We start from the raw sequence: 57,671 nt of genomic DNA, 5'->3' as shown, positions 1-57,671 counted from the left end.
AACATCCAGGCGTTCTCCACGCCGTTCTCCCCACCTCGCTCGGACCTGGCCCCGAGCGTGCGACCTCGACGTTCGTTGAGGTCAAGCGGACGCCGGAGAGCCGCGGCGGGTGGTGGTCCGCCGGTCCGGCCCTCGATTATCCGCGGGAGCGCGCGACGATGCGCGGGTAGCGCAGGGTGTTCGCCACGGGCGAGCACGGCGGTCGTGTCCCCGACCCGCCCGCTGCTGGACGGACCCGGGAGCTACCGCGACGACCCGGTGACGATGGAGTCAGGACGTCTTCTTGGTACGCGTGGCACCCCCGCGCCCGCGCAGGGTCACCCCGGACTCGGAGAGCACCCGGTGCACGAAGCCGTAGGAACGGCCCGTGGACTCGGCGAGCGAGCGGATGCTCGCCCCCTTCTCGTACTTCTTCTTGAGGTCGGTCGCGAGCTTGTCCCGCTGGTCGCCCGTGATGCGGGCGCCCTTCTTCAGGTCGGCCATGGTTCATCCACCCCTCTCCCGGACGGTGCCCGGTCGACCCATGATGATCGCCGGAGGCGGTGTGCGCCACGGCACAATCCACATGATCGGTGAGCGGTTGGGCCGATCGGAGCGAGATCACCTCCGGGCGGACCAATCACCATCGTTCCAGCTCAGCAAGGCCGTTCGACGATCAACGAGATCGTCGGGGGTGGGTCAGGCGAGCTCGACGAGCTCCAGGTGCTCGGCGTTGAAGTGGTCCTCGGTGCCGTCGGGGAGCAGGATGACCCGCTCCGGTTCGAGGGCCTCGACGGCGCCCGGGTCGTGCGTCACGAGCACCACGGCGCCCTCGTAGTGGCGCAGCGCGTCGAGGACCTTCTCGCGCGAGGCGGGGTCGAGGTTGTTCGTCGGCTCGTCGAGGAGCAGCACGTTCGCGGCGCTGGACACGAGCCCTGCCAGGGCGAGGCGGGTGCGCTCGCCGCCCGAGAGGGTGCCCGCCGGTTGGTCGAGCTGCTCGCCGGTGAACTGGAAGGCGCCCAGCAGCGTGCGGAGCTGCTGCTCGGGGGTGTCCGGGGCGGCGGACCGGGCGTTCTGCCAGACCGTGCGGCCCATGTCCAGGGTGTCGTGCTCCTGGGCGAAGTAGCCGCGGCGCAGGCCGTGACCGGGGGTCACTCCCCCCGTGTCCGGGGTCTCGACGCCCGCCATGATCCGCAGCAGGGTGGTCTTGCCCGCGCCGTTGAGGCCGAGGATCACCACCCGGGAGCCGCGGTCGACGGCGAGGTCGACGCCGGTGAACACCTCGAGCGAGCCGTAGCTCTTCGACAGCCCGGCGGCCGTCAGCGGCGTGCGCCCGCAGGGCTGCGGCGTCGGGAAGCGGATCGCGGCGACCCGGTCGGACACCCGCTCCTCGTCGAGGTTCGCGAGCAGCGCGTCGGCGCGGCGCTGCATCTGCTTGGCGGCGACCGCCTTGGTGGCCTTCGCGCCCATCTTCGCCGCCTGCGCCGAGAGCGCGGAGGCCTTCTTCTCGGCGTTGGCACGCTCCCGCCGGCGCCGCGCCTCGTCGTCGGCTCGCGCCTGCAGGTAGTTCTTCCAGTTCATGTTGTAGACGTCGAGCTCACCGCGGGTGGCGTCGAGGAACCACACCTTGTTGACGACGTCCGCCAGGAGGTCGGTGTCGTGGCTGATCACCACGACCCCGCCGTCGTAGCCCTTGAGGAACGTCCGCAGCCACGAGATCGAGTCGGCGTCGAGGTGGTTGGTGGGCTCGTCGAGCAGCAGCGTGGTGCCGGCGTTGCCGCCGTCGCCGGACGCGGCGAACAGGATGCGGGCGAGCTCCACGCGGCGCCGCTGGCCGCCGGAGAGGGTCTCCAGCGGCTGGGCGAGCACCCGGTCGGGCAGGCCGAGGTTGGAGCAGATGCGCCCCGCCTCGCTCTCCGCGGCGTACCCGCCGAGGTCGGAGAACCGCTCCTCCAGCCGGCCGAAGCGGGCGATGGCCCTGTCCCGCTCGGCGTCGTCGGCCAGCTCGGCCATCGCCGTCTGGACCTTCTCCATGTCCCGGAGGATCTGGTCGAGCCCGCGGGCCGAGAGCACGCGGTCCCGGGCGAGGACCGACAGGTCGCCCTCACGCGGGTCCTGCGGCAGGTACCCGACGGGCCCGGTGGAGCGGACCGTGCCGCCGTAGGGCTCGGACTCCCCGGCGATCGCGCGCAGCGAGGTGGTCTTGCCGGCGCCGTTGCGGCCGACGAACGCGATGCGGTCCCCCGGCTGCACGCGCAGGGTCACCCCGGCGAGCAGGACGCGGGAGCCGGCGCGCAGCTCGAGGTCGGACGCAGTGATCACAGGGGTCCAGTGTAGGCGAGGCGTTGCGCTCGATCCCCCGGCCGGTGAGGATCCGGCGCTCCGAGTGACCACGGCGACAACGTCCGGGTCGTAGGGCTTCTTCACACGCGGCCCGGATAATGGCGGGTATGGGCCTGTTCAACTGGTTTCGCCGCTCGGGGTCGACCGGCCTCGGAGCCGACGGCCGACGCCAGGTCCTCGACCGCGAGGGTGGGCCCGCCGACCTCGATCACCTGCGCCGGTTCGCCGGGAGCCGCACCGGGGTCGAGTTCTTCGTCGAGCCGGAGACCACCGCGACGGACACCACCGTCGTCGCCGTCGCCCAGGACGGCGAGTGGACCCGTCGTCGGGTGGGCACGCCACGCGCCGCGGAGCGCCTCGCCCGTCGGTGCAAGGTCCCGGTCTACGACGTGCAGGTGACCGGTTACCCCCAGGCCATGCGGGACTGGAACGCGCGGGCGAAGGCCGATCGCGAAAGACTCGCGGCGTGGGAGAGGGAGATCGGCGACTGACCGCACGCGCGGCCGACGTCCTCGTCGCCGGCGGCGGTCCGGCGGGGTGGTCGGCCGCCCGGGCGTGCGCGCGGCGGGGGCTCGCCGTGACCCTCGTCGACCCGCATCCCGACCGGCGGTGGCGCCACACCTACGGCGCCTGGGCCGACGAGGTGCCGCTGACGGGCCCGGACGCGCTCCCGCGCGACGTGGTGGCCGCGTCCGGCCCGGGGTTCGCGATCGCCCGCCGTACGCACCCCCTCGCCGGGGACTACGCCGTCCTCGACACCGGCGCGCTGCAGGAGGCGCTGCACCACCCTGCGGTCACCGTGCACCGCGGCCGGGTCGTCGGACGGGCGGAGGGCACCGCGTTCCTCGACGGCGGCGAGCGGCTCGCCGCTCCCCTGGTCCTCGACGCCACCGGCGCGGCCCAGGTGCTCTCCCGTTCCCGACGGCAGGTCCCGCGCGCGGCCGAGCAGACGGCGGTCGGGGTGGTCGTCCCGTCGTCGGTCGCGGCCCGGGTGACGGGTGGCCGGCTCGTCTTCATGGACTGGCGCCCGCTGCACGGCCACCCCGGCTGGCCGACCTTCCTCTACGCCATCCCGCTCGGCGGCGACGACTGGTTGCTCGAGGAGACCTCCCTGGCCCGTCGTCCGGGGCTCCCGCTGGCCGAGCTCACCGAGCGTCTCCGGCGCCGACTGGTCGCGTGCGGCCTCGAGGAGGGCGACATCCCGCTCGACGACCGGACGCGCGTCGAGCACGTGCGCTTCGCGGTCGACACCCCGAGCCACCGCCCGCCCGCCGGCGTCGTCCCCCTCGGGGCGGCGGCGTCGCTGGTCCACCCCGCGACCGGCTACTCCCTGACGCGATCGTTGGTCATCGCCACTCGACTGGCCGATGCACTGGCCACTCGACCCGACCATGCAGCCCGGCTCGACGCGGCCGGTCGAGCGGTCCGCTCGACGGCCGGCCGGGTCGTGCACGCGATGCGGCGGCGCGGCCTCGACGTCCTGCTGCGGATGCCGCCGTGCGAGGTCCCGGAGTTCTTCGAGCGGTTCTTCAGCCTCCCGGCGGCGGCCCAGCGCGGTTACCTCGGCGCGCACGACGACGTCGCGAACTCGATGGGGGCCATGCTCGCGGTCTTCCGGCACCTCTCGCCGCGCCTGCGCGGCCACCTGATCGCCGGATCACTTCTGGGTGCCGGTCGCGATCATTCGGGTGAGGACGGGTACTAGGACGTCCGAACGGAGTACCGCGTTACCATCCGCGGCTCCTGCTCGTTCCGTGGACGGGCGGGATGAGACCGCCAGAAAACGGAGCAGACCACCATGGGCGCCTACCAGCTCGTCGCCGTCGGCACGGACGGATCCGACTCCTCCTTCCGCGCGGTCGACCGCGCGGCCACCGTCGCCGCCGACAGCGGGGCCACCCTGCTGATCATCAGCGCGTACCACCCGGCGAAGAACACGGGGGCGGCCGAGCAGGCGCTGGGCGACGACGCCGCCTACCACGTCGTGGGCTCGACGCCCGCCGAGGAGGCGCTGCGCACCGCGAAGGAGCGCGCGTCGGCCAAGGGCGTCGGCGAGGTCGAGACAGTGGCCAAGGAGGGCGACCCGATCGAGGTGGTCACCTCCGTCGTCACCGACAAGAAGGCCGACCTGCTCGTCATCGGCAACCGCGGACTCAACAGCTTCTCCGGCCGACTGCTCGGCTCGGTGCCGCAGGGCATCTCCCGCAAGGCCCCCACCGACGTGCTCATCGTCCACACGACGTGAGCGACCCCTCCTGGGGGGAGGCGCGGCGGGAGGTCGAGGACTTCCTCATCGGCGGCGACCGCACGCTGCGGCGCGCGGACGTCGCCGAGCGCGCCGGGGTGCCGCTCGAGCAGACCGGTCGCCTGTGGAGCGCGCTGGGCTTCCCCCGCGTGCCCGACGACGTCGAGGCGTTCACCGACTCGGACCTCGACGCGCTCTCCTACGTCGAGGACCTGCTGGCCCAGGACGCGTTCGACGAGGCCGAGGCCCTGGCGATCGCCCGCACGCTCGGCCAGAGCATGGCCCGCCTCGCGGAGTGGCAGGCCAACCTGCTGCGTCGGGTGATCGCCGAGCGGGGCTCGGGCGACGACCCCGAGGCGGTCGTCGACTCGGTGCGTTCGCTGGTCCCGCTGATCGAGAAGCTGCAGGCTTACACCTGGCGTCGGCACCTGCTCGTGACGGCGGGCCGCATGATGTCCTCGCTCGCCTCGGAGGACGGTGAGGACGACGGGCGACGCGCCACCGCCGCGGTCGGGTTCGCCGACATCGTCGGGTTCACCTCGCTCTCGCGCCAGGTCGACACCGACGAGCTGCGCTCGCTGCTGGAACGGTTCGAGGGCGTCTCCAACGACGTCGTCTCCCGGTTCGGCGGCCGGATCGTGAAGACCCTCGGCGACGAGGTGCTCTTCGTGGCGGGCGACGTCTCCGCCGCCTGCGACATCGCGTTCGCACTGCACGACGAGGTCCCCGACCCCGACGAGCGCCTCGCACTGCGGATTGGGCTCGCCTACGGCGACGTGCTGCCGCGCTACGGCGACGTCTACGGCCCGACCGTGAACATCGCCAGCCGCCTCACCTCACACGCCCGCCCGGGCACGACCCTGCTCGACGACGAGATGACCGACGCCGTCCGTGCGGCCGACCTCGACGTCGAGCTCCGCTCCGTGCCGCCCCTGCACGTGCGGGGCTACAAGCACCTCAAGCCGCACGTGGTGCGCCGGTCGTCCTGAGCCCTGCCCCGGTGGCAGGAAAGCGTCGTTGCGGGCATCCAGTGGCAGGGACGCCGCATCGTGGGCGCCCCGCCCGCCGGCACTGACCGAGAGAGTGACGTCAGGCAGATTCCGGGCCGGCCGAATCTGCCTGGCGTCATCCTCGCCACGAGTGAGGGGCCGCTGTGAACGACCCCGAGCACGCGATAGGCCCCGCCGCAGCTGCGAGCCGTTCAGTGGTCACGAAGACGTAGCGGATCTGCGCGCGAGGCGCAGGGATCAGCTACTTCCTGAGGAGCCTGGTCGATGGTGCCTCGAGAACCACGACCGAGATCTGCCGGAGAAGGCGGCAGCTCTACGGTCGGCTCGTGCCCGGACAGGTGACGACCGACATGCCTACCTGGGAGGGCTTCCTCCGTCCCGTTCTCAGTGTCCTGGCGGACGGGGCACCGCGGTCGGCGCGAGACGTCGCCGACACCGCAGCCGACATCCTCGAGCTCACGCCGGAGCAACGCCTCGAAACCATCAACTCCGGAATGGAGCGCTATCGGGACCGCTCGAGCTGGGCGATGTCAGCGTTGGCCCGAGCCGGAGCAGTAGCGCGTCCCAAGCGAGGCACCTACATCATTGCCGAGCAGGGTCAGAGCCTGCTCGCCGCGAGCCCGTCCGGCTTGACCGAGAGCCGTCTCCTTTTGATCCCCGCGTATCGCGACTACGTCCCGTCGAAGAAGCAAACGACGACGGCCACGATCAGTGATGACTTCACTACTGATCCTGGTGCGCTGAGTCCACACGAGCAGATCTCAGCGGGGGTCAACCAGATCCATCAGGATGTCGCTCTCGAACTCATCCGCCGGCTGCGGGACATGAAACCCGTCGACTTCGAGCAGATCGTGCTGAAGCTGCTCGTTGCCATGAATTACGGCGGATCGGCGGGAGAACGAGCCCGCCACATCGGGGGAAGCGCCGACGGCGGGGTCGACGGCGTGATCGACCAGGACCCGCTCGGCCTCGGAAGAATCTACGTGCAGGCGAAGCGGTACGCGGCGGACAACGTCGTCGGACGGCCAGCGATCCAGGGCTTCGTGGGGGCACTGCACGGACAACAGGCCAACCAGGGCGTCTTCATCACGACAAGCAGCTTCAGCAAGGAAGCGGGAGAGTACGCCCGACAGGTCAACGCGGCCGTCGTGCTGATCGACGGCAAGCGTTTGACCGACCTCATGATCCAGTACCGGGTCGGTGTCCAGATCGAGCAGATTTACACCGTTGTCAAGGTCGACGAGGACTACTTCGAGTCGTGAGCACTAATCCGTGCTCCCGCACGGATTAGTGCTCACCAGGCGAAGCCACCTACACCGTGAAGCCGAGCGCGCGCAGCTGCTCGCGGCCGTCGTCGGTGATCTTGTCCGGGCCCCACGGCGGCATCCAGACCCAATTGATGCGCACGTCGTCGACGAGCCCGCCGCCCGGGCCCTTCGTCAGGGCGGCACGGGACTGGTCCTCGATGACGTCGGTCAGCGGGCAGGCCGCGGACGTCAGAGTCAGGTCGAGCGTGGCGACGGTGCCGGCGTCCTCGTGGTGGACGTCGATGCCGTAGAGCAGGCCGAGGTCGACCACGTTGATGCCGAGCTCGGGGTCGACGACGTCGCGCATGGCCTCCTCGAGGTCGTCGATCGACGGGGTGTCGGCCTTCGGGGCCGGCGCGTCCGGCATCCCCTCGGCGCCGCGCGGCGTCTCGGTCTCGGTCATCGCTGTCCCTCCAGCTCGGGGGCGTTCTCGTCAGCCTGGGCCACCGCGTCCTTGAACGCCATCCACCCCAGCAGCGCGCACTTGACGCGCGCCGGGTAGGCGGCGACACCCGCGAACGCGACGGCGTCGTCCAGCACGTCCTCGTCGGGCTCGACCTTGCCACGGCCCTGCACCATCTCCTGGTAGGCCGACAGCACCTCGAACGCCTCGCCGACCGTGTGCCCGACGACGAGGTCGTAGGCCACCGACGTGGCCGCCTGGCTGATGGAACAGCCGAGCGCGTCGTAGGACAGGTCGACCACCTTGGCGTCCGCGCCCGACCCCTCCAGGTGCACCCGCACGGTGACCTCGTCCCCGCAGGTGGGGTTCACGTGATGGACCTCGGCCTCGTAGGGCTCGCGCAGGCCCTTGCCGTGCGGGTTCTTGTAGTGGTCCAGGATGATCTCCTGGTACATCGTCTCGAGCTTCACGCCGGTGACCTCCTCCTAGAGGGAAACGCCGCCGTGGGCGAAAAAGTCCTGGGCCCGACGGACGCCGTCGAGCAGCGCCTGCACCTCGTCGAGGGTGTTGTAGACGTAGAAGCTCGCGCGGATCGAGCTCTGCACACCGAACGCCCGGTGCAGCGGCCACGCGCAGTGGTGGCCGACGCGGACGGCGATGCCGGAGTCGTCGAGCACCTGTGACGCGTCGTGCGGGTGCACGCCGTCGATCTCGAACGACACCGCTCCCCCACGCGACTCGGTGGTGCGCGGGCCGATGATCGTCACGCCGTCGATGGCCGCCAGGCCCTCGAGCGCCGCGGCCGTCAGCGTGTTCTCGTGGGCGTGGACGTTCTCCATGCCCAGGGCGTTCAGGTAGTCCACGGCCGCGCCGAGCCCGACGGCCTGCGAGGTCATCGGCACGCCGGCCTCGAACCGGGCCGGCGGGGCGGCGTAGGTCGAGCCCTCCATGCGGACCAGCTCGATCATCGATCCGCCCGTGAGGAACGGCGGGAGCGCCTCGAGCAGCTCGCGCCGCCCGTAGAGCACACCGATCCCCGAGGGTCCGAGCATCTTGTGCCCGGAGAACGCGGCGAAGTCGACCCCCAGCGCGTGGACGTCGATCGGGGCGTGCGGCACCGACTGGCAGGCGTCCAGGACGGTGTACGCCCCGACCGCCTTCGCCATCGCCACGATCTGCTCCACCGGGGTCACCGTGCCGAGCACGTTCGACTGGTGGGTGAACGCCACGATCTTGGTCCGCTCGGTGATCACCGACGGGTCGAGGTCGAGCCGCCCGTCGGAGGTCACACCGAACCAGCGCAGGGTCGCCCCGGTACGGCGGCAGAACTCCTGCCACGGCACGAGGTTGGCGTGGTGCTCCATCTCGGTGACGACCACCTCGTCACCGGGACCCACGCGGAACCGCGCCGCCTTCGGGTCGTCGCTCGTCAGCGCGTTCGACATCCCGTAGGCCACGAGGTTGAGCGCCTCGGTCGCGTTCTTGGTGAACACGATCTCGCCGTAGTCCGCCCCGATGAACCCCGCGATGCGCTCGCGGGCGGACTCGTAGGCGTCGGTGGCCTCCTCGGAGAGCGCGTGCGCACCGCGGTGGACCGCGGCGTTCGAGGTCTCCAGGAAGTGGCGCTCGGCGTCGAGGACCTGGCGCGGGCGCTGCGAGGTGGCGCCCGAGTCCAGGTAGATCAGCGGCTTCCCGTCCCGGACGGTGCGGCTCAGGATGGGGAAGTCCGCGCGGATCTTCTCGACATCCAGGGTCGCACCCGTCGTGGTGGGGACGGATGCGAGGGAGGTCATGCCGGCTGCTCCTCCTTGGCGCTGGTGAAGCGCTCGTAGCCGTTCGCCTCGAGCTCGTCGGCGAGCTCGGGCCCGCCGGACTCGGCGACGCGGCCGTTCACGAACACGTGCACGCGGTCGGGCGAGATGTAGCGCAGGATGCGGGTGTAGTGCGTGATAAGCAGGACGCCCACGTCGGACTGCGCCTTGTAGTCGTTCACGCCCTTCGACACGATGCGCAGCGCGTCGACGTCGAGGCCGGAGTCGGTCTCGTCGAGCACCGCGAACTTCGGCTTGAGCAGCGAGAGCTGCAGCACCTCGTGGCGCTTCTTCTCGCCACCGGAGAAGCCCTCGTTGACGCTGCGCTCGGCGAACGTCGGGTCGATCTCGAGGTCGGTCATCGCCGACTTCACTTCCTTGACCCAGTGGCGCACCTTCGGCGCCTCGCCGCGGACGGCGGTGGCGGCGGAGCGCAGGAAGTTCGACATCGAGACGCCGGGCACCTCGACGGGGTACTGCATGGCGAGGAACAGGCCGGCGCGGGCCCGCTCGTCGACGGCCATCTCGAGGACGTTCTCGCCGTCGAGCAGGACCTCGCCCTGCGTCACGGTGTACTTCGGGTGACCCGCGATGGAGTACGCGAGCGTCGACTTCCCGGAGCCGTTCGGACCCATGATCGCGTGGGTCTCGTTCGAGCTCACCGTCAGGTCGACACCGCGGAGGATCTCCTTGGGGCCGGACTCGGTCTCGACCTCGACGTGCAGGTCGCGGATCTCGAGGGTGGACATCAATCCTCTTTCGGAACGCGGGTGGTGGTGGTCAGGCGCCGACGACCTCGAGCTCGGCCTCGATGGCCGCCTCGAGCCGGTCGCGGAGCGCGGGCACGCGGATCTTGTGGATGACCTCGCCGAAGAACCCGCGCACGACGAGGCGCCGCGCCTGCTCCTCGGGGATCCCGCGCGCCATCAGGTAGAACAGCTGCTCGTCGTCGAAGCGGCCGGTCGCGCTCGCGTGGCCGGCGCTGACGATCTCGCCCGTCTCGATCTCGAGGTTGGGCACCGAATCGGCGCGGGCGTTGTCGGTGAGCAGGAGGTTGCGGTTGAGCTCGAAGGTCTCGGTCGCCTCGGCCTCCTTGCGGATCAGCACGTCGCCGATCCAGACCGTGTGCGCGGCCGTGTCGCCGTCGGCCCCCTGCAGCGCGCCCTTGTACATCACGTTCGAGCGGCAGCTCGGCACGGAGTGGTCGACGAGCAGCCGGTGCTCGAGGTGCTGGCCGCCGTCGGCGAAGTACAGCCCGTCGAGCTGGACGTCGCCGCCCGTCGCCCGGTAGTTGACCACCGGGGAGAGCCGGACGAGGTCGCCGCCCAGGGTCACCGAGGTGTACCGGATCGTCGCGTCGCGCCCGACCGAGAGGTGCTGGGCGCCGACGAACACGGCGTCGTCCGCCCAGTCGTGCACCTCGACGATCTCGAGCTTCGCGCCGTCGGCGACGACGAGCTCGGTGTTCGCCGCGACGGTGCCGGAGCCGCGGTGGTCGACCACGACGACGGCCTCGGCGTGCCGCTCGAGGCGGATCTGCAGGTGTGCGAAGGCGGTCTTCCCGACGCCGGGTCCCTCGACCTGGACGGTCAGCGGCTCGTCGTCGGAGCGGGCCTGGGCGACGGTGACCACCGTCGCCGTCGTGAAGGAGGACCAGGCCTGGGCCGCGACGCGGTCGGCGGGCACGCCACCGTCGCCGAGGCGGGCGTCGCCGCGCTCGGCGTGCTCGACGCGGACGCCACCGAGGTCGTCGGAGGCCGAGTCACCGAAGCCGGAGCGCACGGTGAACTCGACCTCGCCGTCGGCGGTCGCCGAGCCGTCGTGCAGGCCGTGCAGACGCCGCAGCGGCGTGAAGCGCCACTGCTCCTCGCGCCCCCGCGGGACCTCGAAGGCCTCGACGTCGTAGGAGGTGAAACGTTCCTCCCACGGCGCGAGCGCCGGCGACCCGGGCCGCGACGCCGGGGGCGACGCGGCCGCGATGCCGGGGTCGTACTCCTCGGCCGAGTCGGCGGGGGCGCTGATGACGCCCCCGCCGACCTGCGCCGCGGGCTCGTTCTGGGGCGGGGTCACTAGCCCACCGCTCCTTCCATCTGCAGCTCGATCAGGCGGTTGAGCTCGAGCGCGTACTCCATGGGGAGCTCGCGCGCGATGGGCTCGACGAACCCGCGCACGATCATCGCCATGGCCTCGTCCTCGGTGAGGCCGCGGGACATCAGGTAGAAGAGCTGGTCCTCGCTGACCTTCGAGACGGTCGCCTCGTGGCCCATGGTCACGTCGTCCTCGCGGACGTCGACGTAGGGATAGGTGTCCGAGCGGCTGATCGTGTCGACCAGCAACGCGTCGCACTTCACCGTCGACCGCGAGTGGTGCGCCCCCTTGTTCACCCGCACCAGGCCGCGGTACGAGGTGCGGCCACCGCCCCGGGCCACCGACTTCGAGATGATCGTCGACGACGTGTGCGGCGCGAGGTGCACCATCTTGGCGCCGGCGTCCTGGTGCTGGCCCTCGCCGGAGAAGGCGACCGAGAGCACCTCGCCCTTGGCGTGCGGGCCCATCAGCCAGACGGCCGGGTACTTCATCGTCACCTTGGAGCCGATGTTGCCGTCGACCCACTCCATCGTCGCGCCCTCTTCGGCCTTGGCGCGCTTGGTGACGAGGTTGTAGACGTTGTTCGACCAGTTCTGGATGGTCGTGTAGCGGCAGCGGCCGCCCTTCTTCACGACGATCTCGACGACCGCGGAGTGCAGCGAGTCGGACGAGTAGATCGGCGCCGTGCAGCCCTCGACGTAGTGGACGTAGGCGTCCTCGTCGACGATGATCAGCGTCCGCTCGAACTGGCCCATGTTCTCGGTGTTGATCCGGAAGTAGGCCTGCAGCGGGATGTCGACGTGGACACCCTTCGGCACGTAGATGAACGAGCCGCCGGACCAGACCGCCGAGTTCAGCGCGGAGAACTTGTTGTCGCCGGCCGGGATGACCGACCCGAAGTACTCCTCGAACAGCTCCGGGTGCTCGCGCAGCCCGGTGTCGGTGTCCATGAAGATGACACCCTGCTGCTCCAGGTCCTCGCGGATCTGGTGGTAGACGACCTCGGACTCGTACTGCGCCGCGACACCGGACACCAGGCGGGCCTTCTCGGCCTCGGGGATGCCCAGCTTGTCGTAGGTGTTCTTGATGTCGGCGGGCAGGTCGTCCCAGGTGGCCGCCTGCTTCTCCGTGGAACGCACGAAGTACTTGATGTTGTCGAAGTGGATGCCCGACAGGTCGGAGCCCCAGTTCGGCATCGGCTTCTTGTCGAACATGCCCAGCGCCTTGAGGCGGAGCTGCAGCATCCAGTCCGGCTCGTTCTTCTTGCCCGAGATGTCGCGGACGACGGCCTCGCTCAGACCGCGCTGGGCGCTCGCCCCGGCGCTGTCGCTGTCGTGCCAGCCGAACTGGTAGCTGCCCAGGGAGGCAATGGTCTCCTCCTGGGTCAGCGTCTCCTTCTCCGGAGCGGTGGTCATACGACCTGCCTTCCCTGGTCCTCGGGTGCTCCGCCGGTGGTGACGGCGGAGGATCGTGCGGTGGTGTCGGCCCGCTGGGCCGGCACGTGGGTGGTGCACGCGGCGTCGCCCCGGGCGATGGTGGCGAGCCGTTGTACGTGGGTCCCCAGCACCTCGGCGAAGACCTCGGCCTCCGCCTCGCAGAGCTGGGGGAACTCGGCCGCGACGTCCGCGACCGGGCAGTGGTGCTGGCACAGCTGCTCGCCCGCGCCGCGCGTGGTGGCGCTGCGGCTGGAGGCCGCGTAGCCCTCGGCGGTGAGCGCCCCGGCCAGCCGCTGCGCCCTGTCGGCCCGGTCGGCGCCGGACTCGATGTGCTCGCGGTGCGCGCCGACCATGGCCAGCGCGCGGTCGCGGGCGAACGCCCGGACCGCCTCGTCGCCGGCAGCAGCGCCGAGGCGGCGCAGTGCCGCCACCGCGAGGTCGGCCGGACCGTGCTCACCGCGGCCGGCGCGGGTGCGCCCGCTGGTGGTGAGCAGGAACTGCCGGGCCGGGCGGCCCCGCTTGCCGGACGCCGGGGCCTCCCGGGTGGAGACGGTGCCCTCGGCGCACAGTGCGTCGAGGTGGCGCCGGACCCCGGGACCCGAGAGGTGCAACTGGTCGGCGAGCGTGGCCGCGGTGGTGGGGCCGCGCTCGAGGAGGAGGCGGACCACCGCGTCCCGCGTGCGCCCGTCGGCGGCGGAGCGCGCGTGCTCGGCGTGTGCGTCCTGCACGGTCATCTCCCACCTCCGTTCGTTCGACTCCGGTCGATCATGACACATCGCCCGTCGCTTTTGGCAACACCAGTCTTGCCTATATCTGCCGGGGCGGCAAAGCCGGGCACGGGCGGGTGGCGCGGGTCACGACGGCGGACGGCGCACCCGGGCACCCGACCGGGTCCGACCCGGCGTCGGGAAGGCGCTCGGTATCGTTCCCGGGGTGACCGCGACGGCCCCGACGGCTCCCTCCGGGACCGATCCGTCGTCGGGTCGGAGCTCCGCCGCGGCGAAGCTGCTGGCGCCCGCCACGCCGGACGAACGACGCCGGCTCCGGTTCTGCCGTCGCTTCGGGTTCACCGGGGCGCTGCTGATGGCGATCGGCGCGCTCGGATGCGGGGCGACCCCGGCCTCGGCGTACAACCCGCTGCTCGGGATGCGGGTCCTCGGGCTGCCCGGCCGGCTGCCGACGGTGTCGCTCGCGATGGCCTACGTCGGGATGGGCATGCTCGTGCTCGCCTGGCTCTGGCTGGGACGCCTGGCGTGGCCCGGGCGCGTGCGTCTCACGGTGCGTCAGCTCTCCCGCATCCTCGTGATGTGGTGCGCGCCGCTGGCCGTCGCTCCCCCGCTCTTCTCCACCGACGTCTACGGCTACCTCTCGCAGGCCGAGGTCGTCTCGCGGGGCTTCGACCCCTACGTCTTCGGAGCCGCCCAGGCGCTGGGGCTCGACGACCCGCTGGTCTCCTCCATCCCGACGATCTGGCGGACGACGCCCTCGCCCTACGGTCCCGGCTTCCTGACCTTCGGGCGCCTCGTCACCGCGGTCGCGGGCGAGAACATCGTGCTCGGCGTCTACCTGCACCGGATCCTGGCGCTGATCGGGCTCGGCCTCGTCATCTGGGCGGCGCCGCACCTGGCCCGCCGCGCCGGGGTCGAACCCATCGCGGCCCTCTGGCTCGCGGTCAGCCCGCTGGTGCTCTTCCACCTCGTCTCCGGCATCCACAACGACGCGATCATGATGGGCGTCGTCCTGTTCGGCCTGGAGATCGGCTTCCGCTACTCCTGGTTCGTCGGCGCGCTGCTCATCGGACTCGGCGCCTCCGGGAAGATCCCCGCGATCCTCGCGCTCGCGTTCCTCGGGGCCCACCTCGCCCGCGAGCGCTGTCTCGCGGCGGGGAAGGACCCTTGCGGGCGGGACGGGGTGATCGCGCTGCTGCGCTGGGGCGCGGCGGTGGCCGGGACCGGGCTCGCCGTCGTGGTGGCCGTGTCGGTCGGCTCCGGGCTGGGCTTCGGCTGGATCACGGCGCTCTCGGTGCCGAACCTGCTGCGCTCGTGGCTGTCGGTCACCACCGACCTCGGGGTGCTGGGCGGCCAGATCGGCATCTGGCTCGGCCTCGGCGACCACACCGACGCGGTGCTCTCGCTCACGCGTTCCGCCGGCCTCGGCGTGGCCGCGCTGGTCTGCGTGCTGCTCGTCCTCATGGTGCTGCGCGGGCGGCTGCACCCGGTGGCGGGCGTGGCCTACGGGTTCGGAGCGGTGTTCCTCGCCGGGCCCGTGCTGCACCCCTGGTACCTGCTGTGGCTGATGGTGCCGCTGGCCTGCTCGGTGACCACCCCGCGCATCCGCGGCTGTGCGGTGGCGATCTGCGCGGCCGTGTCGCTGCTCGTGCCGCCCACCGGCAACGACTTCACCTTCCGCGCCTACCAGCTGCCGATGGCGATCACGGCCGCACTGCTGGTCGCGATCGTGCCGCTGCTCGCGGCGCGGGGGAACACCCCGCGGGTCCCGCCGCGGACGGAGACCTAGGCTGGGCCTCGTGACCGGTTCCGAGGGTCGAGCTCCGCTGCGCTCCGTCTCCGGGGATCCGGCCGTCGAGGTGCGCGACCTCGTCGTGCGCTACGGCACGACGACGGCGGTCGACGGACTCGACCTGGATCTCCGGCCCGGGCGGGTGCTCGCCCTGCTCGGGCCCAACGGTGCCGGCAAGACCACCACCGTCGAGGTCTGCGAGGGCTTCCGGTCCCGGACGGCGGGGTCGGTGCGGGTCCTCGGGCAGGACCCGGCGGGCGCTCCGGAGGCCCTGCGCGCGCGCATCGGCGTGATGCCGCAGGGCGGCGGGGCGTACCCGATGGTGCGCGTGCGCGAGATGCTCGACCTCGTCGCCGCGTGCTCCGCGCACCCCCTCGACACCGGCTGGCTGATCGAGACCCTCGGCCTCGACTCCTGCGCCAGGCTGCCCTACAAGCGGCTCTCCGGCGGCCAGCAGCAGCGGCTCAGCCTGGCCTGCGCGATCGTCGGGCGCCCGGAGCTCGTCTTCCTCGACGAGCCGACCTCGAGTCTGGATCCGCAGGGCCGCCACCTCGTCTGGGACCTGGTCCGCGCGCTGCGCGCCGACGGCGTCGCGGTGCTGCTCACCACCCATTTCATGCAGGAGGCCGAGGCGCTGGCCGACGACGTCGTGATCGTCGACCACGGCCGGGTCGTCGCCGCGGGCTCCCCCGACGAGCTGACCACCTCCGGCGCCGAGGACACGATGCGCTTCCGCGCGCCGCCCGGCATGGACCTGACCCTGCTCGAGGGCGTCCTGCCCGAGGGCTACCTGTCCAAGGAGGGTCCGCCCGGGCACTACACGGTGTCGGGGCGCATCGACCCGCAGGTGCTCGCGGCCGTCACCGCCTGGTGTGCCCGGCAGGGCGTGCTCGCCGACGACGTCCGCGTCGGTCGCCGCAGCCTCGAGGACGTCTTCCTCGACCTCACCGGACGGGAGCTGCGCTCGTGAGCGCCACCTTCGACGCCGGGACCTTCGCCCCCGACCCCGGGTCCGGCTCGCGCGGCCGGATGCTCGTCGTGCACACACGCACCGAGACGTTGCTCGCGCTGCGGCACTCCGAGCAGCTGCTGCTCACGCTCGTCATCCCGCTCGCGCTGCTCGTCGGCCTGACCCTGCTGCAGGGGCTCGTCGAGCTGCCGGAGCCGCGGGTGAACGCCGCGCTCGGCACGGTGCTGGCGCTCGCGATGATGTCGACCGGCTTCACGTCGCAGGCGATCGCGCTCGGCTTCGACCGGCGGTACGGGCTCATGCGGAGGCTGGCCGCGACGGCCATCCCGCGATGGCTCGTCGTGACCGGGCGGCTCGGGGGCATGGCCGCCGTCGTCGTCATCCAGGTGGTCGTGCTCGGTGGGGTCGCGCTCGCGCTGGGCTGGCGTCCCGACGCCGGGTCGCTCGGCTGGGCGCTGCTGCTGGTCGTCCTCGGGGCCGGCGCGTTCGGCGCGTGCGGGCTGCTGCTCGGCGGGTCGGTGCGCGCCGACCTCGTGCTGGTGATCGCCAACGTCGTCTGGTTCGTGCTGCTCTTCGTCGGCGGCATCGTGGTGCCTGCCGACCAGCTGCCCGGCCCCCTGGGCGCGCTCGTGGAGCTGCTGCCCAGCGGGGCGCTCGCCGAGGGACTGCGGGACGTGCTGCTCGGCGGTACCCCGGGCCTCGCACACGTGGTGGTGCTGGTCGTGTGGGGCGTCGCCGCGGGGCTCGTGGCGGGCCGCACGCTGAAGTGGGACTGACGCTCGCGTGGGATTAACTACGCCTTGTCGTAGGCTGAACCCGTGAGAACTCCTCCGGCGCTGATGCGAGGGCTCGCGGTCGCGGCCGTGGTCGGTCAGGGCGGGATCGCGGTGACCGGCGCCGCCGTGCGCGTCACCGGGTCCGGGCTCGGCTGCCCGACCTGGCCGCAGTGCTTCCCCGGCAGCATGGTCCCGGTCGCGCACGCCGAGGTGGCGGTGCTGCACCAGTGGATCGAGTTCGGCAACCGTCTCCTCGGCATCGCGCTCGTGCTCGTGACGGGGGCGTGCGTGATCGCGGCCCTGTTCGTCCGCACGCGTCGGCGCCGGCTGGTGCTGCTGGCCTGCACCATGCCGCTCGGTGTCGTGGCACAGGCGGTCCTCGGCGGGATCACGGTGCTGACCGGGCTGGCCTGGTACACCGTGGCGCCGCACTTCATCGTGTCCGTGCCGCTCGTGTGGCTCGCGGTGCTGCTGGCGCGCGACGCGTGGGCGCTTCCGGACGACGGCGAACGGCGCGAGACGGTGGTGCCTCGGGCGGTGCGCGGGCTGGTCGGGGTGAGCGCCGGGGTGCTGTTCGTCCTGGTGGTGCTCGGCACGCTGGTCACCGCGGCCGGACCGCACGCGGGGGATCCGGCCACGCCCCGGCTGACCGCCTTCTCCGTCGCCGACCTCGCGATGGCGCACGCCCACGTGCTGTTCGCCTTCCTCGGCCTGCTGGTCGGGCTCGGCTTCCTGCTCCACGCCGTGGCCGCCCCGCGATCCGTGCTCGTGCGGTTCCGGGTGCTGGTCGTGGTGACGCTGGCACAGGGCCTGCTCGGCGGCATCCAGTACGCCATCGGGGTGCCCGAGGTGCTCGTGGCGCTGCACGTCCTGGGCTCGATGCTCGTCGTCGCGGCCACGGCCTGGCTGTGGGCCGGGACGACGCGACCGGCGCTCGCGGACCCGTCGTCGGGCTCACCGCGGGCCATGGTGGCGGCGCAGGCCTAGATTGACCTCCGTGCGAGCCGTTCGCGTGGAGGCCCACGGCGGGCCCGAGGTCCTGGTCCCGGCCGAGGTGCCCGAGCCCGACGTGGGCGCCGAGGACGTCCTGGTCGACCTGACCGCGGCCGGGGTCAACTACATCGACACCTACCTGCGCGGCGGGCTCTACCCGGCGACGCTGCCCACGGTGCCGGGGCTCGAGGGCGCCGGCACGGTGCGCTCGGTCGGCTCGGCGGTGACCGACCTCGCGGTCGGCGACACCGTGGCGTTCTGCGACGGGCCGGGGGCCTACGCCGAGGTCGCGGCGATCCCGGCGGCGCGCTGTGTGCCGGTCCCGACCGGCGTGCCGGTCGACGTCGCCGCGGCCGCGCTGCTGCAGGGCCTGACCGCGCACTACCTGCTGCACGACACGTACGCCGTGCAGCCCGGCGACGTCGTGCTGGTCCACGCGGGCGCGGGCGGGATGGGGCTGCTGCTCTGCCAGATGGCGTCGGCGCTCGGGGCCACGGTGATCGCGACGACGTCGACCGCGGAGAAGGCCTCGCTGGCGCGCGACGCCGGGGCCGCGCACGTGGTGGGGTACGGATCGTTCGCGGACGACGTGCGGTCGCTGACGTCCGGAGCGGGGGTGGCGGCCGTGTACGACGGGGTCGGCGCGACCACGTTCGACGGATCGCTGGCGTCGCTGCGGGTGCGGGGCGTGCTCGCCCTCTACGGTGCCGCCTCCGGTCCCGTGCCTCCCGTGGACCCGCAGCGGCTGAACACGGCGGGCTCGGTGTACCTGACCCGCCCCTCGCTGGGCTGGCACGTGCGGACGACGTCGGAGCTGCGTTCCCGCGCGGCGTCGGTGTACGGCGCGGTGGCGGACGGGTCGTTGTCGGTGCGGGTCGGGGGCCGGTACCCCCTCCACGCCGCGGCGGACGCGCACCGGGAACTCGAGGGCCGCACCACGACGGGGAAGCTGCTGCTGGTCCCGTAGGGGCGCCTCCTCCGCCTCGTTCCCACCGCGTCCGCCGGCCCCTCCGACTCCCTCCGACTCCCTCCACCTCCGCGAGGGTCACGTGAGGCATGGTCCGGGCGTCCGAAGGCTGCGTGGTGTGCACCTCGCGAAGGGGGTGGAACCGTGCGCGCGTCCGCGCACTCCAAGCAGGTGTGGAGGACATCACCGGGCCGTTCCGTGCGAACGAGGCCCTCGCAGCAGGAGACATCACCCGCGGCCGCCTCGCCGGACCGGCGACGACCCGCCTGTTCCCGAACGTCAGGGTGGCGGCCGGTCGGGCGGCGCCCCGCGACGACCTCGTCGGACGCGCCCGGGAGGCCGTGCTCTACGTGCGGGGCGACCCGCCCGTGGTCGGCGGGTACGCGGCCGCCGAGGTGCACGGTGCCGCGATCGCACCCACGATGGCGCCGGTCGACCTGGTGGTCGGTCGACGAAGTGTCCGACCACGGCCCGGTCTCACGATCCGTCGTGACGTCCTGGCGGAGGGGGACGTCGAGCAGCGGGGCGGCCTCCTCGTGACGACGCCGGAGCGCACGGCGTGGGACCTCGTGCGTCGGCTCGGGTTCACGGACGGAGTCGTGGCGCTCGATGCGCTGGCACGGGTCGGGAAGTTCGACCCCGAGCGTCTGTTGGAGCGCCCTGCCGGTGCACGAGGCGCACGACGGGTGGGACCCGCGGTCGAGGCGTCGGACCCGAGGGCCGGCTCGCGACCGGAGACGGTGATGCGTCTCGTGATGGCACGGTTCGACGTCCCGAGACCGAGGCTGCAGCTCGAGGTCCACGACGCGCAGGACCTGTTCGTCGCCCGGGTGGACTTCGGCTGGGAGGAGTTCAAGGTCGCCGCGGAGTACCAGGGCGACGGGCACCGGGAGGACCAGCAGCAGTGGCGGCGCGACCAGTCCCGCCTGGCCGAACTCGCCTCGTGCGGCTGGATCGTCGTCCCGTGCACGGCGGACGACCTGCGCCTCCCGCTGACCTTCGTCCGGCGTTTGCTCAAGACGCTCGCGCTGCGCGGGTGCCTGGTGTGACCACCGCGAGGGTGACGTGAGGCAGGGACCGGGCGCCCCACGCCTGCCTGATGTGAACCTCAGTGTCAGGGTCGGTGGTGCCGCCGGTGGCGGTGGTCGGGATCCTGGTCGTCGGTGCTCTGGCTCTTGGTGTGACTGCTCCGGGAAGGGGCCAGCGCGAGCTGTGCCGGGCACCGGCGGCCAGGGCCGGCCGGCGTGACTTGATAGGAGCGTGGCAGCGCCCCCACTGAGGTGTGTCCGCCGACCGGCCCGGCCTGTTGTCCCCCGCAGGCTAGGAGCAGGAGACCCCTCGATGGTCCTGATGGTCGGAGTCGATGTCCACAAGGACACCCACACCGCGGTCGTGGTCGATCAACTCGGAGTCCGCCGCGCGCAGCGTCGGGTGCAGGCGACCGATGCCGGGCACCTGGAGTTGTTGGCCTGGGCTGAGCGCGAAGGCCAGCAACTCGCTGTCGTCGGTTCGTGAAATCTGACCCCGCGCGGGTACCGGGAATGTTGACCCCCTCCCGTGAGGCTGCGGGAGGTGATCACGGTGGAGGACTGGGCGGAGGTCCGGCGGCTGCATCGCGCCGAGGGCCTGCCGATCAAGGAGATCGCCCGGCAGATGGGGCTAGCCCGAAACACGGTCCGAGCGGTGCTGCGCACCGACCGGCCGCCTCGGTATGAGCGTCCGGCGCGGGGGTCGGTGGTCGATCCGTATGAGCCGGCGATCCGGGCGCTGCTGGCGACCTGGCCGCGGATGCCGGGCCCAATCATCGCGGCGCGGATCGACTGGCCTTATTCGGAGGGGCCGCTGAAGAAGCGGCTGGCCAAGATCAGACCGGAGTACGTCGGGGTCGACCCGGTCTCACGGACCTCCTATGAGCCGGGCGAGCTCGCTCAGTGCGACCTGTGGTTCCCGCCGGCCAAGGTGGCGGTCGGGCACGGCCAGACCCGGGTGCTGCCGGTGCTGGTGATGGCGTCGGGCTACTCGCGGTTCCTGTCGGCGACGATGATCCCGTCGCGGCAGACCGGGGACTTGCTCTCAGGCATGTGGCGGCTGATCCGCGGGATCGGGCGGGTCCCGAAGACGTTGGTCTGGGACCGCGAGGCCGGGATCGCCGGCAAGGGCCAGGTCCACGCGCCGGTCGCGGCGTTCACCGGCACCCTGGCCACCCGGATCAAGCTGGCCCCGGCGCGGGACCCGGAGTTCAAGGGCCTGGTTGAACGCGCCAACGGCTACCTTGAGACCAGCTTCCTGCCCGGGCGCTCGTTCTCCTCGCCGGCGGACTTCAACACCCAGCTCGCCGACTGGTTGGCCCGGGCCAACCAGCGGACCGTCCGCTCCACCGGCGGGCGCCCGGTCGAGCTGCTCGACGCCGACTACGCCGCGATGGTCCCGCTGCCGCCGCTGGACCCGCCGGTCGGGCTGCACACCCGCACCCGGTTGGCCCGGGATCACTACGTCCGCGTCGACACCTGCGACTACTCGGTCGACCCGCGGGTGATCGGCCGCTTCGTCGACGTCACCGCCTCGCTGAGCACGGTGAGCGCGTCCTGCGACGGAACCGTCGTCGCCCGCCATCCACGGTCCTGGGCCAAACGGCAGGTCATCAACGACCCTGCGCACCTCGAGCTGGCGCAGGCACTGCGCCGCGAGCACCACTCCCGCCGCGAAGCCAACGCCCGCCTCGCTCGCCAGCACACCGACGGGCACACCGTCGTCCTGCGCGCGCTGCCGGACTACGACGCCCTGTTCGGCGTCGACTTCGACCCCACCCCTGATAGCCACGACGACCTCGAACCCACGGAGGGCATCCCCTCATGAACATCGCCGCTAGCAACGGCACTCCTGCCGGCCCCACCGACGCTCCCGCGACCACGAGCGCTGCGAGGACACGGGCGGCGGGCTCGGACGGGCTCTCGGCGCAGCTGGCCTATCTGACCCGGGTCCTGAAGGTCCCGACGATGGCGGCCTGCTGGGAACAGCTCGCCGAGCAGGCCCGCGACCAGAACTGGTCGCACGAGGAATACCTCGCCGCCCTGCTTGCCCGCCAAGTCGCCGACCGCGAGGCCGCCGGCACCACCATGCGGATCCGGACCGCGCACTTCCCGCAGGTCAAGACCCTCGAGGACTTCAACCTCGACCACCTGCCCTCGCTGCGCCGCGACCTGCTCGCCCACCTCGCGACCGGCACCTTCGTCGCCAAGGCCGAGAACGTCGTGCTGCTCGGGCCGCCCGGGATCGGCAAGACCCACCTCGCGATCGGGCTTGGGGTCAAAGCCGCCCAAGCCGGCCACTCGGTGCTGTTCGACACGGCGTCCAACTGGATCGCCCGGCTCGGCGTCGCCCACCACGCCGGCCAGCTGGAGACCGAGCTGAAGAAGATCCGTCGCTACCGGCTGATCATCGTCGACGAGGTCGGCTACATCCCCTTCGACACCGACGCCGCGAACCTGTTCTTCCAGCTCGTGGCCTCCCGCTACGAACAAGCCTCGATCATGGTCACCTCGAACCTGCCGTTCGGGCGCTGGGGCGAGACGTTCTCCGACGATGTCGTCGCCGCAGCGATGATCGACCGGCTGGTCCACCACGCCGAGGTACTCACCCTCTCCGGCGACTCCTACCGCACCCGCGCCCGCCGCGAACTCCTCGCCAAAGACCGCAGCCACGACTGACTCGAAGAGTGGGCTGAGCAAGTTGCCCATTTAATCATCGGGGTCCGATTTCCTACGCTCGTTGCATGCGAGTACGTGATGCGACTGCTAGCGATCTCGGCCCGTTGCTGCAGCTCGTCGCCGCCTTGTTCGCCGAGGACGCCGGCACCAGGGACCCCGCGACCGACATCGACTGGCCAAGAACGCACGGCCGGTCCTACTACGCCGATCTCCTCGACGACGAACAGGCCTTGGTGCTGCTCGCCGAGCACGACACCGCCGTCCTCGGCTTTCTCGTCGGGCGCCTGCACGAGCCCAACCCGCTGCGGCCTGGAGTGAGCCCGGCCGAGCTGGAGAGCATGTTCGTAGATCCTTCGTCGCGGTCGTCCGGGATGGGCCGCGACCTCGCTGAGCACTTCGAGAAGTGGGCTGTTCGCCGAGGCGCGACCTGCACCACCGTCACCGCTTACGCCGCGAACACCTCGGCACGTCGCTTCTATCGGGCGCTGGGCTACGCCGACCACAAAGTCGTCCTCGAGCGTCCCACGCAGCCCACTTGAGCGATCGGCCCCGGAGCTATGGCGAAGACGGCGAGGAGCACCTCCGCTGGTCCTCGAGACCCCACTCGACCACGCTCAAGGGGTCAACTTTCGCGGACCCGCGCGGGGTCAACTTCAGCGGACCGTTGACACTCGCCCCCGAGCAGCAGGAGCTCGAGTGGGCGGTGGAGGACTGCCGGCATGTGTCGCTGCGTTTGGAGCGGGCGCTGCTCGCCGCGGGGCAGCGGGTCCGGCGGGTCCCGCCGAAGTTGATGGCCGGCGCCCGGAGCTCGGCGCGGCAGTTCGGGAAGTCCGACCCGATCGATGCCACCGCGATCGCCCGCGCCGCGTTGCGTGAGCCGGACCTGCCGCTCGCCGAGCACGACCCCGAGTCCCGCGAGCTCAAGCTGTTGGTCGATCACCGCGAACACCTGGTCACCGAGCGGACCGCGATGATCTGCCGGCTGCGCTGGCACCTGCACGAACTCGACCCCGAACTCGAGCGCAGCATCCCCTCCCGCGGGCTGGACAAGCCCACCCGCCTGACCGCGCTGGCCGCGCAGCTGCCGGGCGCGCATCCCGGGCTGGTCGGAAAGCTGGCCGCCGAGCTGGTCGGCGACATCCTCGCGCGCACCACCCGGATCCGGGCCCTGGAACGCGAGATCGCCCACCGCGTCGCGGGGTTGGCCCCGCAACTGCTCGAGCTGCCCGGCTGCGGGCCGCTCTCCGCGGCGAAGCTGATCGCCGAGACCGCCCGACCGGGCCGGTTCCGCTCCGAGGCCTGCTTCGCCATGCACGCCGGAACCGCCCCGATCCCCGCCTCCTCCGGGCGCACCGACCGCCACCGCCTGGCCCGCGGCGGCAACCGGCAACTCAACGCCGCCTTGCACCGCATCGCGCTGACCCAGACCCGCCTGCCCGGCAGCCTCGGCCGGGCCTACTACGAGAAGCGCCGCGCCCGCGGCGACAACCACAACGAAGCCATGCGGGCCCTCAAACGACGCCTCGCCCGAGTCGTGTTCAACCTGCTCCTGCAGTCCCAACCCACCCCGGCCACCGCCGCGGCTTGACATAGGAGCAGCTCGCGCAGGGGGCGGGCCGGGTGCACCGCGAGGCCGGGACGCGAGGGTGACGTGAGGCAGGGACCGGGCGCCTCACACCTGCCTGATGTGAACCTCGCGCAGGGGGTGGGCCGGGTGCACCGCGAGGCCGGGACGCGAGGCCGTGCCTCGGCGTACACCGGGTGACGAAGCGGGCCGAGCAAGGCCCGACCCGCCGTCGGGAAGGGCTAGAACGGCCAGCCGAAGACCGGCCAGCCGAAGGCCGAGTCGACGGCCACGGCGACGAACAGCCCCGTGAGGTAGGTGTTCGACAGGTGGAACAGGCGCATCGAGTTGACGACCTCGTCGCGGTGCACGGCACGGTCGAGCCGGTGCGCGGCCACGAGGAACCAGGCCCCACCGACGACGGCGGTGACGAGGTAGATCCAGGACGTCGCGGGGATCAGCAGCACCGACCAGGCCACCATCGCCCACGAGTAGAGGACGATCTGGCGCGACACCCGCTGCGGCGCCGCGACGACCGGCAGCATCGGGACGCCGGCGGCGGCGTACTCGTCGCGGTAGCGCATCGCGAGGGCCCAGAAGTGCGGCGGGGTCCAGAAGAAGATGATCCCGAAGAGCACCAGGGCGGGCCAGCCCACGCCGCCGGTGACGGCCGCCCAGCCGATGACGACGGGCATGCAGCCGGCAGCTCCGCCCCAGACGATGTTCTGCGAGGTCCGGCGCTTGAGCACCAACGTGTAGACCACGATGTAGAAGGCGATCGCAGCGACCGAGAGGGCCGCGGCGACCCAGTTGGCGGTGAGGCCCAGCCAGACCGCGGACACCGCACCGAGAACGAGGCCGAACACCAGCGCGTGCGAGCGCGGCACCGCGTCGCGGGCCAGCGGCCGCTTGCGGGTGCGGGCCATCTTCGCGTCGATGTCGGCGTCGATCACGCAGTTCAGCGCGTGGGCGCTCGCAGCCGCGGCGGCGCCACCGAGCAGGACCGAGAGGACCAGCCAGAGGGACGGCACCGCGCGCTGCGCGAGCATCATCGCCGGCACGGTGACCACGAGCAGCTGCTCGATGATCCGGGCCTTCGTCAGCGCGAGGTACGCGCGGACGGTGGCCGCGGAGCGGGCCCAGTACCCGCCGAGCCTGGTCCTCGCCCCCGTCGGCGTCGGACCGACCGCCGTGCTCACCCGATCACCCGGTCCTCTCAGGCGTTCGGCGGCCCCGACGGGGCCGCCTCCTACACGCTGTCGTGGGTGCAGTCTGCACCCCGGACGCCCCTCGCGCTCGCCCGCCCCCCGAGGCGGGGGTGGTGGTGCGGGGCACGTCACGCACGCAGGCGCGGAAAGTGATCGTAGAGGGCGACACGTCCCCCCTCGCCGGGCCCCGCCCCGGCGTGTCCGTGCAGCGCCGAGCGGGTATTAGCGCGACTAGCCGGGTGACTGGTCGGCCGACTGGTCACCCGACGGTTCCCGTGTTGTCGCCCTGGCGTGACAGCATGGGCTCGACGGACATTCCGGATCGATCCAGATCGCACCGGCGCGACCGGACCCGACGGGGGCGCCCGAGCTGCGTCCGCATCGTTCCGGGCAGGAGGGCCGCAGCCACCCGCGTGCGGTTCACGACGTGAGACACAGGGAGAGCAGGTTCGTGACCACGACCGAGAGCACCCACCCGGCGAGCGAGTCGCCCGAGGAGATCGAAGCCCTCACCACCCCGCACCGTCCCGACGACTGGTCCGACCTCGACCAGCGTGCGGTCGACACGGTCCGCGTGCTCGCCGCCGACGCGGTGCAGAAGGTCGGCAACGGTCACCCCGGCACCGCGATGTCCCTGGCACCGCTGGCCTACACGCTCTTCCAGCACACGATGAGCCACGACCCGAACGACGCCGACTGGCCGGGCCGCGACCGCTTCGTGCTGTCCGCGGGCCACTCCAGCCTCACGCTCTACATCCAGCTCTTCCTCTCCGGCTACGGCCTCGAGATGGCCGACCTCGAGGCGCTCCGCACCTGGAACTCGCGGACGCCGGGCCACCCCGAGCACGGACACACCACGGGCGTCGAGATCACGACGGGGCCGCTCGGCCAGGGCCTCGCCTCCAGCGTCGGCATGGCCATGGCCGCGCGCCGCGAGCGCGGCCTGTGGGACCCGGACGCCGCGCCGGGCGAGAGCCCGTTCGACCACTTCGTCTACGTGATCGCCTCCGACGGCGACATCGAGGAGGGCGTCACCGCCGAGGCCAGCTCGATCGCGGGTCGCCAGCAGCTCGGGAACCTCGTCGTCTTCTACGACGACAACCACATCTCGATCGAGGACGACACCTCGGTGGCGCTCTCCGAGGACGTCGTCGGCCGCTACGAGGCCTACGGGTGGCACACCCAGGTGGTCCGCGGTGGCGAGAACGTCGTCGGCATCCGCGAGGCCATCGAGAACGCCAAGGCCGAGACCGGACGACCGAGCTTCATCGCGCTGCGGACCGTCATCGGCTATCCCGCCCCGGAGAAGATGAACACCGGCGCCGCGCACGGTGCGGCCCTCGGGGACGACGAGGTGGCCGAGGTCAAGAAGATCCTCGGCTTCGACCCGGACAAGTCGTTCCAGATCGAGGACGAGGTCCTCGCGCACGCCCGTGAGGTCAAGGACCGCGGTCGGCAGGCCCACGAGGCCTGGACGAAGAAGTTCGACGACTGGGCGAACGCCAACCCGGAGCGGCGCGAGCTGTTCGACCGGATGGCCAAGCGCGAGCTCCCGGCCGGGTGGGCGGACAAGCTCCCCACCTGGACCACCGAGGACAAGCCGCTCGCCACCCGCAAGGCGCTGCAGAAGATCCTCGGCGAGGTGGGCCCCGTGCTCCCGGAGCTGTGGGGCGGCTCCGCCGACCTCGCCGAGAGCAACAACACGACGATCCCCGACTCGCCGTCGTTCGGGCCGGACAGCGTGGAGACGAACAACTGGGGCCGGATGAGCCCCTACGGCCGCGTCCTGCACTTCGGGGTCCGTGAGCACGCCATGGGCTCGATCCTCAACGGGATCGCGCTGCACGGCGGCACCCGCGTCTTCGGCGGCACCTTCCTCATCTTCTCCGACTACATGCGGCCCCCGGTCCGCCTGGCGGCGCTGATGAACCTCAACACCACCTACGTCTGGACCCACGACTCGATCGGTCTCGGCGAGGACGGTCCGACCCACCAGCCGATCGAGCAGCTCGCGAGCCTGCGCGCCATCCCGCGCATGTCGGTGGTCCGGCCCGCGGACCCGAACGAGACCGCGTTCGCGTTCAAGGCGGTCATGGACAATCCGACCGGACCGGCCGGCCTCGCGCTCACCCGGCAGAACCTCCCGGTGCTCGAGGGCACCTCGGCCGAGGGCGTCGCGCGCGGCGGCTACGTGCTCGAGGACGCCTCCGGCGATCCGCAGGTGATCATCGTGGCCACCGGCTCCGAGGTCCAGCTGGCGGTCGAGGCCCGGAAGACCCTCGAGGCCGACGGTGTTCCCACCCGCGTGGTCTCGATGCCCTGCCTCGACTGGTTCGAGAACCAGGACGCGGACTACCAGGAGAGCGTCATCCCGACGGCGGTCACCGCCCGCGTCTCCGTCGAGGCCGGCGTGGCGCAGCCCTGGTACCGCCTGCTCGGGACCACCGGTGAGCCCGTCTCCATCGAGCACTTCGGTGCCAGCGCGGACTACCAGACCCTGTTCGAGAAGTTCGGTTTCACCGCCGAGGCCGTCGTCGACGCCGCCCGCCGTTCCCTGGCCCGCGCGTCGAAGTGACCACGCCCCGCGACCCGAAGTGAGGACATCATGAGCTCCACCCCCCTGGCCGACCTCTCGGCCGCCGGCGTCTCCATCTGGCTCGACGACCTGTCGCGCCAGCGCATCGAGAGCGGCAACCTCGCCGAGCTCATCGAGCAGAAGCACGTCGTCGGGGTCACGTCGAACCCGTCGATCTTCCAGGCGGCGCTCGCCGACGCCGACCACTACGCCGAGCAGCTCGACGACCTCGCCCGCCGCGGCGCGTCGGTCGAGGACTCGGTCCGCGAGATCACCACCGACGACGTCCGGCACGCCTGCGACATCTTCCGCAACGTCTACAACGAGACCGCCGGCAAGGACGGGCGCGTCTCGCTCGAGGTCGACCCGCGCAGCGCGCACGACACCGAGAAGACCGTGGCCGAGGCCCTCGACCTGTGGAAGACGGTCGACCGGCCCAACCTGATGATCAAGATCCCGGCCACGCCCGAGGGACTCCCGGCGATCACCCGTGTGCTCGCCGAGGGCGTCAGCGTCAACGTCACGCTGATCTTCTCGGTCGACCGGTACCGCGCCGTGATGGACGCGTTCCTCGCCGGCATCGAGCAGGCCCGCTCCAACGGGCACGACCTGTCGGTCATGGGTTCGGTGGCGTCGTTCTTCGTCTCCCGCGTGGACAGCGAGGTCGACAAGCGCCTCGAGGCCATCGGCACCGACGCCGCGCTCGCCCTCCGGGGCACGGCCGCCGTCGCGAACGCCCGGCTGGCCTACGCGGCCTGGCAGGACACGTTCTCCACGGAGCGGTGGGCCACCCTCAAGGGCGCCGGCGCGCAGATCCAGCGCCCGCTCTGGGCCTCGACCGGCGTGAAGAACAAGGCCTACCCGGACACGATGTACGTGACCGAGCTCGCCGCTCCGGACACCGTGAACACGATGCCGGAGGCCACCCTCGACGCGTTCGCCGACCACGGCGAGCTGCACGGGGACGCCGTCTCCGGCACCGGCGACGCGGCCGCCGAGGTCTTCGCGGCCCTGTCCGACGTGGGCATCGACGTCGACGACGTCTACCAGGTGCTCGAGGACGAGGGCGTCGACAAGTTCGACAAGGCGTGGGGCGAGCTCCTGGAGACCATCTCCGAGCAGCTGACCCGCCGCAGCCCGGAGCAGTCGTGAGCGCCCCGGTGGAGGCCCCGCTGACGGTCTCGCTGGTCGACCCGCAGCTCGCCGAGGCCGCGTCGGCCCTCGTCGAGAAGCTGGTCACCGACGAGGTCGCCTCGAAGCTGGCCCGCCAGGACGACACGCTGTGGGGCCCGGACGCGCAGGACGAGGCGTCGAAGCGGCTGTCGTGGGTCACGCTCTACGAGTCCTCGAAGCCGCTCGTCGAGCGGCTCACGGCGCTGCGGGGCGACCTGCACGCGGAGGGCGTCGACCGCGTCGTCCTCGCAGGCATGGGCGGCTCGTCGCTCGCGCCCGAGGTCATCTGCCACACCCGCTCCGGCTCGGCGGTCGGCGGCACGCACCCGATCACGGTGCTCGACACCACCGACCCCGGCCAGGTGCGCGACGCCCTGGCCGGCGACCTGTCGCGCACGGTGCTCGTGGTCAGCTCCAAGTCCGGGGGCACCGTCGAGACCGACAGCCAGCGCCGCGTGTTCGCCGAGCAGTTCGCGGCCAACGGGATCGACGCCGCGAGCCGCATGGTCGTCGTCACCGACCCGGGCACGAAGCTCGGTGACCTCGCGGCCGAGCAGGGCTACCGCACCACCGTCGAGGCCGACCCGAACGTCGGCGGCCGCTACTCGGCACTGACCGCGTTCGGCCTGGTGCCGTCCGCCCTCGCCGGGGTCGACGTCGGCGGACTGCTCGACGAGGCCGCCGCGGCGGCCCCCGAGCTGCAGCGCGACTCGGCCGACAACCCGGCGATCCAGCTGGGCGCCGCCCTGGCCGCGGCGCACAACGCGGGCGCGGAGAAGGTCGTGCTCGCCGACTCGGGCTCCGGTCTGATCGGGTTCGGCGACTGGGCCGAGCAGCTCATCGCCGAGTCGACCGGCAAGCAGGGCCTCGGACTGCTGCCCGTCGTCGTCGAGTCCCCCGACGCCCCCGGCTTCGCCGACCACGGCGGGGACGCGACCACGGTGACGATCGGACCCGCCGTCGGGAACGCGCAGATCGCGACCGAGGGGTCGCTGGGCGCGCAGTTCCTGCTGTGGGAGACCGCGGTGGCCCTCGCGGGCCGGCTGATCGGGATCAACCCGTTCGACCAGCCCGACGTCGAGTCGGCCAAGCAGGCGACCCGCGAGCTGCTCGACGGTGACGGCACCACCGGAACCGACGAGGCCCCGGTCCTCGTCGAGGGTGCGGTGGAGGTGCGCGGCTCGTGGCTGAACTCCCCCGCCACCCTCACCGAGGCGCTCCAGCAGCTGATCGACCAGGCTCCCGACGGCGGGTACGTCGCGGTCCAGGCCTACCTCGACCGGCTCGACGACGCCTCGGCCGAGGTGCTCCGCCCGGAGATCGCGAAGAACACCGGGCTGCAGACCACCTTCGGGTGGGGGCCGCGGTTCCTGCACTCCACCGGCCAGTACCACAAGGGCGGCCACCAGAACGGCGTGTTCCTGCAGATCACGGGGTCCGTCGCGGACGACCTCGCGATCCCGGACCAGCCGTTCACCTTCGGGGAGCTGCAGCACGCCCAGGCCGCCGGCGACGCCCAGGTGATCTCGCAGCACGATCGCCCCGTCCTGCGCCTGCACCTCGCCGACCGCGCCGCCGGACTGGTCGCCCTCTCCCACGCGGTCGCGGAGGTCAGCCGGTGAGTGCCCCCGCCGCGTGGCGCAACCCGCTGCGCGACGAGCGGGACAAGCGCCTGCCGCGGATCGCCGGCCCGAGCGGCCTCGTGCTGTTCGGGATCACCGGCGACCTCGCGCGCAAGAAGCTCATGCCCGCGATCTACGACCTCGCGAACCGGGGGCTGCTGCCGCCCGGCTTCGCGCTGGTCGGCTTCGCCCGGCGGGACTGGTCGCACGAGGACTTCGCGGAGATCGTCTACGACGCCGTGCGCCAGCACTCGCGCACGCCGTTCCGCTCCGAGGTGTGGGACCGGCTCGCCGAGGGCCTGCGCTTCGTGCAGGGCACGTTCGACGACGACGCCGCGTTCGACCGGCTCGCCGACACCGTCGCCGAGCTCGACACCGAGCGCGGCACCAACGGCAACCACGCCTTCTACCTGTCGATCCCGCCCGACGCCTTCCCCACGGTGTGCAAGCAGCTCTCCCGGGCGGGCCTCGCGGAGTCGACCGAGGACGCGTGGCGGCGGGTCGTCATCGAGAAGCCGTTCGGGCACGACCTGCGCTCGGCGCGGGAGCTGAACGGCATCGTCAACGACGTCTTCCCCGAGGACTCGGTGTTCCGCATCGACCACTACCTCGGCAAGGAGACGGTGCAGAACCTGCTCGCCCTGCGCTTCGCCAACGAGCTGTTCGAGCCGATCTGGAACGCCCACCACGTCGACCACGTGCAGATCACGATGGCCGAGGACATCGGGGTGGGCGGGCGCGCCGGCTACTACGACGGGATCGGCGCCGCCCGCGACGTCATCCAGAACCACCTGCTGCAGCTCCTCGCGCTGACCGCGATGGAGGAGCCGCTGTCGTTCTCCCCGGACGACCTGCGGGAGGAGAAGATCAAGGTCCTCTCGGCCACGAAGCTCGCGGAACCGCTCGACGAGACCACGGCGCGCGGCCAGTACGCCCCGGGCTGGCAGGGCTCCACCGAGGTGAAGGGCCTGCAGCAGGAGGACGGCTTCCCGCCGGACTCGGTCACCGAGACCTACGCGGCGATCACCTGCTCGGTGAACACCCGCCGCTGGGCGGGCGTGCCGTTCTACCTGCGGACCGGCAAGCGGCTCGGACGACGGGTCACCGAGATCGCGGTCGTCTTCAAGCGGGCCCCGCACCTGCCGTTCGACCAGACGATGACCGAGGAGCTCGGGCAGAACGCGCTCGTGGTGCGGGTCCAGCCCGACGAGGGCGTCACCCTGCGGTTCGGCTCCAAGGTGCCCGGCTCGGGCATGGAGGTCCGCGACGTCACGATGGACTTCGGGTACGGCACCGCGTTCACCGAGGCCTCCCCCGAGGCCTACGAGCGGCTGCTGCTCGACGTCCTGCTGGGCGAGCCGTCGCTCTTCCCCACCAACACCGAGGTCGAGCTGTCCTGGAAGATCCTCGACCCGGTGATCGCCAAGTGGCACCGCGAGGGCTCCCCCGACGCGTACCCGGCCGGTACCTGGGGCCCGCGGTCGGCCGACGAGCTGCTCTCGCGGACCGGCCGGGTCTGGAGGAGACCATGATCGTCGACCTGCCCTCGACCGACACGTCCGCGGTGAACCGCAAGATGGTGCAGCTGCGCGAGTCCGCGGGCGCGGTGGCCCTCGGGCGCGTGCTCACGCTGGTGATCTCCACCGAGGACGGCCCGGAGGCCGAGCAGGCCATCCAGGCCGCGAACGACGCGTCCCGGGAGCACCCCTGCCGGGTCCTCGTGCTCGCGCGCGGCCTGCGCCGGGCGGCCACCCGGCTCGACGCGCAGATCCGCATCGGCGGGGACGCGGGCGCGAGCGAGGTCATCGTGCTGCGGATGTACGGCCCGCTCGCCGACCACGGCGGGTCGATCATCGTCCCGCTGCTGCTGCCCGACGCGCCCATCGTCACGTGGTGGCCTGGCGAGCCCCCGCTCTCTCCGTCCGAGGATCCGGTCGGTGCGGTCGCGGGCCGTCGGATCACCGACGTGTCCAGCACGAAGTCGCCGTCGAAGACGCTGCTCAAGCTCGGCACGAACTACCACGCGGGCGACACCGACCTCGCGTGGAGCCGGATCACCGGGTGGCGGGCGCTGCTCACCTCCGCACTCGACGAGCCCCCGTACGACGACGTGACGCGTGCCGAGGTCGACGGCGTCGCCGAGTCCGCGTCGGCGGACCTGCTGGCGGGCTGGTTGTCCTCGCGGCTCGGCGTGCCCGTGACCCGCCGGGTCGTCGACGTGCCCGGCGGGCACCTCGGCGCGGTGCGCCTCGAGCGGCCCTCGGGGGTCGTCGAGCTCAAGCGGCAGGACTCGAAGACCGCGCGGCTCACGCAGCCCGGCCAGCCCGTGCGTCGCGTCGCGCTCCCCCGCCGGACCGCCCGCGACTGCCTGGCCGAGGAGCTGCGCCGTCTCGACCCGGACGAGATCTTCCACGAGGCGCTCGCCGCCATCCCGCGGGCCGGCGCGGGCAAGCGGGCCTCCTCCACCAAGGGAAAGGTGAAGGCATGACGGAGCGCGAGATCGTCACCCTTCCCGACGACGGGTCGGTGGCGGCGGACGGCGCGGCGCGGCTGCTCGCGGCGCTCGCGGCCGCCCAGTCGGCCCGCGGGGTCGCCTCGGTGGTGCTGACCGGTGGGGGCATCGGGATCGCGATGCTCGAGGCGGTCGCGTCGTCGGCCGACGTCGGGACCGTCGACTGGTCGCAGGTCGAGATCTTCTGGGGTGACGAGCGCTTCGTCCCGGCCGGGTCCGAGGACCGCAACGACGCCCAGGCGCGGGCGGCCCTGCTCGACCACCTCGCCGTCGACCCGGCCCGGGTGCACCCCATGGCCTCGTCGACGCCGGGTCCCTCGGCGCTCGAGTCCGAGGACTCGGCGGACCCCGACCAGGGCGCGCAGGCCTACGCCCAGGTGCTCACCGAGGCGGCCGCCCGGCTCGGCGAGGGCGTGCCCGGCATCCCGGCCTTCGACGTGCTGCTGGCCGGCTGCGGTCCGGAGGGCCACACCCTCTCGGTCTTCCCCGACTCCCCCGCCGTCCACGCGACGGCGCCCGGAGTGGTGGCGGTCCGGGACTGTCCGAAGCCGCCGCCGACGCGCATCTCGCTCACCCTCGCCGCCGCCCGCTCCGCCCGCGAGGTGTGGCTGGTCGCGGCCGGGGAGGGCAAGGCCGACGCCCTCGCGCAGGCCGCGCACGGCGCCACGGAGGTGGAGATCCCGCTCGCCGGGCTCGCCGGGACGGAGCGGACGCTCTGGCTCCTCGACGAGGCGGCCGCGGCGAAGATCTAGGTCGCCCGCGAACGCACGAACGGCACTCTCGCAGCATCGATGTGCGCGAGAGTGCCGTTCGTGCGTCGGGGGGCCGGTCAGCCGATCGGACGGGTGCGCTGCGACTCCCACGGACGCAGCGACCGGTCGTAGGCGGCCCACGCCTGGCGCTGGGCCGCGTTCCGGCGGGCGAAGGCGGCGAGGAGCCGCAGGTCCGAGGCCGGGGTGTGGCCGTACTGGGGGCCCCGGGGCAGGGCGGGGTCACGGTGGTCCGCCCCGTCGTGCGAGCGGGTGTCGGCGCCGTACCGGGCGACGAGGGCCGCGACGGCGGCGAGGACGAGGACGACGGTGAGCAGCTCGAACATGATGACTTCCTTCGTGGTCAGGAGGTGGTATCTCTAGAGTGGCTGGACATTGACAGGCGTGCCACGGCCATTGGCTCCACGGTGGCAGGCCAAGTGGCAGAAGTGGCAGGTGACCGGTGGAACAACAGCTCGGTGGCAACGCGCTCGTCCGTCAGCTCGGCGAGTTCGCCGACGGCTCGATGGGCTATGCGGCCCTGGCCGGGCGGATCCGCACCCTGCTGGGCGACGGCCGGCTCGCCGTCGGGACCCGCGTGCCGAGCGAGCGGGAGCTGGCGCTCGCCCTCGGGATCGGGCGGGGCACGGTCGCCGCGGCGTACGAGCAGCTGCGCGAGAGTGGCCACCTGCTGCGGCGTCGCGGCTCGGGCACCTGGACCGCCCTGCCGTCCGGGACCCCGACCACCTCCCCGGCGCCCTTCGCCCCGAGCGGCGCCTTCGCGGTGTCGCCCGACCTCCCCCAGGGCGTGATCGACCTCGCGCACGCCGCGCCGGCCGCCCCGATCGAGGCGATGACGGCCGCCGGCGCCGAGGCCCTCGCGGCCCTGCCGACCCACCTCGTCGGGCCGGGCTACGACCTGCTGGGGACGCCGCTGCTGCGGACCGCGATCGCCGAGCGCCTCACCGCCCAGGGGTTGCCGACCGCACCCGACGAGGTGATGGTGACCGCCGGCGCCCAGCACGCCCATGCCCTCGCCGTCCGGGCGCTCGTCCGGCCCGGTGACCGCGTCCTCATCGAGCAGCCCACCTACCCGGGCGCCGTCGACCTCGTCCGGCACACGTCCGCCCGCCCGGTCCCGATGGCGCTCGACCGCGACCACCACGGCCGCACCCGCTGGGACGTCGCCGCCTTCGCCGCGGGCCTGCGCGAGTCCTCCCCCGCCCTGGCCTACCTGGTGCCCGATCACCACAACCCGACCGGCGCGGTCATGGACGCGGACACCCGCGGCGCGGTCGTCGCGGCCGCGCGGCGGCATGGCGTGCCCCTCGTCGTCGACGACTGCCTGCGCGAGATGTGGCTCGACGAGCCCGTCCCGCCGCCGCTCGGGGCCTGGGCGACGGCCGGTGGTGAGGCCCCCGTGCTCACCATCGGGTCGATGAGCAAGACCGTGTGGGGTGGCCTGCGGATGGGCTGGATGCGTGGCCCGCGGGCGGTGCTGCGCCGCATCGCGACCAGCCGCGCCTCCGACGACATCGCCTCGCCGGTCCTCGAGCAGCTCGTCGCCGCGGCGCTCCTGACGCGCCTCGACGACCTGCTGCCCGAGCGCCGTGCGGCGGCTGCGGCGCAGCGCGACCACCTCGTCGCCGCCCTGCGGCGCGCCGTGCCGGAGTGGACGGTGCCCAGCCCCACGGGCGGGCTGTCCACCTGGATCGACCTGGGCGCACCCCGCTCGAGCGCGCTCGTCGACGCGGCGGCCCGGCAGGGTCTGCACCTCGCGGCGGGGCCGCGGTTCGGCATCGGCGGCGCCTTCGAGGGCTTCCTCCGGGTGCCCTACACCCACCGCGTCGACGTGCTCGACGACGCCGTGGAGCGGCTCGCGGCCGCGTGGGCGTCGCTGGGCTCCGCCCCGTCCGCCGCGCTCACCACCGTCGTCTGACATGCCTCCATCCTGCGAGGTCCCGGGGCTGGACGACAGGGACGATCCACGGACATAGTGGCCACATGACTTCAACCCTCGAACCGCGGGGCCGGCTTCACCTGGAGAACGACAAGGGGCTCCTGGACGACGTCAACCGGGGCATCCTGCGGGCCCTCGCCGACGACCCGCGCCGGTCGATGAGCGCCCTCGCCCGGGCCGTCGGGATGAGCGCGCCGGCCGTCACCGAACGGGTGCAGCGCCTCGAGCGGGCGGGCGTGATCCGCGGCTACCGGCTCGACGTGGACCCGGCCGCGGTGGGCTACCCGATCGGCGCGTGGGTGCGGGTGCGGCCGGCGCTGGGACAGGGCAAGGCGCTCGAGCAGATCGTGGCGCGCACGCCCGAGGTGACCGAGGCCCACCGGATCACGGGCGAGGACTGCCTGCTGGTGCGCATCCAGGTCCGCGACGTGGCCGACCTGGACCGGGTGCTGGAACTCTGGATCGAACGGGGTTCGACGGTCACGGCGGTCATCAAGACGTCGCTGGTCGAGCCGCGCCCGGTCGGGATCGACGAGCCCTCCTCCTGACGTCGGGGGCCGGGCCGGCACCCGACGTCGGGAAGGCTCAGTCCTCGGGCTCCTCGCCGAGGTCGCCCGCGAGATAGTCCTCGTAGGCCTTGAGGTCGAGCAGGCCGTGGCCGCAGTAGTTGAAGAGGATGACGCGCTCCTCGTTCTTCTCCTTCGCGTCCTTCGCCTCGGCGATCGCGGAGGCGATGCCGTGACCGGCCTCGGGCGCGGGCAGCTTGCCCTCGACGCGGGCGAACAGCACGTTCGCCTCGAACACGGCCTTCTGGCGGTGCGCCACGGCCTCCATCCGGCCCTCGTGGACCAGCTTGGAGATGATCGGCGAGTCGCCGTGGTAGCGCAGGCCGCCGGCGTGGATGCCGGGCGGCATGAAGTCGTGGCCCAACGTGTACATGTTCATCATCGGCGTGAGGCCCTGCGTGTCGCCGAAGTCGTACTCGTAGGTGCCCTGCGTGAGCGTCGGGCACGACGCGGGTTCGGCGGCCAGCAGCCGGACCGCGGGGTCGGGCAGGAAGGGCAGCGCGAGGCCGCCGAGGTTCGAGCCGCCGCCGCAGGGCGCGATCACGACGTCGGGTCGGGTCTCGCCCGCGAGCGCGAGCTGCTGCTGGGCCTCGAGGCCGATCACGGTCTGGTGCAGAAGCACGTGGTTGAGCACCGAGCCCAGGGCGTAGTGGGTGTCGTCCCGGCCGACGGCGTCGCGGACGGCGTCGGAGATCGCGGAGCCGAGCGAGCCCGCGTTCGACGGGTCGTCGATCGGCGAGGGCACGACGCTGCCGCCCCAGGTCTCCATGATGACCTTGCGGTACGGCTTCTGCTCGAAGCTCCTGCGCACCATGTAGACCGCGCACTCGAGGTCGTACTGCGCGCAGGCGAAGGAGAGCGCGGTGCCCCACTGGCCCGCGCCGGTCTCGGTGGAGAGGCGCTTGATGCCCTCGCGGGCGTTGTAGAACGCCTGCGGGACCGCCGAGTTCGGCTTGTGCGAGCCGGCCGGCGAGACCGACTCGTCCTTGAAGTAGATCCGCGCTGGGGTGCCGAGCGCCGCCTCCAGCCGACGGGCCCGGATCAGCGGGGTGGGCCGCCACAACCGCAGGACGTCGAGCACCTCACCGGGGATGTCGATCCACGGGTCGGCCGACATCTCCTGGCCGATGAGTTCGCCCGCGAACAGCGGGGCGAGGTCGTCCGGCCCGACGGGCTCCCGCGTCGCGGGGTGCAACGGCGGGTCGAGCGGGCTGGACAGGTGCGGGGCGACGTTGAACCAGGCCGAGGGAATCTCGGCCTGGCTCAACGAGAAGCGGGTGTCGGTGATCTCTGCGGTCACCCGGACACCCTGTCAGAGATTCAGTTCTCCCCGCGACGCGCGCGCAGCTTGGCGAGCGCCTCCTCGAGCAGGGCCTCGCCGTCGGCGTCGCTGCGCCGTTCCTTCACGTAGGCGAGGTGCGTCTTGTAGGGCTCGGTGCGCCGCGCGGGCGGCGGGTTCTTCATGTCCGTGTTCGCGGGCAGACCGCAGCGCGGGCAGTCCCACGTGGCGGGCAGCTCGGCGTCGTGGGCGAAGGACGGCCGGGTCTCGTGGCCGTTCGAGCACCAGAACGAGACGACGACGCGGGCCGCACTCTCCCCCCGCTCGGACTCCCCCATCGGACCCGAACCGACCCGGGTGCCCCGGATCGCGTTGCCAGCGGCCATGTCGGCGTTACCTCCGCATCGTCACCCGGCAGCGAGGTCCGGGGTCATCAACCTTCGATCTTGATGAGCAGGCCCGTCCCCACGATCGCGATCAACCAGATCGCGCCGACGAACAGGGTGAGCCGGTCGAGGTTCTTCTCGACCACGCTGGAGCCGGCGAGGCTCGACTGCACGCCGCCGCCGAACAGCGACGAGAGACCACCGCCCCGGCCGCGGTGCAGCAGCACGAGCAGCACCAGCAGCACGCTGGACACGATGAGCAGGATCTCCAGGAACAGTCGCATCGCGGGCTCCGTGACCTCCAGGTCTCCATCCGCCCCGGATGCGGGGCGGGCGTTCGTGCGTCACACTACCCGGCCCCTCCGACGGGAGGTTCCGCCGGTCACACCGTCGGGGTGGCCGGTACCGGTGCAACGACGGGATCGCGCCCGAGGGTGCGGTCGCGGCGGCCGGCGTGGACCCCCTGGACGGGGCGGAGGGCACCTGCGGTCGGGTGGGTGGGCGCCCCACGCCAGGTGGTCCGGGGACGAGCGAAGGGCCCCGTCCGTCGAGGAGACCGACGGACGGGGCCCCTCGCTCGGGACCGGGGAGGCCTACAGCGGGCCGCCCGCCGCGAGGGCGCACAGCTCCGCGAAGCCCTCCGGGTCGAGCGAGGCGCCCCCGACGAGCGCGCCGTCGACGTCGGGCTGCCCGACGATCTCCTTGACGTTGCCGGACTTCACCGACCCGCCGTAGAGGATGCGGACGGCGTCGGCGACCGCACCGCCGTGCTGCTCGCGCAGGCGTGCACGCAGGGCGCGGCAGACCTCCTGCGCGTCCTGGGCGGTGGCGGTCTTCCCCGTGCCGATCGCCCAGACCGGTTCGTAGGCGATGACCACGCGGCCGGCCTGCTCGGACGACAGCCCCTTCAGCGAGCCGTCAAGCTGCGCGGTGCAGTGCGACACGTGGTCGCCCGCCTCCCGCACGTCCTCCCCCTCGCCGAGGCAGAGGATGGGCGTGAGCCCGTGCTCGAGGGCCTTGCCGACCTTGCGGGCCACCAGGGCGTCGTCCTCGCCGTGGATCGTGCGGCGCTCGGAGTGCCCGAGCACCACCCACGTGCAGCCGAGCTTCGCGAGCATGGCCGCCGAGACGTCACCGGTGAACGCGCCGGACTCCTCCGGCGAGCAGTCCTGCCCGCCGTAGGTGATGGGCATCGAGTCGGCGTCGATCACGGTCTGCACGCTGCGCAGGTCGGTGAACGGCGGGCACACGGCCACGTCGACGTGGTCGTAGTACTTCGTCGGCAGGGCGAAGTAGAGCTTCTGGACGACCCCGATGGCCTCGAGGTGGTTCAGGTTCATCTTCCAGTTGCCGGCGATGAGCGGCGTGCGTGCCACCTAGGAGCCCTCCTCGAGTACCGCGATGCCGGGGAGGTCCTTGCCCTCGAGGAACTCCAGGGAGGCGCCGCCCCCGGTCGAGATGTGCCCGAACCGTTCCTCGTCGAGCCCGGCCGCCCGGATCGCCGACGCGGAGTCGCCACCGCCGATCACCGAGAACGACGGCGAGTCGGCGACCGCCTCCGCGACCCCGGTGGTGCCGGCCGCGAACGGCTCCATCTCGAACACGCCCATCGGGCCGTTCCAGAACACCGTCGCCGCGTCGGCGAGCTTCTCCCCGAAGAGGCGGACCGTCTCCGGCCCGACGTCGAGACCCATCCAGCCCTCGGGGATCTCGGTGACCGGCACCGTGCGGGTGTCCGCGTCCGCCGCGAAGGCGTCCGCCACGACCACGTCCACCGGCAGGACCAGCGTGTCGGCGTAGCGCGACAGCAGGTCCTTGCAGGTGTCGATCTGCTCGGACTCGAGCTTCGAGCCGCCGACGTCGTTGCCCTCGGCGGCGAGGAAGGTGAAGCACATCGCCCCGCCGACGAGCAGCGTGTCGACCGTCGGGAGCAGGTTGGTCAACACCGCGAGCTTGTCGGAGACCTTCGACCCGCCGAGGATGACCACGTACGGCCGGGCCGGGTCGCCGGTGAGCCGGCGCAGCACCTCGGTCTCGCGGGCGACCAGGTCGCCGCCGTAGGCCGGGAGCTTGCGGGCGATCTCGTACACCGAGGCCTGCTCGCGGTGCACCACGCCGAAGCCGTCGGAGACGAACGCCCCGCCCGGCACGAGCTCGGCCAGCTCGGTCGCCAACGCGTCGCGCTCGGAGCCGGACCCGGTCTCGCGCGGCTCGCAGCGCACGTTCGCGAGCATGGCGACGCCGCCCGCGGTGAGGGCGCCGGCCACGTCCCGGGCCGACTGTCCGACGACGTCCTCGGCCAGCGACACGCGCTGGTCGAGCAGCTGTCCGAGCCGCCCGGCGACCGGGGCGAGGCTGGACCGCTTGTCGCGGCCCAGCGGCTCCGGGTCCTTGATCCGGCCCAGGTGGGCCATCACCAGCAGCTTCGCGCCCGCACCGAGCAGCTTCGTGATCGTCGGCAGGGCCGCCCGGATACGGCCGTCGTCGGTGATCGAGTAGCCGTCGAGCGGGACGTTGAAGTCCGCCCGCAGGAGGACGTAGCGGTCCTGCACGCCCTCCGCGACGAGGTCGTCGACGGTCTTCATGAGGTCGAGCTCCCCCTGTCGGCGTGCTCCGTTGAACTCGTCTCCCGCCTCATCAGAGCTTCGAGCCCACGAGCGTGGTGAGGTCCACGACGCGGTTCGAGTAGCCCCACTCGTTGTCGTACCAGCCGATGATCTTCACGGTGTTGCCACCGAGGACCTTCGTCATGCCCGAGTCGAAGGTGCACGACGCCGGGCTGCCGACGATGTCGGAGGAGACGATCGGGTCCTCGGTGTAGACCAGCACGCCCTTCAGCTCGCCCTCCGAGGCCTTCTTGAACGCCTCGTTGACCTCCTCTGCGGTGACCTCGCGGTCCAGCGTCGCGGTCAGGTCGGTGACCGAGCCGTCCGGCACCGGGACGCGCATGGCCACGCCGTTGAGCTTGCCCTCCAGCGCGGGCAGTGCGAGGGCGGTCGCCTGGGCGGCACCCGTCGTCGTCGGGATGATGTTGACCGCGGCGGCGCGGGCGCGGCGCAGGTCCTTGTGCGGGGCGTCGTGGACGCGCTGGTCGCCGGTGTAGGCGTGCACCGTCGTCATGAAGCCGGTCTGCAGGCCGAACGCGTCGTGCAGGACCTTCGCCATCGGGGCGACGCAGTTGGTGGTGCAGGAGGCGTTGGAGAGGATGGTCTGCGACCCGTCGTAGGACGAGTCGTTGATCCCCATGACCACGGTCAGGTCCTCGCCCTTGGCGGGGGCGGAGATGACGACCTTCTTGGCCCCGGCCTTGATGTGCTTCCCGGCGCCCTCGGCGTCGGTGAAGATGCCGGTCGACTCGATGACGATGTCGGCGCCCAGGTCGCCCCACGGGATGTTGGTGGGGTCCTTCTCGGCGAACGTCTTCACGGTCTTGCCGTTGACGGTCAGCGAGTCGTCGTCGTAGGAGACGGTGCCGTCGAAGCGGCCCAGCACCGAGTCGTACTTGAGCAGGTGCGCGAGCGTCTTGTTGTCGGTGATGTCGTTGACCGCCAGCACCTCGATGTCGGCAGTACCGGCGGCGCGCTGGACCTCGAGCGCGCGGAAGACGTTGCGTCCGATCCGGCCGAAGCCGTTGATGCCGATCTTGATGGTCACGCGCAGTCCTGTCTCTTCGGGGTGTTCGTGCTGGCAGGACCGACCCTAACGAAGGCGGCGCGGGGCACGCATCGTCGCGAAGACCTCACCTGCGGCCGCTGACCAGCAGGTCCGGGGACGGACGGGCGCGGACGACGGCTCAGTGCTCGCGTCCGGCCGGGACCTCGACCATGTCGTCCTCCAGGTCCTCCGCGGAGACCGCCGCCGAGGTGTCCGGCACGCGCATGTCCTTGGCCTTCTTGTCGGCCATCGCGAGCAGGCGGCGGATGCGCCCGGCCACCGCGTCCTTCGTCATCGGGGGGTCGGCGAGCTGGCCGAGCTCCTCCAGCGAGGCCTGCTCGTGCTGCACCCGCAGCCGGCCCGCGGTGATCAGGTGGTCGGGCACCTCGTCGCCGAGCAGCTCGAGGGCGCGGTTCACCCGGGCGGACGCGGTGACGGCGGCCTTGACCGAGCGTCGCAGGTTCGCGTCGTCGAAGTTGGCCAGGCGGTTCGCGGTCGCCCGCACCTCCCGGCGCATGCGGCGCTCCTCCCACTGCAGCACCGAGGAGTGGGCGCCGATGCGCGTGAGCAGGGCGCCGATGGCGTCGCCGTCGCGCACCACGACGCGGTCGGCGCCGCGCACCTCACGGGCCTTCGCGGCCACCCCGAGCCGGCGGGCGGCGCCGACGAGCGCCATCGCCGCCTCCATGCCCGGGCACGTGATCTCCAGCGCCGACGAGCGGCCCGGCTCGGTGAGCGAGCCGTGGGCGAGGAACGCCCCGCGCCACGCCGCCTCGGCGTCGCAGACCCCGCCGGAGACGACCTGCGGCGGCAGCCCGCGCACCGGACGCCCGCGCGGGTCGAGCAGGCCGGTCTGGCGGGCCAAGGAGTCGCCGTCGGTCGCGACCCGGACCACGTAGCGGGTGCCCTTGCGCAGGTTGCCCTGGGAGAGCACGTGCACCTCGGGCTGGTGGCCGTAGAGCTCGTGGATCTCGCGGCGCAGGCGGCGGGCGGCGTTCCCGGTGTCGAGCTCGGCCTCCACCACGACGCGCCCGTTCACGATGTGCAGCCCACCGCCGAAGCGGAGCAGGGCCGACACCTCGGCCCGCCGGCAGCAGGTCTTCGTGACGGCGAGTCGGCTCAGCTCGTCCTTCACCGCAGCGGTCATGGCCACCGTAGGTCCTCCTCGTCGTGGCGGTAGGTGCCGTCGGTCGGCGTGAAGAACACGTCCGCTCCGAGGCGGCGCCGTGCCGCTCTCCCCCAGGTCTCGACGCGCGCGTCCCACTCGTCGTCGGGCACGCGCTCGCGCGAGGCGGCACTGCCCGCCGCCTCGCGCAGGGCCCCGGCCAGTGCCACGGCATCGTGGCGCGGGGCGCCGTCGGGTTCCCCGACGGCGGTGAACAGGGTGGTCGCGCCGAACGCCTCCGCGCCGCGGCGGAGCCGGTCGGGCTCCGGCGTCGCGTCGGGGTCGGCGATGACGACGTCGAGCCGCAGCCGCGGGGCGTGCTCGGCCAGCGCGTCGAGGTGCTGCTCGGGCGAGAAACCCGCCGTCTCGCCCGGCTGCGGGGCCAGGTTGAGCACCAGGATCCGGCGCGCCTCGGTCTCGCAGAGCGCGGTGAACAGCTCCGGGACCAGCAGGTGCGGCATGACGCTGGTGAACCACGAGCCCGGGCCCAGGGTGACCACGTCGGCCGCGCGGATGGCGGCGACCGCGTCCGCGCACGCCTTCGGCCGCCGCGGCACGAGACGGACCTGGCGGACGTGGCCGGGCGTCGTCGCGACCGCGACCTGCCCGCGGATCCGGTGCGCCACATCGTCGTCACGGGCGGCGGAGGAGGAGATGCCCAGCCCCGTCACGTCGGCCTCGATGTCGACCGGCATCGGGCTCATCGGCAGCACCCGCCCGCGGACGCCCAGCAGCCGGCACGCCTCGTCCAGGGCCGCCACCGGGTCGCCGAGCACGTCGAGCAGCCCGGCGAGCACGAGGTTCCCGACGGCGTGTCCGGCGAGCGCCCCCGAGCCGCCGAAGCGGTGCTCGAACAGCCGCCGCCACGCCGACGCGTCGGTCGGCCCGACGTGGTCGCGTTCCGCGAGGGCGTCCAGGGCCATCCGCAGGTCGCCCAGCGGGAGGATGTCGAGTTCGCGGCGGATCCGACCGGAGGACCCGCCGTCGTCCCCCACCGTCACCACGGCCGTCACGTCGTCGGTGAGCCGGCGCAGGGCGCGCAGGGTGGCGTGCAGGCCGTGCCCGCCGCCCAGGGCGGTCGCCCGGAACGGGGCGCCGGGGCCGTCGTGGCCGTTCACGTGCGTGCTCACTCGCGCCCCACGTCCCGGTGCGAGACGGTGACGCGGACGCCGTCCTCGCCGGCCATGCGGCGGGCGATCTCCTCGGCGATGGCGACGCTGCGGTGCTTCCCGCCGGTGCAGCCGACCGCGACCGTGAGGTACCGCTTGCCCTCCCGCCGGTACCCGACCCCGACGATGCGCAGCAGCTCGAGGTAGCGGTCGACGAACTCCGCCGCGCCCTCCTGGGTGAGCACGTAGTCGCTGACCACGGCCTCGCGCCCGTCGTGCTCGCGCAGCTCCGGGATCCAGTGCGGGTTCGGCAGGAAGCGGACGTCGACCACGAGATCGGCGTCCTGCGGCAGCCCGTGCTTGTAGCCGAAGGACAGCACCGTGACGCTGGAGGTCACCTCGGCGGCGCTCTCGTGGAACGCCTCCTCGATGGCCGTGCGCAGCTCGTGGACCGAGCGGTGGGAGGTGTCGACGACGAGGTCGGCGAGGTCGCGCAGCGGCGCCAGCAGCTCGCGCTCGGCGTCGATCCCGTCGACGAGCCGCCCGTCGCCCTGCAGCGGGTGCGAGCGGCGGTTGGACTCGAAACGACGGATCAGCACGCTGTCGTCGGCGTCGAGGAACACGACCCGGGGGCGGGCGCCACGCGTGTCGAGCTCCTTGATCGCGGCCCCGAGATCGGCCGTGAACGCCCGGCTGCGCACGTCCATCACGACGGCGATGCGGGTCACCTGCCCCTGCGACCGCGCGCCGAGGTCGACGACGGTCTCGAGCAGCTCGGGCGGCAGGTTGTCCACGACGAACCAGCCCAGGTCCTCGAGGACCTTCGCCGCCGTGCTCCGTCCCGCTCCCGAGACCCCGGTGACGATGGCGACCTCGACCCCGCCGTCGCTCACGACGCCTCCCCCTTGTCCGTGGTCGAGCTCCGCTGCGCTGCGTCTCCCGTGTTCAGTGCGTGGAGCACCGCTTCCGCGGTGCGCTTCCCGACGCCGGGCACCTCGGTGATCTCCTCGACGGTCGCCGCCCGCAGCTTCTTGACCGACCCGAAGTGCTTGATGAGCGCGGTCTTGCGCGTCGAGCCGAGCCCGGGCACCCCGTCGAGCTCCGAGGTCGTCATCCGCGCCGAGCGCTTCTGCCGGTGGTAGGTGATCGCGAAGCGGTGCGCCTCGTCGCGCACGCGCTGGAGCAGGTAGAGCGCCTCGGAGGTGCGCGGCAGGATCGCCGGCATCTCGTCGCCGGGCAGCCACACCTCCTCCAGGCGCTTCGCGAGCCCGCACACCGCGACGTCGGTGATGCCGAGCTCGGAGAGGACCTCCTGCGCGGCCGCCACCTGCGGCGCCCCGCCGTCGACGACGAGCAGGTTCGGCGCGTAGGAGAACTTGCGCGGGCGCCCCGTCGTCGGGTCGATCCCGGGCAGCGGTCCGTCGATCTCCGCCGGGTCGATCTCGCGCGACGCCGGGGCCCCGTCGCTGGTCTCCCCGGAGCAGGACGTGGTCGTCGGGTCGTGCTCGGCGTCCTCGGCGGTCTCGCGCAGGTAGCGCTGGAAACGGCGGCGGACCACCTCGGCGATGGCCGCGACGTCGCCGCCCTCCGCGCCACCGCGGATCGCGAACCTCCGGTAGTCCGACTTCTTCGGCAGCCCGTCCTCGAACACCACGAGGCTCGCCACCACGTCGGACCCCTGGACGTGGCTGACGTCGGTGCACTCGATGCGCAGCGGCGCCGAGTCGAGCTCCAGGTACTCCTGGATCTCCTCCAGGGCCGCGCTGCGCGCCGTCAGGTCGCCCGCCCGCTTCAGCTTGTGCTGGGTGAGCGCCTCCTTGGCGTTGCGCTCGACGGTCTCGGCGAGGGTGCGCTTGTCGCCGCGCTGCGCGACGCGCAGGCTCACCCGGCTGCCCCGCAGCTCGGTCAGCCACTGCGCGAGCGCCGTGTGGTCCTCCGGCAGCGCCGGGACGAGCACCTCCCGCGGGACCGGCTGCACGGCGTCGTCGGCCGAGCCCGCCAGCGCCGCCTGCTCGCCGTAGAACTGGGAGAGGAACTGGCCGGTGAGGACCTCCAGCGAGTCCTCCTCGCCCCGCTCCACCACCCAGCCCCGCTGGCCGCGCACGCGGCCGCCGCGGACGTGGAAGATCTGGACCGCCGCCTCCAGCGGGTCGAGCGCGAACGCCACGACGTCGGCGTCGGTCCCGTCGCCGAGCACCACGGCCTGCTTCTCGACGACGCGCTTGAGGGCCCCGGCGTCGTCGCGCAGCCGCGCCGCCCGCTCGAAGTCCATCTCCGCCGATGCGGCCTGCATCTCTTTCTCGATGCGGGTGATCAGCTGGTCGGTGTGGCCGGCGAGGAAGTCGCAGAAGTCCAGCACGATCTGCCGGTGCTCCTCGGCGGAGACCCGCCCCACGCACGGCGCGGCGCACTTGCCGATGTAGCCGAACATGCACGGCCGGCCGATCTGCCCGTGGCGCTTGAAGACCCCGGGCGAGCACACCCGTGCCGGGAACACCCGGGTCAGCAGCTTCAGCGTCTCGCGGATCGCCCACGCGTGGGCGTAGGGCCCGAAGTAGCGCACGCCCTTGCGGCGGGGCCCGCGATACACCTTGAGCTGCGGGTACTCCTCGTTCAGCGTCACCGCGAGGACCGGGTAGGTCTTGTCGTCGCGGTAGCGGACGTTGAACTGCGGGTCGTACTCCTTGATCCAGTTGTACTCGAGCTGGAGCGCCTCGACCTCGGTGCCCACGACGGTCCACTGCACCGCCGCGGCGGTGGTGACCATGCGCCGCGTCCGGGGGTGCAGACCGGAGAGGTCGGCGAAGTAGGAGTTGAGGCGGCTGCGGAGGCTCTTGGCCTTCCCGACGTAGATCACGCGGCCGCTCGCGTCGGAGAACCGGTAGACGCCAGGCGCCTCCGGGATGGTTCCCGGGGCGGGGCGGTAGGTGCTCGGATCGGCCATGGCGAGCACCAGAGTAGGCGTGTCTCCTCAGCGTGTCGGCGTGCACCCAAGCGGGTGGTCTCGGCGTGTCGTTCGGCGTGTCCCGCCGCGAGACACTTGCCAACCGGTGTGTCGGCTTGCGTCGGATCGTGTCGTCAGAGTTCGCCGCCGGGCGTGCGCCGACGCTCCTGCCACCGCCGGTACTGGATCTCCTGCCACCGCTGGTCGGCCAGGTCGCGGGCCGAGCGCATCACGCGGTCGGTCACCTGGACCAGCGCGTGGAGTGTCGCGAGCAGCCGCTCCGGGGCCAGGTCGTCGGCCGCCTCGGCCAGCTGGTGCCGGACGCCGGCCCGGGCGTCCTGCAGCATGGTCCGGGCCTCCGGGCACAGGAAGACGAGCCACCCCCGCCGGTCGTGCGGGTCGTGGTTCCGGGCGACCCACTCCCGCTCCTCCAGCCGCCCGACGGCCCGCGCGGTCGCGGCGTGACTGAGCGAGACCCGTCCCGCGAGCGCGGAGATCGACAGCGGGTCGACGACCCGGAGGACCTCGAGGATCGCCAGTTCCGTCGGATCGAGCCCGAGTCGGGCCGCGTCGGCGCGGTGCATCTGGACGACCGCCGGCACGAGGTGGTCGAGCACCGACGACGCGAACTCGGCGTTCTCCGCCACGAGCTCGGCACCCCACGGCGGGAACTTCGGCACGGGTTCGTCGGCCACGGGACGAACGCTAGGTGCAGCGCCCTCGCGGGAGGGGCGGTTCGGTGAATCCGGGGCCGGAGCGCTCCGAGTCGTGGTGTTCGCGTCCGGACGTCTCCGTCGGGTGCGGGTGACCTCTGCGCGGGACGCACACAGTCCAGGCAGCGGAGCGAGAAGGTGAGCCGAACCCGACGCGGGACGCACACATTCCGGGTAGCCGAGCAAGAAGATCGGCCGAACCCGACGCGGGACGCACCCACTCCAGGCAGCCGAGCAAGAAGATCGGCCGAACCCGACGCGTGACGCACACTCCGGGTCCAGGTGTGTGCGGGACGCGTCGTCGTCACGCGAGGTTCTCCCCGGACCGGCCAGAGTGTGTGCGGGACGCGTCGGGGTCGCCCGAGGTTCTCGCCGGACCGGCCGGAGTGTGTGCGGGACGCGTCAGAGTCCCCCGAGCTTCCCGCCGGACCGGCCAGAGTGTGTGCGGGACGCGTCGGGGTCACCCGAGGTTCTCGCCGGACCGGCGAGACTGTGCGCGGGACGCACAAGGCACCGCACACCCGCACCGACCCGGCGTCGGGAAGGGCTACTTCGTGTCGAGGACGAGGAAGCCCTCGGCGTAGCGGCGCTCGTCGGCGGGAGTGCCGTCGGTGCACCAGCCCGCGGCCTTGGCCTGGGCGTAGCCCCACATCTGCATGCGCTCGGCGAGGTCGGTCATGTGGGCGGTTTGCGACTCGTGGGCGCGCAGGGCCTCGATCTTGAGGTCGAGGGTGTCGGTGATGTCGAGGTAGAGGTCGGCCCCCTCGCCGGGGTTCGCGATCCAGGTCTCCGGCACGGTCCAGGCCTCGAGGCCCTCGTCGGCGAGCAGCTCGGGGTGGGCGAACGGGTTGCGCGCGTCGGGGTAGATCGCGCACATCGACGCCTCGCCGGCGGCGATGTGGTCGGGGTGGCTTCCGTAGGTGCTGCGCAGGTTGCGGGTGGGCGAGGGCACGACGCAGCGGTCGGGACGGCGCCGGCGGATCACGCGCGAGAGGTCGCGGCGCAGCTCGTGGGTGACGTAGAGCCTGCCGTCGGGGTAGCCGAGCCAGTCGATCTCCCCGACGCCGTAGACGTCGGCGGCGGCGCGCTGCTCCTTGCGGCGCAGCTCGGCCATCTCGACGCGTCCGACGGCCTCGTCGAACCCGCCCGCGTCCCCGTCGGTCACGATGCAGTAGTCGACGGTGTCGCCCTCGGCGACCCACTTCGCCACCGAGCCGCCGCTGCCGAAGTCGATGTCGTCGGGGTGCGCGACGATCATGAGGATGCGAGCCACGGGCTCCGTTCTACCGCGTCACAACCCGAATCGCCGGTAGAACGGTCGGAGCGCCTCGCGGGCGTCGGTGCCGTCGACGGCCACGCCCAGCGGCGGCATCTGGTCGAGCAGCTCCTCGGAGTTGCCCGGGACGGGTCGCCCGAGGTCGGGCAGCGGACCGCCGGCGGACCAGAAGCGGTCGACCACCTGCGCCAGCGGCGTGACGGCGGGGCCGGTGTCGTCGCGCCGCTCGCGGATGCCCGCGAGCAGGGTCGTCCGGTCGCGTCCACGCCAGCGCAGGATGAGGAACGGGTCGTCGTCGAAGCGCTCCGCGACGAGGTAGGCGACGGCCGCGAGGTGCTTGCACGGCACCGACCAGTCCGGGCAGGAGCAGTCCATCGGCATCTCGCGGGCCCCCGTCGGGAAGAGCGAGAGTCCGACGCGGGCGAAGACCTCCTCGAGGTCGTCGGGAACCGTGCCGCCGAGCAGGGAGGCGGCGTACCAGGAGTCGGCGGCGAACGCCCCCTCGACCGCCTCCCAGGCCTCGTCGGCGAACGTCGTGATGCCGATCCGTGCGCGGTAGGGCTCGGACCGGGAGCCCTGCACGGTCGCGACGACCTCACCGGGGTCGATCGCGAGGTCGACCACCTGCCCGGCCCGGGCGTAGGTCTTCCCGCGGTCCAGGCGGCCACCGACCCCGAGCTTCTCCAGGACCGCGAGGAAGCGGCCCGACCACCAGGACTCCCCGATCGCGCCACGGCGGCTCCTCGCGGCGATCCCGTCCTCGACGGCGATCCGTTTCCCGTAGCCCTCGAACCGGTCGGGCCCCGGCTCGGGGAACTTCTCCCGGAACGGCTCCGTCGGCCGGCGGCGTCTAGGCGGCATCGTCGTCGTCCAGCTCGTCGTCGACCTCGTCCTCGTCGCCGGTGCTCGCGCCCGGTCCGAGGGCGACCATGCGGCGGAGCTCGTCGGTCGAGAGGCCGGTGAGCCAGTCCGGGTCGTCGCCGCCGTCACCGATCACCTGACCGGCGAGGGCGCGCTTGCCCTCGATGAGGTCGTCGATCCGCTCCTCGACGGTGCCGCCGCAGACGAGCTTGCGGACCTGCACCGTGCGCTTCTGCCCGATCCGGAAGGCGCGGTCCGTGGCCTGGTCCTCGACGGCGGGGTTCCACCAGCGGTCGAGGTGGATCACGTGCTGGGCGGCGGTCAGGGTGAGCCCGGTGCCGCCCGCCTTGAGCGAGAGCAGGAACAGCGGCGGGCCGCTCCCGTCGTCGGCCTGGAACGCCTCGACCATGGTGTCCCGGGCACGTCGCGAGGTCCCGCCGTGCAGCCACAGCACCTCGACCCCGAACCGGCGCGCCAGGTGCGGCGCGAGCGCGTCCCCGAATTCCGTGAACTGGGTGAACAGCAGCGCCTTCTCCCCCGCCGCGAGGATCTCGGCCACGATCTCCTCGACCCGCGCGAGCTTGCCGGAGCGTCGCGCGAGCGCGGACCCGTCGTGGAGCAGCAGGGCCGGGTGGTCGCACACCTGCTTCAGCTTCGTCAGCGCCGCGAGCACCTTCCCGCGCCGCTCGATGCCCTCGCGCCCTGCCGTCTCCAGCCCCGACAGCGTCTCGGTCATCTCGTCGACCACCACCTGGTACAGCGACGCCTGCTCGGCGGTGAGCCCGCACCGCTCGACGGTCTCGATCTTGTCGGGCAGGTCGTCGACCACGCTCCGGTCGGTCTTCACCCGCCGCAGCAGGAACGGGCGCACCGCACCCTGGAGCCGCTTCGCGACGTCGGAGCGGCCGTGGCGTTCGATCGGCACGGCGTAGCGGTCACGGAACGCCGTGACGGTGCCGAGCAGGCCGGGGTTGACCGCGTCCATGATCGACCACAGCTCGGCCAGCCGGTTCTCCACCGGCGTGCCGGTGAGGGCCAGCCGGTGCTGCGCGTCGATCGTGCGCACGGCCCGCGCGGCCCGCGACCGGTTGTTCTTCACCAGCTGCGCCTCGTCGAGCACGAGCCGGTGGAAGGCGTGGCGGGACAGCTCCGCGACGTCGCGGGTCAGCGTCCCGTAGGACGTCACGACGAGGTCCGCGGACGCGAGGACGGCCGTGAGGTCACCCGTCGTCCGGCCCGCACCGTGATGCACGAGGACCCGCAGGCCGGGCGTGAACCGCGCCGCCTCCCGCTGCCAGTTCCCGACGACGGAGGTGGGCGCGACGAGCAGGGTCGGGGGCAGCGGGTCCGCGCGCTCGTGGGCCTCCAGCGCGAGGACCTGCAGCGTCTTCCCCAGGCCCATGTCGTCGGCGAGGACCCCGCCGACGCGCAGCCCGGAGAGGAACGCGAGCCACGAGACCCCGCGGCGCTGGTAGGGCCGCAGGGTCGCCTCGAGGGCGGGCGGGTCGTCGAGCAGTTCGAGGTGGGCGTCGGCGGCTCCCGAGAGCAGCGCGCCGAGCGAGCCGCCCGCCGTGACGTCCTCGACGGGCAGCGGCGCGGCCCACTCCGGCGGCAGGTCGTCGTGGTAGGCGGAGTGCAGGGTCAGGACGTCGCCGACGGTGCCCTCGGCGGGCGCGCGGTCGAGGAACTCGAGGCCGGCACGCAGGCGGTCGGGATCGACGGCGACCCAGCGGCCGCGCAGGAACACCAGCGGTGCCTTGGCGTGCACCAGTGCCCGCATCTCGTCGTCGGAGAGCGTCTCGCCGTCGACCGCGAGCTTCCACGAGAAGTCGACGAGCTCCTCCTTGCGCAGCCGCCCGCGGAGGGCGACGACGCCCTCGGGGCCGGCACCACCCGTCGCGTTCGCGGTGATCCCCAGACGGGCGGGCTCGGACCACCAGCTGGGCAGCAGGACCCCGAACCCGGCGCGGTCGAGCGGAGCCGCGACGTGGAGCAGGAAGTGGTGGGTGCCCGCGCGGTCGAGCTCCATCCCCGTCGGCCGGGGCACCCGCAGCGCGTCGGTGAGCTCGGGGTAGATCGTGGCGGCGCGCCCGAGTTCGGCGAGCAGCATCTCGCTGGGGTCGTCGAGCCAGCGCCGCAGCGACCCGGCGTCGCGCCAGATCGACTCGGCGGTGACACGCAGGCTCGCGTCCTGGGCGGACTGCAGCGAGAACTCCAGCCAGAACCGGGGCTCCCCGTCGACCGCGTGCCCGAGGTCGTCGACCGCGATCTCGGTGAGCCGGAACGTGCCGCGGGCGGGGCCGGCGTGCGGTGCGCCGACGACCTCCCACCGGGCGAGCCCCGGTTCCAGCTCGCCCGTCGCGGCGGCCCGCAGCAGGGCCGGCGGGACCGGCTCCGACCGGAGCCGGTGGCGGGCCTCGGCGTCGACGAGCGCGGTCAGGGCCTCGGTGACCAGCTCCGCCGGGTCGGGGCCGACGCCGTCGGCCACCGGTCGGCCGTCGAGGGCCTCGGCCCGGACGGCGGGGGGCAGCGCGGCGGCGAAGGCGTCGGCGGCGACGAGGTCCGGACCCTGCAGCACCGGACGCCAGCCGAGCGGCGTGTCGTCGTCGGGTGCCGGGGCCGGGAGGACCCGCCCGCGGGTGACCAGGTCCGCGGCGAGCCGGCCCAGCGCCCGCAGGACCGTGAACTCCCCGCCCTCCCCCGGCAGCGGTTCGGAGCGCAGCAGGACGCCGGCGTCCAGCTCGAGGACCGGCACCGTCCACGGCGCGAGCGCGGCCGACACGGTGGCGGCGTCGGAGGGCACCGGCTCCCGCGTGGCCCCGGACGGGCCGGCGGTGGAGGGCAGGTGCAGCACGGCCTGGCCCTCACCACCGGTGGCCCCGAGCGCGGCCGCGACGGCCCACAGCCGCTCGTGGTCCGCGGCGAACGGGTGCGGCCGGGCGCCTCGGGCCCGGCTGCGGGAGCCGCCCGCCACGCGTGCCGGATCCTCGGCCCAGAAGCAGAGCCCCCGGCCGGGTGACCACGCGGCGTGCAGCGCGAGCATCGTCGCTAGACGAACTGGACCTGCCCGTTCGCGACGGTCGTCGCGACGGGGGTCAGCCCGCTCTCGGCCGGGCCCTTCATCAGGGCGCCGGACGTGGCGTCGAACTGGCTGCCGTGGTTCGGACAGGTGATCGTGCCGCCCTCGGGCGGGTCGACGGTCGTGCCCTGGTGCGGGCAGGCCGCGTCGAAGGCCTTGATGACGCCGGCCTGGGGCTGGGTGAGCACCACCGGCCCGTTCGGGCCGTCCACGACCACGCCGCCGCCGACCGGGATCCGGGACACGGGGGTGCCGCCCGCCGGAGCGGCGGTGGTCGTGCCCGCCGAGCCGCCACCGGCGCCGCCGGACGATGCGGGTGCCTCGCTCCCGGACGAGCAGGCCGCGAGCGCGGCGGGTGCGGCCAGGGCGACGACGAGGCCGCACAGGGCACGACGACGGGTGAGTCCGGTCGGGGTGGTGGACGGCTCGGTGGTCACGGGTGGGGCCTCCGTCGGGGTCGCGGTGGTGGTCGCGGCTGGTCGTCGAACGTACCCGGGGCGCTACTCGGGCAGGGCGAGGAGCCCGGCGACGACGTCGTCCAGGCTCTCGGCCACGACGTGCGGCCGGAGTACGGCGTCGGGGACCCGGCCCTCGAGACGCTCGCAGTACCCGCCCAGCAGGCCCGCCGAGACGGCGCCGTGCACGTCCCACGAGTGCACCGCGACCAGCGCGGTGCGCGCCGGCTCGCCCCCCACCCGCTGCACCGCGAAGTCGTACACCCGGCGCGGCGGCTTGAACGAGGCGATCTCCTCGCAGGAGAAGACGTCGGCGAGCAGGTCCCGGACGCCGGCGTTCTCCAGCGCCGCACTCGCGGTCGCGGCCGACCCGTGCGTGAAGCCGTAGGCGGGGATCCCCGCGTCGCGGAGCAGCGTGAAGGCGGCGCGGACGTCGTCGTGCGCCGGGAGCTCGCGGAAGCCGTCGAGGACGGAGGCGACCTGGTCGTCGTCGAGGTCCCGACCGCTGGTGCGGCGCAGCATGTCGGTGGCGACGGTGCGGAACGCGGGCGCCTCGCCCGCCAGCGTCATCGCCATGCCCTGGTGCAGCAGGCGGGCGAAGAACAGTTCCAGCTCGTGCCCCGGTCGGCCGAGGGCGACGAACCGCGGACGCAGGCCTTCGAGCTGCAGGCAGGTCTCGAAGAGGTCGAACAGCACGACCTTCGGACGACGAGCGGGAGCGATCTGCGGGGCGGTCACGGCGGACCATCGTGCCGGGTGGGCCGAGGGTCGGCGCGACGAGACGTCATGTGTCGGGCCCGTTGCTGCTCGGCGGGACGTGTCAATACCCGAGACATGGTGGACAGGTTGTGCCGGGGACATGGTGGACAGTCCGCGGGTGGGGTGGGGGTGGTGGACGTCTCGGGCGCCCGAGCTCGACGTCGAGGCCGGCACGCCCGAGGACTGGCAGCACCCCTGCGCGGGGCGCACACACGTGACGGGGCGGAGTGCACGGTGTCGCCGACCCCTGCGCGTGGCGCACACACTCCACCGCCCCGAGCGCTCGGTGGCACCGATCCCTGCGCGTCGCGCACACATCGGCGGCGCCGCGCGCAGGCCATGCGGACGGAACCCGCGATGTGTGCGCGACGCGCTGGAGTCCCCAGAAGCGTGCCGAGGACCCGCGGGAAGTGTGCGCGACGCGTCGGGATCACCACGACTGCGCCGAGGACGGGCCGGTGTGTGCTTGACGCGCTGGAGTCCACGGAAGGGTGTCGCGGCCCGGCCGGAGTGTGTGCGCCACGCGGAGAAGTCAGCAGGACCGTGCCGTGCCGTGCCCGAGGTTGTGGAGTCAGGGGTGCGGCGACCGGGCGAGTTCGGCGTTCACGCGGGACGGCCAGGCCGGGCCGCCGTAGACGAAGCCGGTGTAGGACTGCACGAGCGTCGCCCCGGCCTCGAGGCGCCGGCGGGCCTCCGCGGCGTCGGCGATCCCGCCGACGGAGACGATCGTCAGGCGGCCACCGACGCGGGCCACGAGGCGGTCGAGGATCGCGCGCGCGGGCTCGACCAGTGGGGCGCCGGACAGGCCGCCGGCGCCCGCGGCGTCGACGACGGCGGGGTCGGTGACCAGACCCGTGCGTGCCACGGTGGTGTTGGTGGCGACGATGCCGTCGAGGCCGGCGGCGACCGCGAGGTCGGCGACCGCGTCGACACCGGCGCCGTCGAGATCGGCGGTGATCTTGACCAGCAGCGGCGTGGCGCCGATCTCGTCGCGGACGGCGGTGAGCAGCGGCTCGAGGGCGTCCACCCCCTGGAGGTCCCGCAGCCCCGGCGTGTTCGGGGAGGAGACGTTGACGACGACGTAGTCGGCGTGGGGGCCGAGGGTGCGGGCCGAGTAGCGGTAGTCGGCGACCGTCCGCTCCGGGCCGGACGCGGCCTTGGACTTGCCGATGTTGACCCCGAGGACGGTCCCCAGGGGACCTGCGGCCCGCAGGGCGGCGAGCCGCTCCGCCACGACGTCGGCGCCGGCGTTGTTGAAGCCCATGCGGTTGACCAGGGCGCGGTCGTCGGGGAGACGGAAGAGCCGCGGACGGGGGTTGCCCGGCTGCGGGCGGGCGGTGACGGTGCCGATCTCGACGGCGCCGAAGCCGAGGCGGGCGAGCCCACGCACGCCCTCGGCGTCCTTGTCGTAGCCCGCGGCCACCCCGAGCGGCGACGGGAACTCCAGCCCCATGGCGGTGACGGCCAGCGACGGATCGGGCGTGCGCTCGGGGATCACGGGGGTCGCCGCGGCGAGGGCGCGGAGTCCGATGCGGTGGGTCCGCTCGGCGGGGACGCGGACGGCGACGTGGCGGAACAGGTTCTCGTAGAGGGTCATCCGTCGTACTTCGCGCGCAGCTCCCGCAGTCGCCGGACCGCCTGCACGGCGTGCTCCCGGTCGACGGCCTGGATCGCGGAGACCACGAGGTACTCGTCGTCGGGCAGGTCGATCCGGGCGAACTGGGCGCCGTCGGGGAAGCTGACGCCGACGACGTCGTCCCACGCGACGCGCCGCGTGAGGATCGTCGCGCGGACCTCGACCCCGCCGGAGCCCGCCCGGAGGCGGGGCCGGGTGAACAGCAGCGCGCAGCCCGCGAGGATCGCCCCGAGGACCACCATCGCGACCTGGTCGGCGGGGCGGAAGTTGAAGCCCGCGGACTGGACGTAGACCAGCAGGGCGCCGGTGGCGAAGAACGCGAACAGCAGGACGGCGAGCACCCACGCGACCCAGCGGATCCGGCGCGGGCGGACCTCCAGCTCGACGGGGCCGAGCTCCAGGCCCTCCGGCGGGACGACGACCGGCGAGTCGGCACTCATCGGGCGAACCGGACCGGCGCGCGGTGCGCCCCGTCGCGCAGTCCCTGCACCGTCAGCGCCGCGTCCAGGGCGGCGACGACCGCCTCGAAGCCCTTGTCCTCGGTGGACTGCGGGGTGCCCGCGCGCTCCCAGGCCTGGTCGAGGTCCTCCGTCGTCAGGACCCCGTTGCCGACCGGCGTGCGCTCGTCGAGCCCGACCCGCAGCAGCCCCGCCGTCACCGCGTCGCAGACGTAGTCGAAGTGGGGGGTGGCGCCACGGATGACCACGCCGAGCCCGACGACGGCGTCGTGGCCGGCGGCGAGCGCCTGGCACACCACGGGCAACTCCATCGCCCCGGCGACGCGCACGACCGTGGGGTGCTCGACGTTGCCGCGCTCGGCGGCGAGCAACGCCCGCTCCAGCATCGTCTCGACGATCTCGGCGTTCCACCGGGTGGCGGCGATGCCCAGCCGCAGGCCGGTCGCGTCGGGGACCGCGATCTCCGGGCGTCCCTGGGTGCTCATGCGCCGGACTCGCTGCTCGCCAGACCGGCCTCGTACACGTCCAGCCCCTCGAGGTCGTGGCCCATGCGGTCGCGCTTGGTGCGCAGGTAGCGCAGGTTCTCCGGCGTGGCGCGCAGCGGGAGGGCGACCCGGTCGAGGATCTGCAGGCCGTAGCCCTCGAGCCCCGCCCGCTTCTCCGGGTTGTTCGTCAGCAGGCGCATGCTCTTGATGCCGAGGTCGGCGAGGATCTGGGCGCCCGTGCCGTAGTCGCGGGCGTCGGCGGGCATGCCGAGCGCGAGGTTCGCGTCGACGGTGTCCGCCCCGGCGTCCTGCAGCTGGTAGGCCTGCAGCTTGTGGATCAGCCCGATCCCCCGGCCCTCGTGGCCGCGCACGTAGAGGACCACCCCGCGACCCTCGGCGGCGACCGCGGCCATCGCCGCGTCGAGCTGGGGGCCGCAGTCGCAGCGGCGGGACCCGAGCACGTCGCCGGTCAGGCACTCGGAGTGCACGCGGACCAGCACGTCCTCGCCGTCGCCGAGGTCGCCGTAGACCAGGGCGAGGTGCTCGATGCCGTCGAGCAGCGAGTCGTAGCCGTAGGCCTCGAACTCGCCGTGCACGGTGGGCAGGTGCGCGTGCGCGACCTGGGCGACCTGCTTCTCGGACCGGCGCCGGTAGGCGATGAGGTCCTTGATCGTGATGAGCGCGAGGTCGTGCTCGTCGGCGAAGACCGCGAGCTCCTCGTAGCGCGCCATCTCGCCGTCGTCCTTCTGGGAGACGATCTCGCAGATCGCGCCGGCGGGCTCGAGCCCGGCGAGGCGGGCGAGGTCGACCGCGGCCTCGGTGTGGCCGGGGCGGCGCAGCACGCCGCCCTCGCGGGCCCGCAGCGGGACGACGTGACCGGGGCGGGAGAGGTCCGTGGCGGCCGACTCGGGGTTCGCGAGGACCCGGA

General features: G+C 72.8%; 55 protein-coding genes (1 of these 55 running past the window's edge). 24 read left to right on the top strand and 31 right to left on the bottom strand.

Translation table 11 applies throughout. From position 1 onward, the window contains the following. Positions 1–270: 270 nt before the first annotated feature. Positions 271–483 (bottom strand): helix-turn-helix domain-containing protein, encoded by a 213-nt coding sequence (locus QSK00_RS09730; RefSeq protein ID WP_026204731.1) that lies wholly within the window; start codon positions 481–483, stop codon positions 271–273. A gap of 195 nt (positions 484–678) precedes the next feature. Beyond that, positions 679–2,301: an ABC-F family ATP-binding cassette domain-containing protein gene (locus QSK00_RS09725; protein WP_285590020.1), complete on the bottom strand. Its 1,623-nt coding sequence runs from the start codon at positions 2,299–2,301 to the stop codon at positions 679–681. A 128-nt stretch (positions 2,302–2,429) separates the two neighbouring features. On the opposite strand from QSK00_RS09725, the gene QSK00_RS09720 reads away from it, so the two are divergent. The 5 genes from QSK00_RS09720 to QSK00_RS09700 all read left to right on the top strand — a co-directional run bounded on the left by QSK00_RS09720 (position 2,430) and on the right by QSK00_RS09700 (position 6,839). Next, complete coding sequence (locus tag QSK00_RS09720) at positions 2,430–2,813, top strand: hypothetical protein (RefSeq protein ID WP_285590018.1); 384 nt, start codon at positions 2,430–2,432, stop codon at positions 2,811–2,813. Further along, positions 2,789–4,027 (top strand): lycopene cyclase family protein, encoded by a 1,239-nt coding sequence (locus QSK00_RS09715; RefSeq protein ID WP_285590016.1) that lies wholly within the window; start codon positions 2,789–2,791, stop codon positions 4,025–4,027. Before QSK00_RS09720 ends, QSK00_RS09715 begins: the two co-directional genes overlap by 25 nt. 93 nt (positions 4,028–4,120) lie before the next feature. Continuing rightward, positions 4,121–4,567: a universal stress protein gene (locus QSK00_RS09710; RefSeq protein ID WP_285590014.1), complete on the top strand. Its 447-nt coding sequence runs from the start codon at positions 4,121–4,123 to the stop codon at positions 4,565–4,567. Then, positions 4,564–5,556 (top strand): adenylate/guanylate cyclase domain-containing protein, encoded by a 993-nt coding sequence (locus QSK00_RS09705; RefSeq protein ID WP_285590012.1) that lies wholly within the window; start codon positions 4,564–4,566, stop codon positions 5,554–5,556. Before QSK00_RS09710 ends, QSK00_RS09705 begins: the two co-directional genes overlap by 4 nt. Positions 5,557–5,903: 347 nt before the next feature. Next, positions 5,904–6,839, top strand: a complete 936-nt coding sequence (locus QSK00_RS09700) for a restriction endonuclease (RefSeq protein ID WP_285590010.1) — start codon at positions 5,904–5,906, stop codon at positions 6,837–6,839. A 49-nt stretch (positions 6,840–6,888) separates the two neighbouring features. Here QSK00_RS09700 and QSK00_RS09695 read toward each other — a convergent pair whose 3' ends face one another. From QSK00_RS09695 to QSK00_RS09665, 7 genes are all read right to left on the bottom strand, one after another. Next, on the bottom strand, positions 6,889–7,287 hold the full coding sequence (locus QSK00_RS09695; RefSeq protein WP_018333600.1) for a metal-sulfur cluster assembly factor: 399 nt from the start codon (positions 7,285–7,287) through the stop codon (positions 6,889–6,891). Then, a complete protein-coding gene (sufU, locus tag QSK00_RS09690; protein ID WP_285590007.1) occupies positions 7,284–7,757 on the bottom strand; it encodes a Fe-S cluster assembly sulfur transfer protein SufU in 474 nt (157 codons plus the stop codon). The genes QSK00_RS09695 and sufU overlap by 4 nt, the downstream gene beginning before the upstream one ends. A gap of 15 nt (positions 7,758–7,772) precedes the next feature. Then, positions 7,773–9,080, bottom strand: a complete 1,308-nt coding sequence (locus tag QSK00_RS09685) for a cysteine desulfurase (protein ID WP_285590005.1) — start codon at positions 9,078–9,080, stop codon at positions 7,773–7,775. Continuing rightward, positions 9,077–9,847 carry a Fe-S cluster assembly ATPase SufC gene (gene sufC / locus QSK00_RS09680; RefSeq protein ID WP_285590003.1) on the bottom strand — a complete coding sequence of 257 codons (771 nt, stop codon included), beginning with the start codon at positions 9,845–9,847 and terminating at the stop codon, positions 9,077–9,079. Before sufC ends, QSK00_RS09685 begins: the two co-directional genes overlap by 4 nt. Positions 9,848–9,878: 31 nt before the next feature. Continuing rightward, positions 9,879–11,078, bottom strand: coding sequence for a Fe-S cluster assembly protein SufD (gene sufD / locus QSK00_RS09675; protein ID WP_285590612.1), 1,200 nt, complete (start codon positions 11,076–11,078; stop codon positions 9,879–9,881). 89 nt (positions 11,079–11,167) lie between these two features. Beyond that, positions 11,168–12,601 carry a Fe-S cluster assembly protein SufB gene (gene sufB, locus QSK00_RS09670; protein WP_285590001.1) on the bottom strand — a complete coding sequence of 478 codons (1,434 nt, stop codon included), beginning with the start codon at positions 12,599–12,601 and terminating at the stop codon, positions 11,168–11,170. Continuing rightward, positions 12,598–13,356, bottom strand: coding sequence for a helix-turn-helix transcriptional regulator (locus QSK00_RS09665; protein WP_285589999.1), 759 nt, complete (start codon positions 13,354–13,356; stop codon positions 12,598–12,600). The genes sufB and QSK00_RS09665 overlap by 4 nt, the downstream gene beginning before the upstream one ends. Before the next feature lie 199 nt (positions 13,357–13,555). Here QSK00_RS09665 and mptB point away from each other — a divergent pair, with 199 nt between their 5' ends. From mptB to QSK00_RS09610, 11 genes are all read left to right on the top strand, one after another. Continuing rightward, positions 13,556–15,139, top strand: a complete 1,584-nt coding sequence (mptB, locus tag QSK00_RS09660) for a polyprenol phosphomannose-dependent alpha 1,6 mannosyltransferase MptB (protein ID WP_285589997.1) — start codon at positions 13,556–13,558, stop codon at positions 15,137–15,139. A gap of 10 nt (positions 15,140–15,149) precedes the next feature. Continuing rightward, positions 15,150–16,112 (top strand): ABC transporter ATP-binding protein, encoded by a 963-nt coding sequence (locus tag QSK00_RS09655; protein ID WP_285589995.1) that lies wholly within the window; start codon positions 15,150–15,152, stop codon positions 16,110–16,112. Then, positions 16,109–16,888, top strand: a complete 780-nt coding sequence (locus tag QSK00_RS09650) for an ABC transporter permease (RefSeq protein WP_285589993.1) — start codon at positions 16,109–16,111, stop codon at positions 16,886–16,888. Before QSK00_RS09655 ends, QSK00_RS09650 begins: the two co-directional genes overlap by 4 nt. Positions 16,889–16,951: 63 nt before the next feature. Further along, complete coding sequence (locus tag QSK00_RS09645) at positions 16,952–17,875, top strand: COX15/CtaA family protein (RefSeq protein WP_502872032.1); 924 nt, start codon at positions 16,952–16,954, stop codon at positions 17,873–17,875. A gap of 10 nt (positions 17,876–17,885) precedes the next feature. Then, positions 17,886–18,848: a quinone oxidoreductase family protein gene (locus tag QSK00_RS09640; RefSeq protein ID WP_285589988.1), complete on the top strand. Its 963-nt coding sequence runs from the start codon at positions 17,886–17,888 to the stop codon at positions 18,846–18,848. A 173-nt stretch (positions 18,849–19,021) separates the two neighbouring features. After that, on the top strand, positions 19,022–19,897 hold the full coding sequence (locus QSK00_RS09635) for a type IV toxin-antitoxin system AbiEi family antitoxin (protein WP_285589987.1): 876 nt from the start codon (positions 19,022–19,024) through the stop codon (positions 19,895–19,897). Positions 19,898–20,189: 292 nt separating this feature from the next. Continuing rightward, a complete protein-coding gene (locus QSK00_RS09630) occupies positions 20,190–20,363 on the top strand; it encodes an IS110 family transposase (protein WP_285589985.1) in 174 nt (57 codons plus the stop codon). A gap of 57 nt (positions 20,364–20,420) precedes the next feature. Beyond that, positions 20,421–21,704 (top strand): IS21 family transposase, encoded by a 1,284-nt coding sequence (gene istA, locus QSK00_RS09625; protein WP_285589983.1) that lies wholly within the window; start codon positions 20,421–20,423, stop codon positions 21,702–21,704. Then, positions 21,701–22,555: an IS21-like element helper ATPase IstB gene (gene istB, locus QSK00_RS09620; RefSeq protein WP_285589981.1), complete on the top strand. Its 855-nt coding sequence runs from the start codon at positions 21,701–21,703 to the stop codon at positions 22,553–22,555. Before istA ends, istB begins: the two co-directional genes overlap by 4 nt. A gap of 65 nt (positions 22,556–22,620) precedes the next feature. Next, positions 22,621–23,094 carry a GNAT family N-acetyltransferase gene (locus tag QSK00_RS09615; RefSeq protein ID WP_285589979.1) on the top strand — a complete coding sequence of 158 codons (474 nt, stop codon included), beginning with the start codon at positions 22,621–22,623 and terminating at the stop codon, positions 23,092–23,094. A gap of 125 nt (positions 23,095–23,219) precedes the next feature. Further along, a complete protein-coding gene (locus tag QSK00_RS09610; RefSeq protein WP_285589977.1) occupies positions 23,220–24,143 on the top strand; it encodes an IS110 family RNA-guided transposase in 924 nt (307 codons plus the stop codon). Positions 24,144–24,361: 218 nt separating this feature from the next. Here the strand turns inward: QSK00_RS09610 and QSK00_RS09605 are convergent, their stop codons facing one another. After that, positions 24,362–25,318, bottom strand: coding sequence for a heme o synthase (locus QSK00_RS09605; RefSeq protein WP_285589975.1), 957 nt, complete (start codon positions 25,316–25,318; stop codon positions 24,362–24,364). 508 nt (positions 25,319–25,826) lie between these two features. On the opposite strand from QSK00_RS09605, the gene tkt reads away from it, so the two are divergent. Genes tkt through pgl form a run of 6 tightly spaced genes read left to right on the top strand, consistent with a single transcriptional unit; the run spans position 25,827 to position 33,961 of the window. After that, complete coding sequence (gene tkt / locus QSK00_RS09600; protein ID WP_285590611.1) at positions 25,827–27,902, top strand: transketolase; 2,076 nt, start codon at positions 25,827–25,829, stop codon at positions 27,900–27,902. A gap of 30 nt (positions 27,903–27,932) precedes the next feature. Beyond that, a complete protein-coding gene (gene tal / locus QSK00_RS09595) occupies positions 27,933–29,054 on the top strand; it encodes a transaldolase (protein ID WP_285589972.1) in 1,122 nt (373 codons plus the stop codon). Continuing rightward, positions 29,051–30,697, top strand: coding sequence for a phosphoglucose isomerase-related protein (locus tag QSK00_RS09590; RefSeq protein ID WP_285589970.1), 1,647 nt, complete (start codon positions 29,051–29,053; stop codon positions 30,695–30,697). The genes tal and QSK00_RS09590 overlap by 4 nt, the downstream gene beginning before the upstream one ends. Then, on the top strand, positions 30,694–32,229 hold the full coding sequence (gene zwf, locus QSK00_RS09585; protein WP_285589968.1) for a glucose-6-phosphate dehydrogenase: 1,536 nt from the start codon (positions 30,694–30,696) through the stop codon (positions 32,227–32,229). The genes QSK00_RS09590 and zwf overlap by 4 nt, the downstream gene beginning before the upstream one ends. Next, entirely contained in the window at positions 32,226–33,185 is a 960-nt protein-coding gene (locus QSK00_RS09580; RefSeq protein WP_285589965.1) for a glucose-6-phosphate dehydrogenase assembly protein OpcA, read from the top strand. The genes zwf and QSK00_RS09580 overlap by 4 nt, the downstream gene beginning before the upstream one ends. Further along, positions 33,182–33,961, top strand: a complete 780-nt coding sequence (pgl, locus tag QSK00_RS09575) for a 6-phosphogluconolactonase (protein WP_285589963.1) — start codon at positions 33,182–33,184, stop codon at positions 33,959–33,961. The genes QSK00_RS09580 and pgl overlap by 4 nt, the downstream gene beginning before the upstream one ends. Before the next feature lie 77 nt (positions 33,962–34,038). On the opposite strand, the gene QSK00_RS09570 is transcribed toward pgl, so the two are convergent. Continuing rightward, complete coding sequence (locus QSK00_RS09570; RefSeq protein ID WP_285589961.1) at positions 34,039–34,305, bottom strand: hypothetical protein; 267 nt, start codon at positions 34,303–34,305, stop codon at positions 34,039–34,041. Between the two features lie 116 nt (positions 34,306–34,421). Here QSK00_RS09570 and yczR point away from each other — a divergent pair, with 116 nt between their 5' ends. Beyond that, positions 34,422–35,897 carry a MocR-like transcription factor YczR gene (yczR, locus tag QSK00_RS09565; RefSeq protein ID WP_285589959.1) on the top strand — a complete coding sequence of 492 codons (1,476 nt, stop codon included), beginning with the start codon at positions 34,422–34,424 and terminating at the stop codon, positions 35,895–35,897. A 65-nt stretch (positions 35,898–35,962) separates the two neighbouring features. Then, on the top strand, positions 35,963–36,466 hold the full coding sequence (locus QSK00_RS09560) for an Lrp/AsnC family transcriptional regulator (RefSeq protein ID WP_285589958.1): 504 nt from the start codon (positions 35,963–35,965) through the stop codon (positions 36,464–36,466). A 37-nt stretch (positions 36,467–36,503) separates the two neighbouring features. On the opposite strand, the gene QSK00_RS09555 is transcribed toward QSK00_RS09560, so the two are convergent. From QSK00_RS09555 to QSK00_RS09460, 20 genes are all read right to left on the bottom strand, one after another. Next, on the bottom strand, positions 36,504–37,784 hold the full coding sequence (locus QSK00_RS09555) for a TrpB-like pyridoxal phosphate-dependent enzyme (protein ID WP_285589956.1): 1,281 nt from the start codon (positions 37,782–37,784) through the stop codon (positions 36,504–36,506). A 20-nt stretch (positions 37,785–37,804) separates the two neighbouring features. Next, entirely contained in the window at positions 37,805–38,149 is a 345-nt protein-coding gene (locus QSK00_RS09550) for an RNA polymerase-binding protein RbpA (RefSeq protein WP_285589953.1), read from the bottom strand. 47 nt (positions 38,150–38,196) lie between these two features. Further along, positions 38,197–38,433 (bottom strand): preprotein translocase subunit SecG, encoded by a 237-nt coding sequence (secG, locus tag QSK00_RS09545; RefSeq protein ID WP_018333624.1) that lies wholly within the window; start codon positions 38,431–38,433, stop codon positions 38,197–38,199. A gap of 309 nt (positions 38,434–38,742) precedes the next feature. Then, entirely contained in the window at positions 38,743–39,525 is a 783-nt protein-coding gene (gene tpiA / locus QSK00_RS09540; protein WP_285589952.1) for a triose-phosphate isomerase, read from the bottom strand. After that, positions 39,526–40,734, bottom strand: a complete 1,209-nt coding sequence (locus QSK00_RS09535; RefSeq protein WP_285589949.1) for a phosphoglycerate kinase — start codon at positions 40,732–40,734, stop codon at positions 39,526–39,528. A 52-nt stretch (positions 40,735–40,786) separates the two neighbouring features. After that, the gene (gene gap, locus QSK00_RS09530) at positions 40,787–41,803 is read right to left on the bottom strand and encodes a type I glyceraldehyde-3-phosphate dehydrogenase (RefSeq protein WP_285589947.1); all 1,017 of its coding nucleotides are present in this window, start codon (positions 41,801–41,803) and stop codon (positions 40,787–40,789) included. 139 nt (positions 41,804–41,942) lie between these two features. Next, a complete protein-coding gene (gene whiA, locus QSK00_RS09525; RefSeq protein ID WP_018333629.1) occupies positions 41,943–42,956 on the bottom strand; it encodes a DNA-binding protein WhiA in 1,014 nt (337 codons plus the stop codon). Beyond that, a complete protein-coding gene (locus QSK00_RS09520) occupies positions 42,947–44,098 on the bottom strand; it encodes a gluconeogenesis factor YvcK family protein (RefSeq protein WP_285589944.1) in 1,152 nt (383 codons plus the stop codon). The genes whiA and QSK00_RS09520 overlap by 10 nt, the downstream gene beginning before the upstream one ends. Further along, positions 44,095–44,970 (bottom strand): RNase adapter RapZ, encoded by an 876-nt coding sequence (gene rapZ / locus QSK00_RS09515; RefSeq protein WP_285589942.1) that lies wholly within the window; start codon positions 44,968–44,970, stop codon positions 44,095–44,097. The genes QSK00_RS09520 and rapZ overlap by 4 nt, the downstream gene beginning before the upstream one ends. Continuing rightward, positions 44,967–47,021 carry an excinuclease ABC subunit UvrC gene (uvrC, locus tag QSK00_RS09510; RefSeq protein WP_285589940.1) on the bottom strand — a complete coding sequence of 685 codons (2,055 nt, stop codon included), beginning with the start codon at positions 47,019–47,021 and terminating at the stop codon, positions 44,967–44,969. The genes rapZ and uvrC overlap by 4 nt, the downstream gene beginning before the upstream one ends. 134 nt (positions 47,022–47,155) lie before the next feature. Beyond that, the gene (locus tag QSK00_RS09505) at positions 47,156–47,716 is read right to left on the bottom strand and encodes a MarR family winged helix-turn-helix transcriptional regulator (RefSeq protein WP_285589939.1); all 561 of its coding nucleotides are present in this window, start codon (positions 47,714–47,716) and stop codon (positions 47,156–47,158) included. 565 nt (positions 47,717–48,281) lie between these two features. Continuing rightward, positions 48,282–49,007, bottom strand: a complete 726-nt coding sequence (locus QSK00_RS09500; RefSeq protein WP_285589937.1) for a PIG-L deacetylase family protein — start codon at positions 49,005–49,007, stop codon at positions 48,282–48,284. Positions 49,008–49,025: 18 nt separating this feature from the next. Then, a complete protein-coding gene (locus QSK00_RS09495; RefSeq protein ID WP_285589935.1) occupies positions 49,026–49,871 on the bottom strand; it encodes an SWIM zinc finger family protein in 846 nt (281 codons plus the stop codon). Further along, positions 49,861–52,914, bottom strand: coding sequence for a DEAD/DEAH box helicase (locus tag QSK00_RS09490; protein WP_285589931.1), 3,054 nt, complete (start codon positions 52,912–52,914; stop codon positions 49,861–49,863). Before QSK00_RS09490 ends, QSK00_RS09495 begins: the two co-directional genes overlap by 11 nt. 5 nt (positions 52,915–52,919) lie before the next feature. Continuing rightward, positions 52,920–53,387, bottom strand: coding sequence for a Rieske (2Fe-2S) protein (locus QSK00_RS09485; protein ID WP_285589929.1), 468 nt, complete (start codon positions 53,385–53,387; stop codon positions 52,920–52,922). Positions 53,388–53,450: 63 nt separating this feature from the next. Then, positions 53,451–54,143 (bottom strand): HAD family hydrolase, encoded by a 693-nt coding sequence (locus QSK00_RS09480; protein ID WP_285589927.1) that lies wholly within the window; start codon positions 54,141–54,143, stop codon positions 53,451–53,453. Between the two features lie 592 nt (positions 54,144–54,735). Beyond that, positions 54,736–55,761, bottom strand: coding sequence for a quinone-dependent dihydroorotate dehydrogenase (locus QSK00_RS09475; protein WP_285589925.1), 1,026 nt, complete (start codon positions 55,759–55,761; stop codon positions 54,736–54,738). After that, entirely contained in the window at positions 55,758–56,240 is a 483-nt protein-coding gene (locus tag QSK00_RS09470; protein WP_285589924.1) for a PH domain-containing protein, read from the bottom strand. Before QSK00_RS09470 ends, QSK00_RS09475 begins: the two co-directional genes overlap by 4 nt. Next, positions 56,237–56,743: a 6,7-dimethyl-8-ribityllumazine synthase gene (gene ribH / locus QSK00_RS09465; RefSeq protein ID WP_285589923.1), complete on the bottom strand. Its 507-nt coding sequence runs from the start codon at positions 56,741–56,743 to the stop codon at positions 56,237–56,239. Before ribH ends, QSK00_RS09470 begins: the two co-directional genes overlap by 4 nt. Then, a protein-coding gene (locus tag QSK00_RS09460; RefSeq protein WP_285589921.1) for a bifunctional 3,4-dihydroxy-2-butanone-4-phosphate synthase/GTP cyclohydrolase II crosses the window boundary here: on the bottom strand, positions 56,740–57,671 show its 3' portion. The gene runs 334 nt beyond the window's last position; 932 of the gene's 1,266 nt are visible here — the last part of the coding sequence; its start codon lies off the right edge, out of view; it ends in the stop codon at positions 56,740–56,742. Before QSK00_RS09460 ends, ribH begins: the two co-directional genes overlap by 4 nt.

It is taken from the genome of Actinomycetospora sp. NBRC 106378, assembly GCF_030269685.1.
Taxonomy (GTDB): domain Bacteria; phylum Actinomycetota; class Actinomycetes; order Mycobacteriales; family Pseudonocardiaceae; genus Actinomycetospora.
This window is presented reverse-complemented; position numbering and strand designations above follow the sequence as displayed.

Coding starts and splice junctions, on each gene's coding strand:
- QSK00_RS09630 (WP_285589985.1), top strand. CDS start 20,190: ATGGTCCTGATGGTCGGAGTCGATGTCCACAAGGACACCCACACCGCG.
- QSK00_RS09490 (WP_285589931.1), bottom strand. CDS start 52,914: ATGCTCGCGCTGCACGCCGCGTGGTCACCCGGCCGGGGGCTCTGCTTC.
- secG (WP_018333624.1), bottom strand. CDS start 38,433: ATGCGACTGTTCCTGGAGATCCTGCTCATCGTGTCCAGCGTGCTGCTG.
- QSK00_RS09695 (WP_018333600.1), bottom strand. CDS start 7,287: ATGACCGAGACCGAGACGCCGCGCGGCGCCGAGGGGATGCCGGACGCG.
- QSK00_RS09615 (WP_285589979.1), top strand. CDS start 22,621: ATGCGAGTACGTGATGCGACTGCTAGCGATCTCGGCCCGTTGCTGCAG.
- QSK00_RS09645 (WP_502872032.1), top strand. CDS start 16,952: ATGCGAGGGCTCGCGGTCGCGGCCGTGGTCGGTCAGGGCGGGATCGCG.
- QSK00_RS09730 (WP_026204731.1), bottom strand. CDS start 483: ATGGCCGACCTGAAGAAGGGCGCCCGCATCACGGGCGACCAGCGGGAC.
- QSK00_RS09570 (WP_285589961.1), bottom strand. CDS start 34,305: ATGTTCGAGCTGCTCACCGTCGTCCTCGTCCTCGCCGCCGTCGCGGCC.
- QSK00_RS09495 (WP_285589935.1), bottom strand. CDS start 49,871: ATGCCGCCTAGACGCCGCCGGCCGACGGAGCCGTTCCGGGAGAAGTTC.
- QSK00_RS09665 (WP_285589999.1), bottom strand. CDS start 13,356: ATGACCGTGCAGGACGCACACGCCGAGCACGCGCGCTCCGCCGCCGAC.
- QSK00_RS09470 (WP_285589924.1), bottom strand. CDS start 56,240: ATGAGTGCCGACTCGCCGGTCGTCGTCCCGCCGGAGGGCCTGGAGCTC.
- QSK00_RS09710 (WP_285590014.1), top strand. CDS start 4,121: ATGGGCGCCTACCAGCTCGTCGCCGTCGGCACGGACGGATCCGACTCC.
- QSK00_RS09720 (WP_285590018.1), top strand. CDS start 2,430: ATGGGCCTGTTCAACTGGTTTCGCCGCTCGGGGTCGACCGGCCTCGGA.
- tal (WP_285589972.1), top strand. CDS start 27,933: ATGAGCTCCACCCCCCTGGCCGACCTCTCGGCCGCCGGCGTCTCCATC.
- istB (WP_285589981.1), top strand. CDS start 21,701: ATGAACATCGCCGCTAGCAACGGCACTCCTGCCGGCCCCACCGACGCT.
- QSK00_RS09560 (WP_285589958.1), top strand. CDS start 35,963: ATGACTTCAACCCTCGAACCGCGGGGCCGGCTTCACCTGGAGAACGAC.
- QSK00_RS09550 (WP_285589953.1), bottom strand. CDS start 38,149: ATGGCCGCTGGCAACGCGATCCGGGGCACCCGGGTCGGTTCGGGTCCG.
- QSK00_RS09685 (WP_285590005.1), bottom strand. CDS start 9,080: ATGACCTCCCTCGCATCCGTCCCCACCACGACGGGTGCGACCCTGGAT.
- QSK00_RS09580 (WP_285589965.1), top strand. CDS start 32,226: ATGATCGTCGACCTGCCCTCGACCGACACGTCCGCGGTGAACCGCAAG.
- pgl (WP_285589963.1), top strand. CDS start 33,182: ATGACGGAGCGCGAGATCGTCACCCTTCCCGACGACGGGTCGGTGGCG.
- ribH (WP_285589923.1), bottom strand. CDS start 56,743: ATGAGCACCCAGGGACGCCCGGAGATCGCGGTCCCCGACGCGACCGGC.
- sufB (WP_285590001.1), bottom strand. CDS start 12,601: ATGACCACCGCTCCGGAGAAGGAGACGCTGACCCAGGAGGAGACCATT.
- sufC (WP_285590003.1), bottom strand. CDS start 9,847: ATGTCCACCCTCGAGATCCGCGACCTGCACGTCGAGGTCGAGACCGAG.
- uvrC (WP_285589940.1), bottom strand. CDS start 47,021: ATGGCCGATCCGAGCACCTACCGCCCCGCCCCGGGAACCATCCCGGAG.
- QSK00_RS09475 (WP_285589925.1), bottom strand. CDS start 55,761: ATGACCCTCTACGAGAACCTGTTCCGCCACGTCGCCGTCCGCGTCCCC.
- QSK00_RS09535 (WP_285589949.1), bottom strand. CDS start 40,734: ATGAAGACCGTCGACGACCTCGTCGCGGAGGGCGTGCAGGACCGCTAC.